Here is a 53599-nt window from a genome sequence, read left to right as displayed (position 1 = left end):
CAAGTACCTCGAAGGTGAAGAACTCACCAACGACGAAATCAAGGCTGCTCTGCGTCAGCGTACCATCGCTGGCGAGATCGTCTTGGCTGTTTGCGGTTCCTCGTTCAAGAACAAGGGCGTTCCCCTGGTTCTCGATGCTGTGATCGACTACCTGCCGGCCCCGGTCGATATTCCTGCCATCAAGGGTACTGACCCGGATGACGAGACCATCGAGCTGGAGCGTCATGCAGACGACGCAGAACCGTTTTCCGCTCTGGCATTCAAAATTGCCACTGACCCATTCGTGGGTACCCTGACCTTCGTCCGTGTTTACTCGGGCGTGTTGAACTCCGGCGACGGCGTGATCAACTCGGTCAAGGGCAAGAAAGAGCGCGTGGGTCGTATGGTGCAGATGCACGCCAACGCCCGCGAAGAGATCAAGGAAGTACGCGCTGGCGACATCGCGGCCTTGATCGGCATGAAGGACGTCACCACTGGTGAAACCTTGTGCAACGGTGACAAGCCGATCATCCTCGTTCGCATGGACTTCCCGGAGCCGGTTATTTCGGTTGCCGTAGAGCCCAAGACCAAGGATGACCAGGAAAAAATGGGTATCGCTCTGGGCAAGCTTGCTCAGGAAGATCCATCTTTCCGCGTTAAAACCGATGAAGAGACTGGTCAGACGATCATCTCCGGCATGGGCGAGCTGCACCTGGACATCCTGGTTGACCGGATGCGCCGTGAGTTCAACGTCGAAGCCAACATCGGTAAGCCTCAGGTTTCCTATCGTGAGCGCATCACGAAGAACTGTGAAATCGAAGGCAAGTTCGTTCGTCAGTCCGGCGGTCGTGGTCAGTTTGGTCACTGCTGGATCCGTTTTGCCCCTGCTGACGAAGGTCAGGAAGGTCTGCAATTCGTGAACGAAGTCGTCGGTGGTGTGGTTCCCAAGGAATACATCCCGGCGATTCAGAAGGGTATCGAAGAGCAGATGAAGAACGGTGTTGTTGCCGGCTATCCGCTGATCGGCCTGAAAGCGACCGTTTTCGACGGTTCCTACCACGACGTCGACTCCAACGAGATGGCGTTCAAGGTCGCTGCCTCCATGGCAACCAAGCAACTGGCCCAGAAGGGCGGTGGTGAGTTGCTTGAGCCGATCATGGCGGTAGAAGTTGTTACACCTGAAGACTACATGGGTGATGTCATGGGCGACCTTAACCGTCGTCGCGGCATGATCTTGGGTATGGAAGATACGGTTTCCGGCAAAGTGATTCGCGCCGAGGTTCCGTTGGGTGAGATGTTCGGTTATGCGACCGACGTTCGCTCCATGTCCCAGGGTCGCGCAAGCTACTCTATGGAATTCAAAAAATACAACACAGCTCCGGCGCACATCGCTGAAACTGTATCCAAAAAACAAGGCTGATTCAGTCCTTTAGGCAAGGAGTTAATTGTCGTGGCTAAAGAAAAATTTGATCGTTCCCTACCGCACGTCAACGTTGGCACCATTGGTCACGTTGACCACGGTAAAACCACTCTGACTGCTGCTCTGACTCGCGTTTGCTCCGAAGTTTTCGGTTCCGCAATCGTCGACTTCGACAAGATCGACAGCGCTCCAGAAGAAAAAGCTCGTGGTATCACCATCAACACCGCGCACGTTGAATACAACTCGCTGATCCGTCACTACGCTCACGTTGACTGCCCAGGTCACGCTGACTATGTGAAGAACATGATCACCGGTGCTGCCCAGATGGACGGCGCGATTCTGGTTTGCTCGGCCGCTGATGGTCCGATGCCACAAACCCGTGAGCACATCCTGCTGTCCCGCCAGGTTGGCGTTCCGTACATCGTGGTTTACCTGAACAAGGCCGACCTGGTAGACGACGCCGAGCTGCTGGAACTGGTAGAGATGGAAGTTCGTGACCTGCTGTCGACCTACGACTTCCCAGGCGACGACACTCCGATCATCATCGGTTCGGCTCGTATGGCGCTGGAAGGCAAAGACGACAACGAAATGGGCACCAGCTCCGTTCGTAAACTGGTTGAGACTCTGGACAGCTACATCCCAGATCCAGTCCGTGTCATCGACAAGCCATTCCTGATGCCAATCGAAGACGTGTTCTCGATCTCCGGTCGCGGTACCGTTGTTACCGGTCGTATCGAGCGCGGCATCGTCAAGGTTCAGGATTCGCTGGAAATCGTAGGTCTGCGTGACACCACCGTCACCACCTGCACCGGCGTTGAAATGTTCCGCAAGCTGCTGGACGAAGGTCGTGCTGGCGAGAACTGCGGCGTGCTGCTGCGCGGCACCAAGCGTGACGACGTCGAGCGTGGCCAGGTTCTGGTCAAGCCGGGTTCGGTCAAGCCGCACACCAAGTTCGAAGCTGAAGTCTACGTGCTGAGCAAGGAAGAAGGCGGTCGTCACACTCCGTTCTTCAAAGGCTACCGTCCACAGTTCTACTTCCGGACCACTGACGTGACCGGTAACTGCGAACTGCCGGAAGGCGTTGAAATGGTAATGCCAGGCGACAACATCAAAATGGTTGTCACCCTGATCAAGACCATCGCAATGGAAGACGGTCTGCGTTTCGCTATCCGTGAAGGCGGTCGTACCGTCGGCGCTGGCGTCGTAGCCAAAATCATCGAGTAATCGTTGATCGTTTGAAAAGGCCCCCGCTTAGCGGGGGCTTTTTTATTGGGTTGACACTCGATGGGCGCGTCTATAGAATTGCGCCTCCTTTTAACGGGTGCATTGCGCCCGGTGGGAACAGCAGCCGGAGTCTGAAATCCAATGCAAAATCAGCAAATCCGTATCAGGTTGAAGGCTTTTGACCATCGCCTGATCGACCAATCCACCCAGGAAATCGTGGAAACCGCGAAACGTACTGGTGCTCAGGTGCGTGGTCCAATTCCACTTCCTACCCGTAAAGAGCGGTTCACCGTTCTGGTTTCCCCGCACGTCAACAAAGACGCGCGCGACCAGTACGAGATCCGCACTCATAAGCGTGTTCTGGACATCGTCCAGCCAACGGACAAAACCGTTGACGCGCTGATGAAGCTTGATCTTGCGGCAGGTGTGGAAGTGCAGATCAGCCTCGGCTAAGACTTGGGTCTTAGTCGTGTAACGCTCTGAAATGGGCGGCCATAGCGGGTGAAAGCCCCGTACACTCATGAGGTTTACAACATGACTATTGGTGTAGTCGGTCGTAAATGCGGTATGACCCGTATTTTCACCGAAGAAGGTGTCTCCATTCCGGTCACGGTCATTGAGATCGAGCCGAATCGCGTCACCCAGTTTAAAACTGAAGAAACTGATGGCTATCGTGCAGTGCAAGTCACTGTCGGCGAGCGTCGTGCTTCGCGTGTGACTGCTGCTCAAGCAGGTCACTTCGCCAAGGCGAACGTTGCTGCCGGTCGTGGCGTCTGGGAATTCCGCCTTGCAGAAGGCGAATACCAGGCTGGCGACTTGATCAATGCTGAACTCTTCGCAGCGGGCCAACTGGTAGATGTTACCGGTCAGTCCAAAGGTAAAGGCTTTGCCGGTACCATCAAGCGTTGGAACTTCCGCGGTCAAGACAACACGCACGGTAACTCCGTTTCCCACCGCGTCCCTGGCTCCATCGGCCAGTGCCAGACTCCTGGCCGTGTATTCAAGGGCAAAAAAATGTCCGGTCATATGGGCGCTGAGCGCGTGACCGTGCAGTCCCTGGAAGTTGTGCGCGTCGACGCTGAACGCAATCTGCTGCTCGTCAAGGGTGCTGTTCCTGGCGCAACCGGCGGCAACCTGGTTGTGCGTCCGGCAGCCAAGGCTCGCGGTTAAGGGGAAGCGAAAATGCAATTAAATGTAAATGACGCTCAGGCGATCGAAGTTTCCGAACTGACCTTCGGCGGCGAGTTCAACGAGACGCTGGTGCACCAGGCAGTCGTGGCCTACATGGCTGGCGGTCGTCAGGGCAGCAAGCAGCAAAAGACCCGTTCCGACGTTCGTGGTGGCGGTAAGCGCCCTTGGCGTCAGAAGGGTACCGGCCGTGCTCGTGCCGGTACTATCCGTAGCCCTATCTGGCGTGGCGGTGGTACCACTTTCGCAGCTCGTCCTCAGGATCACACCCAGAAGCTGAACAAGAAGATGTATCGCGCAGCACTGCGCTCCATCCTTGCTGAGCTGGTGCGTACCGACCGTCTGGTCGTGGTTCAGGACTTCGCTGTCGAAGCACCGAAAACCAAAGACCTGCTGGGCAAGCTGAATGGCATGGGCCTTACCGACGTTCTGATCGTATCGGACTCCGTCGACGAGAACCTGTACCTGGCTGCTCGCAACCTGCCGCACGTCGATGTACGTGACGTCCAAGGTTCCGACCCAGTTAGTCTGATCGCATACGACAAGGTGTTGATCACCGTGTCGGCCGTGAAGAAATTCGAGGAGCTGCTGGGATGAACCAGGAACGCGTATTTAAAGTTCTGCTTGGCCCGCACGTTTCCGAGAAGGCTACGGTTCTGGCAGACAAGAAAGGTCAGTTCGTTTTCAAGGTTGCTACCGACGCAACCAAGCTGGAAATCAAGAAGGCCGTCGAAAGCCTGTTCAGCGTGAAAGTAGAGCGTGTTACTACCCTGAACGTACTGGGTAAAAGCAAGCGCACTGCTCGCGGTCTGGGCAAGCGTAATGACTGGAAGAAGGCAGTTATCTCCCTTCAGCCAGGCCAAGATCTCGATTTCAGCAGCAGTGCTGAGTAAGGAAGGGGTGCATCATGGCAATCGTTAAATGCAAACCGACTTCCCCTGGCCGCCGTTTCGTGGTCAAGGTGGTCAACCAGGAGCTGCATAAAGGCGCTCCTCACGCACCGCTGCTCGAGAAAAAATCGAAGACTGGTGGTCGTAACAACAATGGCCGCATTACCACCCGTCACATCGGTGGTGGTCACAAGCAGCATTACCGCATGATCGACTTCCGTCGCAACGACAAGGATGGCATCACTGCCACCGTCGAGCGCATTGAATACGATCCTAACCGTACTGCTCACATTGCTCTGGTTCTGTACGCAGACGGCGAGCGTCGCTACATCCTCGCACCGAAAGGCGTGAGCGCTGGCGACCAGCTGATTGCAGGTGCTCTGGCACCGATCAAGCCAGGCAACTCGCTGCAGCTGCGCAACATCCCGGTCGGTAGCACCATCCACGGCATCGAATTGAAGCCTGGCAAAGGTGCTCAGATCGCTCGCTCCGCTGGTGCTTCGGCTCAGCTGATCGCTCGTGAAGGTGTCTACGTGACCCTGCGCCTGCGTTCGGGCGAAATGCGCAAAGTGCTGTCCGAGTGCCGCGCAACGCTGGGCGAAGTCTCGAACTCCGAGCACAGCCTGCGTTCGCTGGGTAAAGCCGGTGCCAAACGCTGGCGTGGCGTTCGCCCAACCGTTCGTGGTGTTGCCATGAACCCGGTTGACCACCCACATGGTGGTGGTGAAGGTCGTACCTCCGGTGGTCGTCATCCGGTATCGCCATGGGGCTTCCCGACTAAGGGCGCGAAGACTCGTGGTAATAAGCGTACCGACAAAATGATCGTCCGTCGTCGCAAGTAAATAGAGGGATACGACAGTGCCACGTTCTCTGAAAAAAGGTCCTTTTATTGATCTTCACCTACTGAAGAAGATCGAAGTGGCGGCGGAAAAGAACGATCGCAAACCAGTTAAGACCTGGTCGCGTCGTTCGATGATCCTGCCACAAATGGTCGGTCTGACCATCGCAGTACACAACGGTCGCCAACACGTCCCCGTTCTCGTGAACGAAGACATGGTCGGCCACAAACTGGGCGAGTTCGCCGGTACCCGCACATATCGTGGGCACGTGGCTGACAAGAAAGCCAAGCGTTAAGGGGTAAGGAAATGGAAGTAGCCGCTAAGTTGTCGGGCGCTCGAATCTCCGCCCAGAAAGCCCGCTTGGTCGCCGACCAGATCCGCGGGAAGAAGGTGGGCGAAGCGCTCAACCTGCTGGCTTTTAGCAGTAAAAAAGCCGCGGAAATCATGAAGAAAGTGCTGGAGTCGGCCGTAGCCAACGCCGAGCACAACGAAGGCGCAGACGTTGATGACCTGAAGGTCAGCACCGTTTTCGTCAACGAAGGGCGTTCGCTGAAGCGCATCATGCCTCGTGCCAAAGGCCGGGCTGATCGCATCGTCAAGCGGTCTTGCCATATCACTGTCAAGGTTGCTGACAAGTAACGGAGTCGATCAGATGGGTCAGAAAGTACATCCCATTGGCATTCGCCTGGGAATCGTCAAGGAGCACACCTCCGTCTGGTACGCAGACGGTCGGACTTATGCGGACTACTTGTTCGCAGATCTGAAGGTGCGTGAGTATCTCCAAGACAAACTAAAAAGCGCGTCCGTAAGCCGTATCGATATCCATCGTCCGGCCCAAACTGCACGTATCACCATCCACACCGCTCGTCCTGGTATCGTTATCGGGAAGAAAGGTGAAGATGTTGAGAAACTGCGCCAGGACCTGACCAAGCAAATGGGTGTGCCTGTGCACATCAATATCGAAGAGATCCGCAAGCCGGAGCTCGACGGTATGCTGGTTGCGCAGAGCGTAGCTCAGCAGCTGGAGCGTCGTGTGATGTTCCGTCGCGCCATGAAGCGCGCCGTACAGAACGCCATGCGCATTGGTGCCAAAGGCATCAAGATCCAAGTGAGCGGTCGTCTCGGCGGTGCTGAAATCGCACGTACTGAATGGTATCGCGAAGGTCGTGTGCCCTTGCACACCCTGCGTGCCGACATCGACTATGCCAACTACGAAGCTCACACCACTTACGGTGTGATCGGTGTGAAGGTTTGGATTTTCAAAGGCGAAGTAATTGGTGGTCGCCAAGAAGAACTGAAACCACAAGCACCTGCGCCTCGTAAAAAAGCTGCTAAGTAAGGGGTACGCCAAATGTTGCAACCTAAGCGTACGAAGTTCCGCAAGCAGATGACTGGCCACAACCGTGGTCTGGCTCAGCGCGGTAGCAAAGTCAGCTTCGGCGAGTATGCGCTGAAGTCTGTAGCTCGTGGTCGTCTCACCGCTCGTCAGATCGAGTCAGCGCGTCGTGCCCTGACCCGTCACGTTAAACGTGGCGGCAAGATCTGGATCCGTGTATTCCCGGACAAGCCTATCTCCAAAAAGCCCCTCGAAGTTCGTATGGGTAAAGGTAAGGGTAACGTGGAATATTGGGTTGCCCAGATTCAGCCAGGCAAAGTCCTGTATGAAATCGAGGGTGTTTCCGAAGAGCTGGCGCGTGAGGCTTTCGCCTTGGCGGCTGCAAAGCTGCCTCTCGCCACCTCCTTTGTTAAGCGGACGGTGATGTGATGAAAGCGAATGAACTTCGTGAAAAATCAGCACAGCAACTGAACGAGCAACTGCTCGGCTTGCTGCGCGACCAGTTCAATCTGCGCATGCAGAAAGCAACTGGCCAGTTGGGGCAGTCTCACCTGCTCTCGCAAGTGAAGCGCGACATCGCTCGCGTGAAAACTGTGCTCAACCAGCAGGCAGGTAAGTGATCATGGCTGAAGCCGAAAAAACCGTCCGTACGCTGACTGGCCGTGTGGTCAGCGACAAGATGGACAAAACCATCACCGTATTGATCGAGCGTCGCGTAAAGCACCCGATCTACGGTAAATACGTTAAGCGTTCGACTAAGCTGCACGCTCACGACGAAACCAATCAGTGCAAGATCGGCGACAAGGTCACTATTCGTGAAACCCGTCCGCTGGCCAAGACCAAGTCCTGGGCACTGGTTGACGTTCTCGAACGCGCTGTTGAAGTCTAAGGGCTAGGGGTCGGAGAAATTCTATGATTCAGACTCAATCCATGCTCGATGTGGCCGATAACAGCGGCGCTCGTCGCGTCATGTGCATCAAGGTACTGGGCGGCTCGCACCGCCGGTACGCTGGCATCGGCGACATCATCAAGGTGACCGTGAAGGAAGCAATTCCTCGTGGCAAGGTGAAGAAAGGTCAAGTGATGACTGCTGTTGTAGTCCGCACTCGTCACGGCGTTCGTCGTGCTGACGGCTCCATCATCCGCTTCGATGGCAACGCTGCTGTTCTGTTGAACAACAAGCAAGAGCCAATCGGCACCCGTATCTTTGGGCCAGTGACCCGTGAGCTTCGTTCCGAGAAGTTCATGAAGATCGTCTCGCTCGCCCCAGAAGTGCTGTAAGGAGATCCGACATGCAAAAGATTCGTCGTGACGACGAGATCATCGTGATCGCCGGCAAAGACAAAGGCAAGCGCGGTAAGGTGCTCAAGGTTCTCGCTGACGACCGTCTGGTCGTTGGTGGGGTCAACCTGGTGAAGCGTCATACCAAGCCTAACCCGATGTCGGGCGTACAAGGCGGTATCGTCGAGAAAGAAGCGCCTCTGCACGCTTCCAACGTCGCCATCTTCAATGGCGAAACCAACAAGGCTGACCGCGTTGGTTTCAAAGTAGAAGAAGGCAAAAAAATTCGTGTCTTCAAGTCGACCCAAAAAGCGGTTGATGCTTGAACACTGCTAGGTAGAAGACCATGGCACGACTGAAAGAGATTTACCGGAAGGAAATCGCTCCCAAGCTTAAGGAAGAACTCAAGCTTGCGAACGTGATGGAAGTTCCGCGCGTTACCAAGATCACCCTGAACATGGGTCTGGGCGAAGCGATCGGCGACAAGAAAGTCATCGAGCACGCTGTAGCCGACATCGAGAAGATCTGCGGCCAGAAAGCCGTTGTGACCTTCGCACGCAAATCCATCGCGGGCTTCAAAGTCCGTGAGGGTTGGCCGATCGGTGTCAAGGTGACCTTGCGTCGCGACAAGATGTACGAATTCCTGGACCGCCTGCTGGCGATCTCCCTGCCTCGGGTACGCGACTTCCGCGGCCTGAATGCCAAGTCCTTCGACGGTCGTGGCAACTACAGCATGGGCGTGAAAGAGCAGATCATTTTCCCGGAAATCGATTACGACAAGATCGATGCTCTGCGCGGTCTGGACATTACCCTGACCACCACTGCTCGTTCGGATGAAGAAGGTCGCGCCTTGCTGCGTGCCTTCAACTTCCCGTTCCGCAACTGATTGGAGTAGGAAAATGGCCAAGAAGAGCATGAAGAACCGTGAGCTGAAGCGTCAGCTGACGGTAGCTAAATACGCCAAGAAGCGTGCTGAGCTCAAAGCAATCATCGTCAATCTGAACGCAAGTGAAGAAGAGCGCTGGAATGCTTCCGTAGCCCTGCAGAAGCAGCCACGTGATGCGAGCGCTGCTCGCATGCGTAACCGCTGCCGCCTGACTGGTCGTCCACATGGCGTGTACCGCAAGTTCGGCCTCGGCCGTAACATGCTGCGCCAGGCCGCCATGCGCGGTGACGTACCAGGTCTGGTCAAAGCCAGCTGGTAAGTCGGACAGACGAGATGCCTGCGCTCGATTGAGCAATCAACCGACCGCCGGTGTCACGGCGACTGAATCAAGCCCCTCATGGGGCTTGATTCATTTCTGCCGTACGTCTAGAATTGCCGGCTCGCCTGAGCCCGGGTTTTTGGACCGGATCAAACGCTCGGCGACGTTGTAGCCGCAAGGCTAATTATTTTTGTATCAGGAGCGTCTAGCCCATGAGTATGCAGGACCCGTTAGCGGACATGCTAACTCGAATCCGTAATGCCCAGATGGCTGAAAAGCCCGTCGTAAGCATGCCATCTTCCACGTTGAAGGTAGCTGTGGCCAAAGTTCTGAAGGACGAAGGTTACATCGCGGGTTTTCAGGTAAGCAGCGAAGCAAAACCGTCGCTTTCCATCGAGCTGAAATACTTCGAAGGCCGTCCGGTCATCGAGGAAGTCAAGCGCGTAAGTCGTCCAGGCCTGCGTCAGTACAAATCCGTTGATGACCTGCCGAAAGTTCGTGGCGGTCTCGGCGTATCCATCGTCTCCACCAATAAAGGTGTGATGACGGATCGTGCTGCGCGCGCTGCCGGTGTCGGCGGCGAAGTACTCTGCACAGTGTTCTAAGGGGGGATAAGCATGTCTCGCGTCGCTAAGAACCCCGTTAAGCTGCCAGCTGGTGTCGAAGTAAAATTCGCCGGCCAACAGCTTTCGGTGAAGGGTGCCAAGGGCACTCTGGAACTGAACGTTCACTCGTCGGTTGAAGTCGTTGAAGAGGCTGGCGAGCTGCGTTTCGCTGCCAAGAACGGCGATCAGCAGACCCGTGCAATGGCCGGTACCACTCGCGCTTTGGTCAACAACATGGTCCAGGGCGTAAGCCAAGGCTTCGAGCGCAAGCTCCAGCTGGTCGGTGTTGGCTATAAAGCACAAGCAAAAGGCACAGTGCTGAACCTGTCGCTGGGCTTCTCTCATCCGGTGGATTACGAGTTGCCGCAAGGCATCACCGCTGAGACACCTAGCCAGACCGATATCCTGATCAAGGGCATCGACAAGCAGCTGGTGGGTCAAGTGGCCGCTGAAATCCGCGATTTCCGTCCGCCAGAGCCTTACAAAGGCAAAGGTGTACGTTACGCAGACGAAGTCGTCCGCCGTAAAGAAGCCAAGAAGAAGTAGGGCATAGCAAATGACCGACAAAAAAGTTACTCGACTGCGTCGCGCTCGCAAGGCACGCCTGAAAATGCACGAACTCGAAGTCGTGCGTCTCTGCGTGTTCCGCTCTTCGCAGCACATCTATGCCCAGGTCATCTCGGCCGACGGCAGCAAGGTCTTGGCAAGTGCCTCGACTTTGGACAAAGAATTGCGTGATGGTGCCACTGGCAACATTGACGCGGCCACTAAGGTTGGCCAGCTGGTCGCTTCGCGTGCTAAGGCCGCTGGCGTCTCGCAGGTGGCTTTCGACCGCTCTGGCTTCAAGTACCACGGTCGCGTCAAAGCGCTGGCCGATGGCGCTCGTGAAGCTGGGCTGGAGTTCTAAGTTATGTCAAATAACGACCAAAAGCGCGACGAAGGCTACATCGAGAAGCTGGTTCAAGTTAACCGCGTTGCCAAGACCGTCAAAGGCGGCCGTATCTTCACCTTCACCGCGTTGACCGTGGTAGGTGATGGCAAGGGCCGTGTTGGCTTCGGCCGTGGCAAGTCTCGTGAAGTGCCTGCTGCCATCCAGAAAGCTATGGAAGCAGCTCGTCGCAACATGATTCAAGTGGACCTGAACGGGACCACCTTGCAGTACGCCATGAAGTCCGCTCACGGCGCTTCGAAGGTGTACATGCAGCCTGCTTCGGAAGGTACCGGTATCATCGCTGGCGGCGCAATGCGTGCCGTTCTCGAAGTGGCTGGTGTCCAGAACGTTCTGGCCAAGTGCTACGGCTCGACCAACCCCGTCAACGTGGTTCACGCTACGTTCAAGGGTCTGAAAGCCATGCAGTCCCCGTCGTCCATCGCCGCCAAGCGCGGTCTGAACGTTGAGGAGATCATCTGATCATGGCTACTGTAAAAGTTACGCTGATCAAAAGCATGACCGGCCGTATCCCTAACCACAAATTGTGCGTTAAGGGTCTGGGTCTGCGTCGCATCGGTCACACTGTAGAAGTCCAGGATACTCCCGAGAATCGCGGGATGATCAACAAGGCCTACTACATGCTTCGCGTAGAGGGTTAATCGATGAAACTCAATGATCTGAGTCCAGCTCCCGGTTCGCGTCGCGAAAAGCATCGCCCGGGTCGTGGTATCGGTAGTGGTTTGGGCAAGACCGGTGGCCGTGGCCACAAAGGTCAGACCTCCCGCTCCGGTGGCACCATCGCTCCAGGCTTCGAAGGCGGTCAACAGCCGCTGCACCGTCGCTTGCCGAAGTTCGGTTTCGTTTCCCTGAAAGCCATGGACCGCGCAGAAGTGCGTCTGTCCGAGCTGGCCCGAGTGGAAGGCGACATCGTCTCCGTGCAGTCCCTGAAGGATGCCAACGTGATCAACCAGAACGTACAGCGTGTGAAAATCATGCTGTCGGGCGAAGTGACTCGCGCTGTGACCATCAAGGGAATCGCCGCCACCAAAGGTGCGCGTGCGGCTATCGAAGCAGCTGGCGGCAAGTTCGAGGAATAAATGGCTAAGCAAGGTGCTCTCTCAGCGCTAGGCAAGGGCGGTATGTCTGAACTCTGGGCTCGTCTGCGTTTTCTGTTCCTGGCGATCATCGTCTACAGAATTGGCGCACACATCCCGGTTCCAGGTATCAACCCGGACCGACTCGCAGACCTGTTTCGACAGAATGAGGGGACCATTCTTAGCTTGTTCAACATGTTTTCCGGTGGCGCGCTGGAACGGATGAGCATCTTTGCACTGGGGATCATGCCGTACATTTCGGCATCGATCATCATGCAGCTGATGACCGCCGTGAGCCCGCAACTGGAGCAGTTGAAGAAGGAAGGGGAAGCTGGCCGTCGCAAGATCAGCCAGTACACCCGCTATGGCACCGTCATCCTGGCCTTGGTGCAGGCGATCGGCATGTCGATCGGCTTGGCCAATCAGGGTGTGGCGTTCACTGCAAGCTTCAGCTTCTACTTCGTGGCGGTCTCCACTTTCGTGGCGGGCGCGATGTTCATGATGTGGCTGGGTGAGCAGATCACTGAGCGTGGTGTGGGTAACGGTATCTCGATGTTGATCTTCGCGGGTATCGTTGCTGGTCTTCCGAGAGCGATCGGGCAGTCTTTCGAGTCTGCGCGTCAGGGCGATATCAACATCTTCGCGCTGGTTGCGATCGGTCTGCTGGCGGTAGCGATTATCGGTTTCGTGGTGTTCATCGAGCGTGGTCAGCGGCGAATAGCCGTTCACTATGCCAAGCGTCAGCAAGGCCGCAAGGTTTTCGCTGCGCAGACGAGCCACTTGCCGCTGAAAGTGAACATGGCCGGTGTGATTCCTGCCATTTTCGCGAGCAGCATCTTGCTGTTCCCGGCTTCGCTGGGCTCCTGGTTCGGTCAGTCCGAAGGTATGGGCTGGTTGCAGGACGTCTCGCAGTCGATCGCTCCTGGTCAGCCGTTGAACATTCTGCTGTTTAGTGCAGGGATCATTTTCTTCTGCTTCTTCTATACGGCGTTGATGTTCAATCCGAAAGACGTGGCGGAAAACCTGAAGAAGTCCGGTGCCTTTATTCCGGGTATTCGTCCAGGCGAGCAGTCGGCGCGCTACATTGATGGCGTTCTGACCCGTTTGACCATGTTCGGTGCCCTGTACATGATGTGCGTCTGCTTGCTTCCACAGTTCCTGGTGGTGGCTGCAAACGTTCCGTTCTACCTTGGCGGGACCTCGTTGCTGATTGTGGTAGTGGTTGTGATGGACTTTATGTCCCAAGTACAATCGCACCTCGTTTCGCACCAGTACGAATCCCTGATGAAGAAAGCCAACCTGAAAGGCTACGGTGGCAGCGGTCTGCTGCGCTGACAGTCCCTTAAGGTTCGAGGAGTTGGCAATGAAAGTTCGTGCATCGGTGAAAAAGCTGTGCCGTAACTGCAAAATCATTCGTCGCGAAGGCGTCGTTCGAGTCATTTGCAGCGCAGAGCCGCGTCACAAACAGCGCCAAGGCTGACTGTGATGTGCTACAAGCCCGGCAGCTAGTGCGCTGCCGGGTTGATTATTTGTTATTACAGCGATATTATCTCGCGCCCTATTTCTTGGCTTCCGGGGCGTAGGTAGCTGTCAATTGGAGTCCCACTGAATGGCCCGTATTGCAGGCGTTAACATTCCAGATAACAAGCACACTGTTATCTCGCTGACCTACATCTATGGTGTTGGTCGCACTACTGCACAGAAAATCTGTGCAGACACTGGGGTCAACCCAGCCGCACGGATCAAGGATCTGAGCGACGAGCAGATTGAACAGCTGCGTGGCGAAGTGGCGAAGTTCACCACCGAAGGTGATCTGCGCCGCGAAATCAACATGAAAATCAAGCGCTTGATGGATCTGGGCTGCTATCGCGGTCTTCGTCATCGTCGTGGTCTGCCAGTACGCGGTCAGCGTACCAAGACCAACGCGCGTACCCGTAAAGGTCCGCGTAAGCCGATCCGCAAGTAATCGCACCAGCGAATCGACAGGAATCTAGTCATGGCAAAACCTGCTGCTCGTCCTCGTAAGAAAGTCAAAAAGACAGTGGTTGATGGCATCGCCCACATCCACGCGTCTTTCAACAACACCATCGTGACCATTACCGATCGTCAAGGTAACGCCCTGTCCTGGGCCACCTCAGGCGGTTCGGGTTTCCGCGGTTCACGCAAGTCCACCCCGTTCGCTGCCCAGGTGGCTGCAGAGCGTGCTGGTCAAGCTGCGCTGGAATATGGCCTGAAGAACCTCGACGTCAACGTCAAGGGTCCAGGTCCAGGTCGTGAGTCCGCTGTCCGTGCATTGAACGGCTGTGGCTATAAGATCGCCAGCATCACCGACGTGACGCCAATCCCGCATAACGGGTGCCGTCCGCCGAAGAAGCGCCGCGTGTAATTCAGGAGACGATAGATAATGGCTCGTTACATTGGTCCAAAATGCAAACTGGCTCGTCGTGAAGGCACTGACCTGTTCCTGAAAAGCGGCGTTCGCGCCCTGGAATCGAAGTGCAATATCGAAGCAGCCCCAGGTATCCACGGTCAGCGCCGTGGCCGCCAGTCCGACTACGGCACCCAGCTGCGTGAAAAGCAGAAAGTCCGTCGTATCTATGGCGTTCTCGAGCGTCAGTTCAGCGGTTACTACAAGGAAGCTGCCGGCAAGAAAGGCGCAACCGGCGAGAACCTGCTGCAACTGCTCGAATGCCGTCTGGACAACGTCGTATACCGTATGGGCTTCGGCTCGACTCGTGCCGAATCCCGTCAGTTGGTATCGCACAAGTCGGTCAGCGTAAACGGCAAGACCGTTAACGTTCCGTCCTACCAGGTTCGTGCTGGTGACGTGGTCGCGATTCGCGAGAAAGCTAAAAACCAGCTTCGCATTGTCCAAGCTCTCGATCTGTGTGCCCAACGTGGCCGCGTAGAATGGGTAGAAGTAGACACTGAGAAGAAGTCGGGCGTTTTCAAGAACGTTCCTGCTCGCAGTGATCTGTCCGCCGACATCAACGAAAGCCTGATTGTCGAGCTCTACTCCAAGTAAGGGCTAGAAAATAGGTGCATCCATGCAGATTTCGGTAAATGAGTTCCTGACGCCCCGCCATATTGATGTGCAGGTCGTCAGTCCAACCCGCGCCAAAATCACTCTCGAGCCTCTCGAGCGTGGTTTCGGCCATACCCTGGGCAACGCGCTGCGACGCATCCTGTTGTCCTCAATGCCCGGCTGCGCAGTAGTCGAGGCCGAGATTGACGGTGTACTCCATGAGTACAGCGCCATCGAAGGTGTACAGGAAGACGTCATTGAAATCCTGTTGAACCTGAAAGGCCTGGCTATCAAGCTGCACGGTCGTGACGAAGTTACGCTGACCTTGTCGAAAAAGGGTTCGGGGGTGGTTACCGCTGCCGATATTCAGCTGGATCATGATGTCGAGATCGTTAATCCCGATCACGTAATCGCTAACCTGGCGTCTAACGGCGCCCTGAACATGAAGCTCGTCGTAGCTCGTGGTCGTGGTTATGAACCGGCCGACTCGCGTCAAAGCGATGAAGACGAAAGCCGCAGCATTGGTCGCTTGCAGCTCGACTCTTCGTTCAGCCCGGTACGCCGTATCGCATACGTGGTGGAAAACGCCCGTGTCGAGCAGCGCACTAACCTGGACAAGCTGGTTATTGATCTGGAAACCAACGGTCTCCTGGATCCTGAAGAGGCCATCCGTCGCGCTGCAACCATTCTGCAACAGCAGTTGGCTGCGTTCGTCGATCTCAAAGGTGACAGTGAGCCTGTGGTAATCGAGCAGGAAGACGAGATCGATCCGATCCTGCTTCGCCCGGTTGACGATCTGGAACTGACTGTACGTTCGGCTAACTGCCTTAAGGCGGAAAACATTTACTACATCGGCGACCTGATTCAGCGTACCGAAGTAGAACTGTTGAAGACTCCGAACCTGGGCAAGAAATCCTTGACCGAAATCAAGGACGTTCTGGCCTCCCGCGGTCTGTCCCTCGGCATGCGCCTCGACAACTGGCCGCCTGCAAGTCTTAAGAAGGACGACAAGGCGACTGCCTGATCGTCGTAATCACCGAACGTTGTGTTTGGTAAGGAATGAACCATGCGTCATCGTAAAAGTGGACGTCACCTGAGCCGTACCAGCTCGCACCGCAAGGCCATGTTTCAGAACATGGCGGTGTCGCTGTTCGAGCACGAGCTGATCAAGACTACCCTGCCAAAAGCCAAGGAACTGCGCCGCGTTGCCGAGCCGCTGATCACCCTGGCCAAGGTAGACAGCGTTGCAAACCGCCGTCTTGCTTTCGACCGTACTCGTTCGAAAGAAATGGTTGGTAAGCTGTTCAACGATCTGGGCAAGCGCTATGCCACCCGTCAGGGCGGTTACCTGCGTATCCTCAAGTGCGGCTTCCGTACTGGCGATAACGCACCTATGGCGTACGTCGAGCTGGTTGATCGTCCTGTTGGTGGCTCGGTTGAAGCTGCTGAATAAGACGAACAGTCTGTTCTTGAAAAACCGGGCTTAGGTCCGGTTTTTTTATGCCTGCTGATTAGTCAAAATCTATCAGGCAAAGAAGATTTGCCCATTAGTCGAATGAGGGTGTTTTTTGGATACTTGCTCCAAGCCGCTGAAGTCGGCGCCTACACAGCAAGCCTTACCAAGGAACATCGTCCATGAGCCAGAGCAAGATCCTCACCACCGCTAGCGGCGCACCGGTCGCCGACAATCAGAATTCCCGTTCTGCGGGGCCGCGTGGTCCCTTGCTGCTGGACGATTTCCATCTGATCGAGAAGCTTGCGCATTTCAACCGCGAGAATATTCCCGAGCGTCGTGTTCATGCAAAGGGCTCAGGCGCATACGGCACCTTTACGGTAAGCCGTGACATATCGGAATACTCCAGTGCCAAGCTGTTCAGTACCGTAGGCAAGCAGACCGAAACCTTCCTGCGATTTTCCACTGTGGGTGGCGAGCGCGGCTCAGCCGATACCGAGCGCGATCCGCGAGGTTTCGCCCTCAAGTTCTACACCGAGGAAGGCAACTGGGACATCGTTGGCAACAACACGCCTGTGTTCTTCATTCGCGACCCGATGAAGTTTCCCGATTTCATCCACACCCAGAAGCGTTTGCCTCAAAGCAACCTTAAGAGCGCGCAGATGATGTGGGACTTCTGGTCCCATTCGCCCGAAGCGTTGCACCAGGTGACCATTCTGTTCTCGGACCGCGGCATTCCGGACGGCTATCGTCACATGCACGGCTTCGGTAGCCACACCTACAGCCTGATCAATGCAAAGGGTGAGCGTCACTGGGTCAAGTGGCACTACAAGACGGCTCAGGGCATCAAGAACCTTGCTCCAGCCGACGCGGCGCGTATCGCCGGCACCGACCCGGATTACGCACAGCGCGATCTGTTCGATGCAATCGAGCGTGGGGATTTCCCCAAGTGGCGGGTATGCATGCAGATCATGAGTGAGGATCAGGCGAACCTTCATTACGAAAACCCGTTCGACGTGACCAAGACCTGGTCGCAGAAGGAGTTTCCGTTGATCGAAGTGGGCATGCTGGAACTGAACCGCAATCCGCTGAACTATTTTGCCGAAGTAGAGCAGGCGACCTTTGGCCCGAGCAACATGGTGCCCGGCGTAGGGCTGTCGCCCGACCGCATGCTGCAAGGCCGTGTGTTCGCCTATGCCGATGCCCACCGCTATCGCGTCGGGACCAATCATCAGCAGTTGCCGGTGAACGCACCCCGCAGCCCGGTTCACTCGTACCAGCGCGACGGTTCGATGGCCTTTGGCAGCAATGGCGGTGCTGCTCCTAACTACGAGCCCAACAGCTACACCGATGCACCCAAGCAGGCGCCTCAGTATCGCGAGCCGGCCTCGGCCTTGCACGGTGATGCTGATCGCTTCGATCATCGCGTGGATGCGGATTACTACAGCCAGGCCGGCGCTCTTTTTCGTTTGATGAATGCCGAGCAGCAGACTCTGCTCATCGACAACATCGCTGGCGCGATGATGGGTGTCAGCGCGGATGTGGTGGAGCGCCAGTTGCAGCACTTCTACCGTGCGGACGAAGCCTACGGTAATGGGATCGCCAAGGCATTGGGCATCCAACTGGGCTGAACCTAAGTGATAAGAAGAACCGCCCTCATCTGGGCGGTTTTTCGCTTTATTTCGTCACATTTTCTCTGCTTTTTAGCGTATTTCTGCACCGCGGGCCGTGACGTATCCGCGACCTTGGTTCAAACTATGCCTTTCTGCTAGGAGATATACGGCGATGCAAGGCCACCCGGACGTAATCGATTACCTCAATACTTTGCTCACAGGCGAGCTGGCTGCCCGTGATCAGTATTTCATCCACTCGCGGATGTACGAGGACTGGGGCTTCGCCAAGCTCTTCGAGCGCATCAATCATGAGATGGAAGAAGAAGCAGGTCATGCCGACGCCTTGATGCGTCGCATCCTGATGCTCGAAGGTACGCCGCGCATGCGTCCGGACGACCTTGAAGTCGGTACGGATGTCCCGAGCATGATCGCCGCAGATCTGCGTCTGGAATACAAGGTGCGTGCGGCCTTGTGCAAGGGTATCGAGTTGTGCGAACGACACAGCGACTTCGTGACTCGCGACATACTGCGGGTGCAGTTGGCGGATACCGAGGAAGATCATACGTACTGGCTGGAGAAGCAGCAGGGTTTGATCAAGTCCATTGGCTTGGAGAATTACCTGCAGTCGCAGTTCTGATCTCATCGGAGCAGTGGTTCAAGGCCAGGCAGGATGCACGGTGATTCTGCAGGGTTATGGTGCTGGCCGCCGACGCGGCTTGCGCCTCTGCTACAGGGGCGCGGGTGATTCACGGTTGCTGCGGTGAATGTTGACGCGGCTTGCGCCGCTGCTACAGGGATGGCGTTTTGTCTGAAACTAAAAAGCCCCGCTTGTGCGGGGCTTTTTAGTTTCAGGCTTTGTCGCGTTCGAGCAGCGGTTTGAGGTAGTGACCGGTGTAGGACTGCTTCATGTCCGCAACCTGCTCCGGTGTGCCGACGGCGATGATCTGGCCGCCTTTGGAGCCGCCCTCCGGGCCCAGGTCGACCAGCCAGTCTGCAGTCTTGATGACATCGAGGTTGTGCTCGATCACCACCACGGTGTTGCCGTGGTCGCGCAGGCGATGCAGCACGTCAAGCAGTTGCTGGATATCGGCGAAGTGCAGGCCAGTGGTGGGTTCGTCGAGGATGTAGAGGGTCTTGCCGGTGTCGCGCTTGGACAGCTCGCGTGACAGCTTGACCCGCTGTGCTTCACCGCCGGACAAGGTGGTCGCCGACTGCCCCAGCTTGATGTAGGACAGGCCGACATCCATGAGCGTCTGCAGCTTGCGCGCCAGTGCCGGTACCGCATCGAAGAACTCGCGCGCCTCCTCGATGGTCATCTCGAGGGTCTCGTGGATGTTCTTGCCCTTGTACTTGATCTCCAGGGTTTCGCGGTTGTAGCGCTTGCTCTTGCAGACATCGCAGGGCACATAGATGTCGGGCAGGAAGTGCATCTCTACCTTGATCAAGCCGTCACCCTGGCAGGCCTCGCAGCGACCGCCCTTGACGTTGAACGAGAACCGGCCCGGGCCATAACCGCGTGAGCGCGATTCCGGCACCCCAGCGAACAGTTCGCGGATTGGGGTGAACAATCCGGTATAGGTGGCAGGGTTCGAGCGCGGCGTGCGTCCGATCGGGCTCTGGTCGATGTCGACCACTTTGTCCAGGTGCTGCAAGCCATTGATGCTGTCATGCGCCGAGGCTTCCAGCGTGGTTGCCCCGTTGAGAGCGGTGGCGCTGAGCGGGAACAGGGTGTTGTTGATCAGGGTCGACTTGCCCGAGCCGGAAACGCCGGTGACGCAGGTCAGCAAGCCGATCGGGATCTCCAGATCGACATTGCGCAGATTGTTGCCGCGGGCGCCCTTGAGCGTCAGGGCCAGCTTTTTGTTGCGCGGCGTACGCTTGACTGGCACGGCGATCTTCACGCGGCCGGACAGGTACTTGCCGGTCAGCGAGTCGGGATGGTCCATGACCTCCTGCGCGGTGCCCTGGGCGACGATATGGCCGCCATGCACGCCGGCGCCGGGGCCGATGTCCACAACGTAGTCGGCGAGGCGGATGGCGTCTTCGTCATGCTCGACGACGATGACGGTATTGCCGATGTCGCGCAGGTGCTTGAGGGTGCCCAACAGGCGATCATTGTCCCGCTGGTGCAAGCCGATGGAGGGCTCGTCGAGGATGTACATCACGCCGACCAGGCCCGCACCGATCTGGCTGGCCAGACGGATGCGCTGGGCTTCGCCGCCGGACAGCGTGTCGGCACTGCGGTCCAGGGTCAGGTAGTCCAGGCCGACGTTGACCAGAAACTGCAGGCGCTCGCGGATTTCCTTGAGGATCTTGTCGGCAATTTCGCCCTTGCGTCCGGTCAGGGCCAGCGTGCCGAAGTACTCGGTGGCGTCGCCGATCGGCAGGCCGGTGACGGCGGGCAGGGTTTTCTCGCCTACCCATACATGCCGAGCCTCGCGGCGCAGACGCGTGCCGCGGCAGTCCGGGCAGGGCTGGGTGCTGAGGAACTTGGCGAGTTCTTCACGGACGCTGGCCGACTCGGTTTCGCGGTAGCGGCGTTCGAGGTTGGGCACGATGCCTTCGAACGGGTGCGAACGTTTGACGATATCGCCCCGGTCATTCAGGTAGCGGAAGTCGACGTTGTGCGTGCCGCTGCCGGTGAGGATGACTTTCTGCTGGTCGGCCGGCAGCTCGTTGAACGGCACGTCCAGGCTGAACTGATAATGGCTGGCGAGCGAACCGAGCATCTGGAAATAGTAGACGTTGCGCCGGTCCCAGCCGCGGATCGCGCCCTCGGCCAGGGTCAATTCGCCATTCACCAAGCGCTTGTTGTCGAAAAACTGCTTCACGCCCAGGCCATCGCAGGTCGGGCAGGCGCCGGCCGGGTTGTTGAAGGAGAACAGCTTGGGTTCCAGTTCGCTGATTGCGTGGCCGCAGATCGGGCAGGCAAAGCGTGCGGAGAAGATGATCTCTTCGAACGGTTCGTCGTCCATCGACGCCACCAGGGCGATGCCATCGGCCAGCTTCAACGCCGTCTCGAACGATTCGGCCAGACGCTGTTGCAGGTCGGCACGGACCTTGAAGCGGTCCACCACCACTTCGATGGTGTGCTTCTTCTGCTTGTCGAGCTTGGGCAGCTCGTCCATTTCGTAGAGCTTGCCGTTGATGCGCGCACGGACGAAACCCTGGGCGCGCAGCTCTTCGAAAATGGCCAGGTGCTCGCCTTTGCGTTCGCGGATGACCGGGGCCAGCAGCATGAGGCGGGCGCCTTCGGGCTGCGCCAGGACGAGGTCGACCATCTGGCTGACGGTCTGGGCCTCCAGCGGAATGTCGTGATCCGGGCAGCGCGGCGTGCCCACGCGGGCGTACAGCAGACGCAGGTAGTCGTAGATCTCGGTAATGGTGCCGACGGTGGAGCGCGGGTTGTGCGATGTCGACTTCTGCTCGATGGAGATGGCCGGCGACAGACCTTCGATGGTGTCGACGTCGGGCTTTTCCATCATCGACAGGAATTGCCGGGCATAGGCCGACAGCGATTCGACGTAGCGGCGTTGGCCTTCGGCGTAGAGGGTGTCGAAAGCCAGGGAGGATTTGCCTGAACCCGACAGCCCGGTGATCACGATCAGTTTGTCACGGGGCAGGGTCAGGTCGATGTTTTTCAAATTGTGGGTTCGAGCCCCACGTACCAGAATCTTGTCCAAGGCGGCCTCGCGCGGCGGGCGTAAACAGGTGAGTATACGGGGCTTGTCAATGGCACGGCACGGTGAGTGCGCGCAAAGATGAAGAAGGCGCGTCATAGCGTCGCCGTCTGTGCCGTTACTGGGTGGGACTGGTAGAATCGTCACCGGTTCACACGAGGTTTATCCATGCACGATCCCCACAGCGAACGCATGAGCAGCGGTGAAACCCGCGCAGCCAGCGGGTTGGCCCTGGTGTTCGCTTTCCGCATGCTGGGCATGTTCATGGTCCTGCCAGTGCTGGCGACCTATGGCATGGACCTGGCGGGCGCCACTCCGGCCCTGATCGGTCTGGCGATCGGCGCCTATGGCCTGACCCAGGCATTCCTGCAGATCCCTTTCGGGGTCATCTCCGACCGGATCGGCCGTCGTCCGGTGATCTACGGCGGCCTGGTGATCTTCGCCATTGGCAGCGTGGTCGCGGCCCAGTCCGATTCCATCTGGGGTGTGATCGCTGGACGCGTTCTGCAGGGCGCCGGGGCGATATCGGCAGCGGTCATGGCCCTGCTATCGGACCTGACCCGCGAACAGAACCGCACCAAGGCGATGGCCATGATCGGCATGAGCATTGGCGTGTCGTTCGCGGTGGCGATGGTGGTTGGGCCACTGCTGACTCGCGCCTTCGGCCTGCATGGCCTGTTCCTGGCGACCGGCGGGCTGGCGTTGGTTGGCATCGCGCTGGTGGCCTTCGTGGTGCCCAAGGCGACGGCACATACCCTTCATCGTGAGTCGGGCGTGACCCGCAGCGAGATGCTGGCCACCCTCAAGCACCCCGATCTGCTGCGCCTGGACCTCGGCATCTTCGTGCTTCACTCGATCCTGATGGCAAGCTTCGTCGCCTTGCCACTGGCATTGGTGGAGCGCGCCGGGTTGCCCAAGGAGCAGCATTGGTGGGTGTACCTGACCGCCCTGGTCGTATCTTTTTTCGCAATGATTCCGTTCATCATCTACGGCGAAAAGAAGCGCAAGATGAAGCGTGTTCTGCTGGGCGCGGTGGCGACCCTGATGCTGGTGGAGGTGTTCTTCTGGGCGTTCGGCGACAGCCTGAGGGCGCTGGTCATTGGCACGGTGGTGTTCTTCACGGCGTTCAACCTGCTGGAGGCGTCGCTGCCTTCGTTGATCAGCAAGGTTTCGCCAGCCGGCGGCAAGGGCACGGCCATGGGGGTGTATTCCACCAGCCAGTTCCTGGGGTCGGCCATGGGTGGCATCCTTGGCGGTTGGTTGTTTCAGCAGGGTGGCCTGGGTGTGGTCTTCATCGGATGCGCGGCGCTGTGCGCCCTGTGGCTGGCCATAGCTGTTACTATGCGCGAACCACCCTACGTGACCAGTCTGCGCTTGCCGCTTTCGCCCCAAGCGATGCGCGAGACGGGATTGGCCGAGCGGTTGAAAGCCGTGCCCGGTGTAACAGATGCGGTGGTGGTGGCAGAAGAGGCCGCCATCTATATCAAATTGGACAAAGAAATTTTGGATCGCACCGCCCTCGAGCGCCTGGTCAACCCAGCGCCGACAGCGTGCGAAGCCTAGGAGAACGTTATGGCCCGTGGGGTTAACAAAGTCATTCTGGTGGGTACTTGCGGTCAGGATCCTGAGGTCCGTTTCCTGCCCAACGGCAATGCGGTCACCAACCTGAGCCTGGCCACCAGCGAGCAGTGGACCGACAAGCAGAGCGGCCAGAAGGTCGAGCGTACCGAGTGGCACCGTGTGTCGATGTTCGGCAAGGTTGCGGAGATCGCCGGTGAGTACCTGCGCAAGGGCTCGCAGGTGTACATCGAAGGCAAGCTGCAGACCCGCGAGTGGGAAAAGGACGGTATCAAGCGCTACACCACCGAGATCATCGTCGACATGCAGGGCACCATGCAGCTGTTGGGCGGCCGTCCGCAGAACAACGACCAGCAGGGCGGCGGTGGCAACAACTACCAGCAGTCGGCACCGGCTCCGCGTCAGCAGGCGCCGCGCCCGCAGCAGTCCGCGCCGCAGCAGCGTTCGGCTCCGCCTGCGCAGCAGCAGCCAGCGCAGCAGCCGGCTCCGGATTTTGACAGCTTTGATGATGATATTCCGTTCTAGAGTATAGCTGCACTGCCCGTATGACCTGAAAAAGCCCCGCTGCCACCCGGCACCGGGGCTTTTTGCCGCTCGCCAAAAAGCAGGCGAGGGTGCTGCTTCGAACAGGCCTTGCAAAGCGGCTTTGACGCCAGTTTTTCAGCTGTTTTCACAGCGGCAAAATATAAATATATGCATCGCGTATTACCTTGCCCTGGCCCCGCCGCTTCACTAAGATTTTTCCAACTTCGCGGCCCTGTTGCCCACGCTTCGTTACCTGGAGCGCACTGCCTGCAGCCGATACACCCTTCGAACGGAATCACGTCATGGCTTCAGGTCAACGCTTTCACGCGCTCGACAGTCTTCGCGGTATCTGCGCGTTGGCCGTCGTGCTGTATCACCTGCACGTGGTCGGCAGTGTGACGGAGCTGGCGTTCTTTCGCAGTGCCGATTTGTTCGTGGATTTCTTCTTCGTGCTCAGCGGCTTCGTGATCACCCATGCCTACGGCACGCGGCACGATCTGGAGCTGCGGCGGTTCTTCATTCTGCGTACCTTTCGTCTGGCGCCCTTGCATGTCTGTTTGCTGGGCGTGTTCATCGTCTTCGAGTTCGTGAAGTGGGGCGCCGCGCAGCAGGGGGTCAACTTCAACAAGGAGCCGTTCACCGGTATGTATGCGCCTTCGCAGATCGTGCCCAACTTGCTGTTGATCCAGGCGTGGACGCCGTGGACGGAAAACATGTCGTTCAACTATCCGTCCTGGAGCATCAGCATCGAGTACTACATGTATTTGATTTTCGCCGCGGTGGTGCTGTGCACGTCGGCGCGTCGGGTGCTGGTCTGGGCCGGGATCGTCATCGTCTCCATGGCGATGCTGTACAGCGGGGCAGGGCCGTTCACCGCGCTGGCCTACAAGGGGCTGGCCTGCTTCTTCGCTGGCGCGTTGTGCTACAAGGTGTTCGAGGCGTTGCGCCAGCGGGTGCAGCCGGGGTTTGGCGTCGCATCGCTGCTGGAGATTCTGGCGGGTGGTTTGATTGTGTGGACCCTGAGCAGCGACGCTCCGAACAAGGCCGTGCTGGCCAGCGCTCTGTTCTGTCTGACGGTGACGTTGTATGCGTTCGATGCCGGGATCGTTTCCAACGTGCTGAAGACGCGTGTGTTCGAGCTGCTGGGGCGACTTTCTTACTCGATCTACCTGACCCATGTGATCATTTTGAGTGTGTTGATCCTGCTGTTCATGGTGTTGGAGAAGAAGACCGGCTTGCCGCTGGCGCCGGTGTTCGGAGATTTCCGTTATCTGGACAGCGGTTATCCGTGGCTCAACAACCTGATGGTGGGTCTGGTCTTGCTGGCCGTGACCGGGATTTCCTTCATCACCTACCACCTGATCGAGGTCAACGGGCAAAAGTTGGGGCGTCGTTTACTGGGGCATCGATTGCCTGCGCAGGCCGTGCCGGGCTGAGGCTGCGGCGCTGTCACGAAACCCTGTTTTTGATAGCACGTGACGTCAGCGTCAGAAAAACGCAAAATGGCTGTTCGATTCGAGTGCGGGCGAAGGTTTTGTCGTCGACCACGCGCCTGCGGTTAATCTGAACTGCCAATTTGAACGGACCTGCTGACTCTATGCGAATGCGCCTTATGCTGTTGGGCGGTGGGAATGCCCTAGGACAAGCGCTGATTCGCCTCGGAGCGGAAGAGGGCATCGGCTTCCTGGCCCCGCGGCCGCCGGAAAACGGTTGGGACGGGGCGAGCCTCACCGACCTGCTCGATGAAACCCGCCCCGATGCGCTGATCAATCTGGCGTACTACTTCGACTGGTTTCAGGCCGATGCAGTGAGCCAGGCGCGCCTGGACCAACAAGAAATCGCGGTGGAGCGCCTGGCCGAACGCTGCCAGCAGCACCAGATCGTGCTTTTGCAGCCTTCCAGCTATCGCGTGTTCGATGGCTCGCGGGCCACTGCCTACAGCGAAAAGGACGAGCCGGTGCCACTCGGGCTTCGAGGCCAGGCGCTGTGGCGCATCGAGCAGAGCGTGCGCGCGGCCTGCCCGCGGCACGTGCTGTTGCGGTTCGGCTGGCTGCTGGACGACAGCGCCGACGGCGTGCTGGGGCGCTACCTGCAGCGCGCCGAGCTGCCGCAACCGCTGCCGCTGGCCGATGACCGGCGCGGCAATCCGACCCCGGTGGATGATGCCGCGCGGGTGATCCTCTCGGTGCTCAAGCAGCTGGACTGCGAGGCGCCGCTGTGGGGCACCTACCACTATGCCGGCAACGAGGCGACCACTGCCTTGGCCCTTGGCCAGGCGATCATCAGCGAAGCCAGGACGATGCACGCACTGGCGATCGATGCGCCCACCGCGCAGGCCCACGCCGCGCGGCCCGATGCCGGGGAAGAACCGCAGCACGCCGTGCTGGCCTGCAAGAAAATCCTGCACACCTTCGGTATCAAGCCGCGCGCCTGGCGTTCGGGGCTGCCGAGCCTTCTGGACAGATACTACCGACATGGCTGATACACCCATTCTGATCACCGGCGGTGCCGGTTTCATTGGCTCCCATCTGGTCGATGCGTTGCTGGCCGAAGGTCACTCGGTGCGGGTGCTCGACGACTTGTCCACAGGCAAGCGCAGCAACCTGCCGATGGAAAACCCCAGGCTGGAGCTGATCGAAGGCGATGTCGCCGACGCACGCCTGTTGGCACAGGTGGTAGGCGGCTGCAAAGCGGTGGTGCACCTGGCCGCGGTCGCTTCGGTGCAGGCTTCCGTGGACGATCCGGTGAAGACTCACCAGAGCAACTTCATCGGCACCTTGAACCTGTGCGAAGCGATGCGTCTGGCGGGGGTCAAGCGTGTGCTGTTCGCTTCCAGTGCCGCGGTGTATGGCAACAATGGCGAAGGTGAGGCGGTCGGCGAGAACACACCCAAGGCACCTTTGACGCCCTATGCATCGGACAAGCTGGCCAGTGAGTACTATCTGGACTTCTACCACCGCGAGCATGGGCTGGAGCCGGTGGTGTTTCGCTTCTTCAATATCTACGGGCCGAGGCAGGATCCGTCCTCGCCGTATTCGGGCGTCATCAGTATTTTCAGCGAGCGCGCCCAGCGTGGGCAGCCGATCAGCCTGTTCGGCGATGGCGAACAGACCCGTGACTTCTTCTATGTCGGTGACCTGGTGACCTTGCTGATGCAGGGGTTGCAGCAGGCCACCGTGCAACCGGGGCCGGTGAACGTAGGGCTGAACCAGGCGACGTCGCTCAATCAGCTGCTGGCGGGGCTGGGCGCAGTGCTGGGCGGTTTGCCGGCGGTGAGCCACGGCCCGGCGCGTGCGGGCGATATCCGTCACTCGCGCGCCGATAACGCCTTGCTGCTGGAACGCTTCGAACTGGGCCCGGTGACGCCGCTGGAAGAAGGGTTGCGGCGCCTCCTGGCGCTGTAACCGCCCACTGTCGCCAGCCCGTTGCCGCACCGATGGGGCAGGGCTGGCGGCAGGATCGTTGCCTAGAACTTGTAGCCCACACCCACCATGTACACCCACGGATCGACTTCCAGGTCGACTTTGGTGCGGCCGACGCCTAGCGCCGTGGGGCCGTCGACGCTGGCCTTGGTGTCGATGTCGACGTACCAGACCGACGCATTGAGCATCATGTGCTCGCCCAACATGTAGTCGAAACCCAATTGCCCGGCTATGCCGACCGAGTCCTGGATCTTCAGGTTGTCGAAGCCCTGCTGCTTGCGCGGGCCACTCAGGTCTTCGTCGTAGAACAGGGTGTAGTTGATGCCGACGCCGGCGTACGGCTGGAAGCGCGACGTTGGCGCCAACGGGTAGTACTGCAATGACAGGGTGGGAGGCAGTTGTTTGACGTCCGCCAGCTTGCCATCGAGCCCGCCGATACCGGTGGCGGCGCTGATTCCGCGCACGCCTACGGTGTGCTGGAATGGAGTGGCCGCCAGCAGCTCGATGCCGACGTGGTCGGTGAGCATGTAGGCGAAGGCCAGGCCCAGCTGCGTGTCGCTGTCGAGGGTGGCTTTGGTGCCTGCGATCTTGGCGCCGTCCAGCTTGAGCTGGCCGCTGTCTTCATTGGGCGCGGTGGTGGCGGCGCCGGCGCGAATGATCATGTCGCCGGCCTGGTGGGCCTGTGCCTGTGAGGTTGCCAGCGCCAGGGCAATCAGTGAGGCGCCAAGCAAGGACTTGTTCATGGGGGCTCCATTGGGGAATGCGAAGGACATTCGCCCAATGGTAGTCAGTGCGTCGCTGCGGTTTTTTGATCTGGCTCAATGAAAAGTCATTGGCTCAGTCGGGAAGTTCGTAGGCATAGATCTTCGCCGCAGCCATCTGGTAGCCGGCCTGGGCCAGGTCGCTGGTGCTGGCCTTGACCTGCATCGGTCCCTCGATCCAGTAGGGCTGGTAGAGCTCCTCGACCTTGACCCCGACGGCGCTGGTGACGTGCACGATCTGGTTGGACGGCGGCGGTGGTACATGGATGCAGGCGCCGAAATAGGGCACCAGGAGAAACTCGGTGGTCCGACCGGCCTCGTTGACCTCCAGCGGCACGATGTAGCCGGGGATGCGCAATCGCTGACCGTCCAGGGCTTGCACGACTGGCGCATCGGGCGCTTGCTGGTGGGCTGCAGGGCCGGCTTCGGCCAGCGCGGTGCCCATTTGCGCCAGGTCGTGCATGGGCGTCATCTGCGGGGTCAGCTTGGGCGCATCCGGCGGGATAAGCGCCTCCCAGCTGACTTCCTTGAGCTCGGCTGCGGACAGCGACATGCTGGTCAGCAGCAACAGGGCCATTACCGCGCGCAACATAGGTGAAATCCTCACAGGTGGATCGACAGGCCGTCGGCCAGAGATTGCCGGTAGGCGCGCCAGGCCGGGATCGCGCCCATGACCACCGCGGCTGCGAGGATGATCCCCAGCAGCGACCACTCATAGGCGCTGGGCAGGCTCAGCGGCAGATACAGGCCGTAGTTGGACTGCACGTAGCCCTGCGCGCAGGCAATGCCCAGGTACAACAATGCCATGCCCGCGAGGATTCCGACCAGTGCCAGGGCGAAGGCTTCGAGAATCAGCAGGCCGGCGATGTGCCAGGGACGAGCGCCGACCGAGCGCAGGATGGCCATCTCGCGGCGGCGTTCGTTGAGGCTGGTGACGATGGCCGTGAGCATGCCGATCAGGCCGGTCAGCACGACGAATACGGAGATCACGAACAACGCTTGTTCTGCGGTACCCATCAGGCTCCACAGCTCCTGCAGGGCCACGCCGGGCAGGATCGCCATCAACGGTTCGCCGCGAAAGTCGTTGATGTCGCGTTGCAGGGCGAAGGTGGCGATCTTGCTGTTCAGGCCGACCATGAACGCGGTGATGGCGCTGGGTGTGAGGTCCATGTTGCGCGCCTGGTCGGCGCTTATGCGTCCGGCGCCGCGCGCCGGGACGCCATTCTTCCAGTCGACATGGATCGCTTCCATGCCGCCCAGGCTGATGTGCAGCGTGCGATCGACCGGCGTACCGGTGCGGGCGAGGATGCCGACGACGGTGAACGGCTTGTCGTCGTGCTTGACCAGGCTGATTGCCGCCACGCCGTGGGCCAGCACCAGTTTGTCGCCCAGCTTGTAATGCAGGGCATCGGCGACCTGCGCGCCAAGCACCACCTCGAACGGGTCGGTCTGGAAGGCACGGCCCTGCACCACCTGCAGCGACTGCCGGCGGCCGTACTGATAGTGTTCGAAATAGCTCTGGTTGGTGCCCATGACCCGGTAGCCGCGGTGCGAGTCACCCAGCGAGATGGGGATGGCCCACTTGACCTGCGGGTTGTTCGCGTAATGCTCGAAACTGTCCCAGCGGATGTTGTTGGTGGCGTTGCCGATGCGGAACACCGAGTAAAGCAGCAGGTTGACCGAGCCGGAGCGGGCGCCGACGATCAGGTCGGTACCGCTGACCGTGCTGGCGAAGCTGGCACGGGCTTCGTGGCGCACACGTTCCACGGCCAGCAGCAGGCACACCGACAGGGCAATGGCGAAGGCGGTCAGGAACGCGGTGAAGCGGCGGTTGGCCAGGCTGGCCAGGGCAAGACGAAGCAGGTACATCAAGACACCTCGGGTGAGGCAGGGCGTGCTGCGTGATTGAGTTCGGCCAGGGACAGGTGGCGGTCGAACAGAGGCGCCAGGCTTTGATCGTGACTGACGAACAGCAGGCTCGAGCCGGCGGCGCGACATTCGGCGAACAGCAGTTGGATAAAGGCTTCACGGGCGTCGCTGTCCAACGCCGAGGTCGGCTCGTCGGCGATCACCAGTTCGGGCTGGCCGATCAGCGCGCGCGCAGCCGCCACGCGTTGCTGCTGACCGATGGAGAGGGTGTCGGCACGGCGTTGGAGCAGGGCCGGATCGGTCAGGCCAAGGTGTGCCAGCAGTTGCGTGGCCGCCTGGGCAACACTGCCATGGCGCTGCACGGCGCGAGCGGTGCGGCGGCGGGAGAAGCGGCAGGGCAGCTCCACGTTCTCACGCACCGACAGGAACGGCAGCAGGTTGAATTGCTGGAAGATGTAGCCCGTGTGTTCGACGCGAAACCGGTCACGGGCGGCAAAGCTCAACTCGCTCAGGTTCTGCCCGAGCAAGTGAACGCTGCCATGCTGCGGCGTGTGCACGCCGCCGAGCAGGCCCAGCAGGGTGGTCTTGCCACTGCCGCTGGGGCCCTTCAGGAACAGGGTTTCCCCACGCTCCAGACGGAACGCGGGAATGTCCAGCAACATCGCTTGGCCAGGCCAGGCAAAGCCCAGTTCGGCCAGCTCGATCAATGCATCGCTCATGGGTCAGAATTTCAGGCTGCTTTGCTTGGGGGTGAGGTCCGTACCCTGCTGGCCGGACGGGCCGATCAGTTGTACCTGAATTTTCTGGGTGGCGGGGAAGGTGCTGAACAAGCGCGCCAGGTCCAGGTGTTCCAGGGCCTGTGGCGACGCGCAGGTGAAGTGGTAGTGCGCATGAATCTCGCTGTGCTCGTGGTGATGCTCTTCACCTTGCTTGGTTTCTGCGGCGTCGTGCTCGTGGGCAGGCTTGTCGCCGAACAACGGGCTTTCCAGCTTCTGCTCGGCGACTTTGCAGTTGGCTGCGGCGGGCAGGCCGAACAGGGCCAGGGGTTGCTCGAGGGTCTTGCGTGCCGCGGCGACCTTGGCCTTGTCGGCATCGCTGCTGGCGGCATGCTCGAAGCCCACCAGGTTCATGGCCGGGCTTTGCAGTTCCAGTTCGAGGGATTGGCCATCCAGGGCGGCGTCCAATCGTGCCACACCGTGTTCGTGGGCGCCGAGGCTGCCGTGCTCATGCTCATGCTCATGCTCATGCTCGTGGCCCTCCTCGTGGGCATGGGCGACGAAGGGCAGCAGAGCGAAGGGCAGGGCAAGCATGAGACGGCGCATTGGGGAATCTCGTGAGCGATATGGAAATGCAATGTTATAACAAATTTACATTGGGTTGCCATGTGTCTGTAAAGATTCATGTTCGGTTCAGGCAATGCGTGCAGAGGGCTTGAAGTCGAAGCCGGGATTGCTTCACCCGCGAGGCGCTGCTACAACGAGGCCTCGTTATGGAAGGGCATCCGCATGATCAGAATCAAAGGCACCGTAGGCAACCTGCCGGTGGACCTGGCCATAGACATGGACGCTGAGGACTGGGCGCACCTCGCTGGCCCATTCGCGACAGCGTCCGAGGCTGTGCTGACGTCGGCAGCGGCGCCCGCGCCAGGCAAGGCCAAGGCCCAGGACGATGGCGCCTGGCGCAGCGTTCTCCATCTGCTGGAGCAGGCAGGTCGTATCGACGGTCCGGCATTGCTGGATCAGGTGCAGGGGCTGGTCGGTGACGTGGCGGCTGGCAAGCGAATGCTGGTGCGCTTGCGCCATTGCCCGCAGGTGAGAGTAGAAGCCGGCGCGGATGCGCCGGTCTATTGCTGGGTTGGCGGCTAGCCGAAAGCACCGCGTGCCCGGCAGTCCGTCAGTACAGCGCGGCGAACAGCTTGCGGCGGTAGCTGGTCACCAGCGGGTGATCGTTGCCGAGCAGTTCGAACACCTGCAGCAACGTCTTGTGCGGCAGCCCTTCGCTGTAACTGCGATTGCGCATGAACAGCTGTAGCAGTCCGTCCAGTGCTGCTTCGTAATGCTGCCGTGACAGCTGCTGGACGCACAGCTGATACGCCGCTTCGTCGTCGCCAGGGTCACGGGCCAGGCGTGCCTTGAGGTCGGCAGCATCGGGCAAGGCCGCCGCCTGACGCAGGAAGGTCAGTTGCGCCTTGGCCCCGGCCAACGCAGCCTTGTGCTCGTCACCACTGACGGCATCGAGTACCTGTTGCGCTTCGTCCAGCTCGCCGCGCTCGGCCAGGCAGCGGGCGAACAGGATCAGCGCGCCAGGGTTGGCATTGTCCTCGGCCAGCAGCCCTTTGAGGGTCTGCTCGGCTTCGCCGAAGCGGCTCTCGTTGAACAGGGCCTGCGCCAGTTCCAGTGGGTCGGCGGCCGCCGGCGGTGGCATCTGCACATGGGGCTCGAGCAGGGCGCGGATGGCCGATTCCGGCTGCGCACCGGCGAAGCCGTCGACAGGCTGACCATCCTTGAACAACACCACGGTGGGCAGGCTGCGAATGCCGAAGCGGCCGACGATGTCGGGTTCGGCGTCGCAGTCGACCTTGGCCAGAATCAGCTCGCCTGCGTAGCCCTCGGCAATCTGTTGCAGCAAAGGCATCAGCACTTTGCAGGGGGCGCACCACTCGGCCCAGAAATCCACCAGCACGGGTTTGATGTAGGAGTTCTGGATGACGGCCTGATCGAAATCGGCTGTGGTCACGTCGAAGATATACGGGGTTTCTTGACTCATGTGAATCTCGCGGATCTGCGGTTCGGTGGACTATAAGGGATTCGAATCGGGCCCACCACCGCCGCTCGTTTGGCCGGATGGTGGGCGTTGCCCGAGCGTTTCAGGGGGCCTTGATCATTTCCAGGTTGCCCAGCAGCTGAGTGGCGGGCTGGTTGATCTGCACGGCAGGCAGGTGCAGGATCAACTGCCCCGACTGACTGGCGCGGGCGCGCAGCTCGACCCGCGAACCGGCCGGGAAGGCTTCGGCGGCAAAGCGCAGCTGGAAGGGCAGGGGTTGGCCGGTGCCCCGCTGCTTGGCGCTGGCCAGCAGTTTCTGCGGGCGCGCCCGGGAATCGATCACCAGCAGGGCCATCTCGACTTCGGCGCCGGCGGGTACGCCGAGCAGGTTGCCGCTGAGCTGGCGCTGGTAGGCCGGCAACGGCCCCAGTTCCACGGGCGCCTTGATGACGGGCGCTGCCGTTGGCGGTGGGGTAGCGCTGGCCACGGGCTTGGGCGCATCACTGCTGCAGGCGGCGAGCAGGCTGAAGAGAGCGAGCAGAACGAGCGACTTGGACGGCATTTCGAAACCCAACGAAAGTAGAGCCGTCTGTATACCGCAAAGCCCCGGGCTTGTCTTGCCAGTGGGATGCGCTACCATGGCCCTCCCTTTTTTTGTTGCCTGCCACCATGCACTGTCCCTTCTGCGGTGCCAACGACACCAAGGTCATCGACTCACGACTGGTCGCCGAGGGCGAGCAAGTACGCCGGCGCCGTGAGTGCCTGGCTTGCGGTGAGCGTTTCACCACCTTCGAAACCGCCGAACTGGTGCTCCCGCGACTGATCAAGCAAGACGGCAGCCGCCAGCCTTTCGACGAAGAAAAACTGCGCGCGGGCATGCAGCGAGCGCTGGAAAAACGCCCTGTCAGTGTCGAGCGCCTCGAGGCGGCGCTGGTGCATATCAAGCATCAGTTGCGCGCCACGGGCGAACGCGAGGTCAAGTCGCTGGTCGTCGGCGAGTGGGTCATGACCGAGCTGCAAAAGCTCGATGAAGTGGCTTACATCCGTTTTGCTTCGGTGTACCGGCGCTTCCAGGACCTGGACGAGTTTCGCGAGGAAATCGACCGCTTGGCGCGCGAGCCGGCCAAGGAATGATGAGCATGCCCGACCCGACGGCCAGTGATACCCGGCACATGGCCCGCGCGTTGGAGTTGGCGCGCAAAGGCGTGTATTCCACTCATCCCAACCCGCGCGTGGGTTGCGTGATCGTGCGTGACGGTGAAACGGTCGGCGAAGGTTGGCACGTCCAGGCCGGCGGCCCCCATGCCGAGGTGCACGCTCTGCGCCAGGCCGGCACCCGCGCGCGGGGCGCCACGGCCTATGTAACACTCGAGCCGTGCAGCCACTACGGGCGTACGCCGCCATGCGCCGAGGCGTTGGTCGAAGCCGGCGTGGCGCGGGTGGTGGTGGCCATGCAGGACCCCAATCCGCAGGTGGCCGGACAGGGCCTTGAGCGCCTGCGACAAGCGGGCATCGCCGTCACGTGCCCGCTGCTTACCGCCGAGGCCCGGGCACTGAACCCCGGATTTCTCAAACGCATGGAACACGGCCAGCCCTACGTTCGGGTAAAACTGGCCATGAGTTTGGACGGGCGCACGGCCATGGCCAGCGGCGAGAGCCAGTGGATCACCGGGCCTGCCGCGCGTTCGGCAGTGCAGCGCCTGCGGGCGCAATCCAGCGCCGTACTGACCGGCGCCGACAGCGTGATTGCCGACGGTGCGCGGATGACCGTGCGCGCCACCGAGTTGGGGCTGGATGCCGAGGATACCGAGCTGGCAACGCGCCGCGTGCCATTGCGCATTCTGATCGACGGCCGCCTGCGGGTGCCGCTGGATGCGCCGTTCTTCCAGGCCGGGCCGGCGCTGGTCGTGACCTGCGCAGACGCAACGGATCACCCCGAATACGTTCAGGCCGGTCACGAACTGCTGAGCCTGCCGGGCAGGGATGGGCGAGTCGATCTGCCGGCTCTGTGCGGCGAGTTGGCGCGCCGAGGCCTCAACGAAGTCCTGGTGGAAGCCGGAGCGAGCCTGGCAGGGGCCTTCGCCCGCCAAGGCCTGGTGGACGAGTATCAGATATTCATTGCCGCCAAGTTCATGGGCTCCACGGCGCGGCCGTTGCTCGACTGGCCACTGACGCACATGAGCGAATCGGCGCAGTTGCAGATCATCGACATGACGGCGGTGGGCGACGACTGGCGCGTGATCGCCGTCCCGACCCTTGCGCTACATCCCGCTACGGCCCCGGCAAAGCGCGTATAATTTCCGGCTTGCGCCTCGCGCCAGCCTTGTTCTCGAGGAGGACTCATGTTCACCGGCATCATCGAATCCATCGGCAGCATCCGTGCGTTGACCCCCAAGGGCGGTGACGTGCGCGTACACGTCGACACCGGCAAGCTCGACCTGGGCGATGTCAAACTCGGCGACAGCATTGCCATCAATGGCGTCTGCCTCACGGCCGTCGAACTGCCGGGCAACGGCTTCGTCGCCGACGTCAGCCGCGAAACCCTGGACTGCACCGCTTTCCACCAGCTCAAGAACGGCAGCCGGGTCAACCTGGAAAAGGCCCTGACCCCCACCACGCGTTTGGGTGGGCACCTGGTCAGCGGCCATGTCGATGGCGTCGGCGAGGTGGTTTCACGCCAGGAAAACGCCCGCGCCGTGGAATTCCGTATCCGCGCGCCGAAAGAGTTGGCCAAGTACATCGCCCACAAGGGTTCGATCACCGTCGACGGCACCAGCCTGACGGTGAACGCCGTGGATGGCGCCGAGTTCGCATTGACGATCATTCCGCACACGCTGAGCGAAACCATCATGGACGACTACCGTCCAGGTCGCCTGGTCAACCTCGAGGTCGATCTGCTGGCGCGCTACTTGGAGCGTCTGCTGCTGGGCGACAAGGCCAGCGAGCCGAGCCAGGGTGCCATCAGCGAAAGCTTCCTGGCGGCCAACGGCTACCTGAAATCCTGAACAGCGCGCTGTTCTGAACACAAGGGGGTGCCGCGTGGCGCTCAACACGATCGAAGAGCTGGTGGAAGATATCCGCCAGGGCAAGATGGTCATCCTGATGGATGACGAAGACCGCGAAAACGAAGGCGACCTGATCATGGCCGCCGAATGCTGCAAGGCCGAGCACATCAACTTCATGGCCCGCCACGCGCGTGGCCTGATCTGCATGCCGATGACCCGCGAGCGCTGCGAGACGCTCAAGCTGCCGCTGATGGCGCCGCGCAACGGGTCGGGCTTCGGTACCAAGTTCACCGTGTCCATCGAAGCGGCCACCGGCGTGACCACCGGCATCTCCGCCGCCGACCGCGCCCGCACGGTGCAGGCCGCGGCTGCGGCCGATGCGCGCGCCGAGGACATCGTCAGCCCTGGGCACATCTTCCCGTTGATGGCCCAGGCGGGCGGCACGCTGGCCCGCGCGGGCCACACCGAGGCTGCGTGCGACCTGGCACGCATGGCCGGCTTCGAGCCCAGCGGGGTGATCTGCGAGGTGATGAACGACGACGGCACCATGTCGCGCCGTGCCGAACTGGAAGTGTTCGCGGCCCAGCATGACATCAAGATCGGCACCATTGCCGATCTGATCCACTATCGGATGATCCATGAACGTACCGTTCAGCGGATTGCCGAGCAGCCGCTGGACAGCGAACTGGGCCAGTTCAACCTGGTGACCTATCGTGATTCGGTCGAAGGCGACGTGCACATGGCGCTGACCCTGGGCACAGTGGTGGCGGACCAGCCGACCCTGGTGCGGGTGCATAACATGGACCCGCTGCGCGACCTGTTGATGGTCAAGCAACCGGGCCGCTGGAGCCTGCGCGCGGCGATGAGCGCGGTTGCCGAGGCCGGCAGTGGCGTGGTGCTGTTGCTCGGTCACCAGCAGGACGGCGACGTGCTGTTGGCGCATCTGCGGGAAAGTGCCGGGCAGGCCGCGGTGAAAACCCCGACCACCTACAGTATCGTCGGCGCCGGTTCGCAGATCCTGCGCGACCTGGGCGTGCGCAAGATGCGCCTGCTCAGCTCGCCAATGAAGTTCAATGCGATATCCGGATTCGATCTGGAAGTTGTAGAATACGTGCCCTCCGAATAAAGACAGGCTGCAAGGGTTGCGGCGGTGCCGATGCATCGGCCTGCCCGTGACCTGTAGTCTCGATGTTCGTGATCCATTATCCGCAGAGGCCGCCTGCAGGCGGCCTGGCTCTTTAAGATGAGACAGACCCGAATGACCCTGAAGACCATCGAAGGTAACTTCATCGCCCCCAAAGGCCGCTACGCCCTGGTGGTTGGCCGCTTCAACAGCTTCGTCGTCGAAAGCCTGGTGAGCGGCGCCGTCGATGCCCTGGTTCGCCACGGCGTCAGCGAAAGCGACATCACCCTGATTCGCGCCCCGGGTGCGTTCGAGATCCCGCTGGTCGCGCAGAAGGTTGCGCAGCAAAGCGAATACGCCGCGATCATCGCGCTGGGCGCGGTGATTCGAGGCGGCACGCCGCACTTCGAATACGTTGCCGGCGAATGCACCAAGGGTCTGTCCCAGGTGTCGATGGAGTTCGGTGTGCCGGTCGCCTTCGGCGTACTGACCGTGGACACCATCGAGCAAGCCATCGAGCGCTCCGGCACCAAGGCTGGCAACAAGGGTGCGGAAGCTGCGCTTTCTGCCCTGGAAATGGTCAGCCTGCTGGCGCAGTTGGAGGCCAAGTGATCAACGACGAAAGCGATCGCTTCAATCCACGCGATCCCAAGCCTGCGGACGCCGGCAAGCCCTCACGCAGCGCCAAGCGCCGCGAGGCGCGTCAATTGGCAACCCAGGCCCTGTACCAATGGCACATGGCCAAGCATTCGCTGAACGAGATCGAAGCGCAGTTCCGCGTCGACAACGATTTCGGTGACGTCGACGGCGCCTATTTCCGCGAAATCCTGCACGGTGTGCCGGCCAGCCGCGATGAAATCGACAGCGCCCTGGCGCCGTGCCTGGACATCACCATCGACGAGCTCGATCCGGTCGAGTTGGCCGTGCTGCGCTTGTCCACCTGGGAACTGCTCAAGCGGGTCGACGTGCCTTACCGTGTGGTGATCAACGAAGGCATCGAGCTGGCCAAGGTGTTCGGTTCCACCGACGGCCACAAGTTCGTCAACGGCGTGCTCGACAAGCTGGCGCCGAGCTTGCGTGGCCCGGAAGTGGCAGCGCACAAGCGCTGATCGCGGACATGCAGCCCATGGGCGAATTCGAGCTGATCCGACACTATTTCGCCGCCGCGTCCTGTGCGCGGGCGGGCGATGGTGTGGCCTTGGGCATCGGCGACGATTGTGCCCTGCTGGCGCTGGCGCCGGGCGAGCAGATGGCGGTTTCCACCGACACCCTGGTTGCCGGCGTGCATTTTCCCCAGGGTGCCGACCCCCTCCTGCTGGGCCAGCGCGCCCTGGCCGTCGCGGCCAGCGACCTGGCTGCCATGGGGGCCAGCCCTCTGGGATTCACCCTGGCCCTGACCCTGCCCAGCTTTTCGGCGCAGTGGCTGCAAGGGTTCGCAACCGGTCTGGATGCCATGGCCGAGCGCTGCGGCCTGCGCTTGGTCGGGGGTGATACCACGCGCGGCCCGTTGAGCCTGACCCTGACTGTGTTCGGCCGTCTGCCCCATGGCTTGGCGCTGACGCGTAGCGGTGCCCGGCCGGGTGATCTGCTGTGTGTCGGCGGCAGGCTGGGCGACGCTGCGGGCGCGCTGCCGCTGGTGCTTGGCCAGCGACATGCCGAGCCTGCGGTGGCCGGGCCCTTGCTGGCTCACTACTGGTCACCGCTGCCGCAATTCGCGCTGGGCCAGGCCTTGCGGGGCAGGGCCAGCGCGGCGCTGGATATCTCCGACGGCTTGTTGGCCGACTGCGGCCACATTGCCAGGGCGTCGAAAGTCGCCTTGCGGGTGGAACGCGAGCGACTGCCGGTGTCCAATGCCCTGCAGTCGCTGCTCGGCCTGGAACAGGCCTGGTCAGCGGCGCTGAGCGGGGGGGACGACTATGTACTGGCTTTCACCCTGCCTCCTGAAGAAGAAACCACCCTGCGCGCTCAGGGCGCGGTGTTTTTCGTCATCGGCCAAGCGAGTGTTGGCGAAGGCGTCACGCTGGTCGACCGTCACGGCCAGGACATCACCCCGACCATTCGGGGCTACCAACATTTTGCGGAGACACCGTGACAGACCATCCCAACCAGGTTCCAGCGGAGTTCGTGCCCCCTTCGGTGTGGCGTAATCCATGGCATTTCCTGGCCTTCGGTTTTGGCTCCGGAACCTTGCCCAAGGCGCCGGGCACCTGGGGATCGATGGTCGCCGTGCCGTTCATTCCGTTGTGGCAGATGTTGCCCGACTGGGGCTACTGGCTGATGCTGGGCGTAAGCATGCTGTTCGGCATCTGGCTGTGCGGCAAGGTCGCCGACGACCTGCGCGTGCACGATCACGAAGGCATCGTCTGGGACGAGATGGTCGGCATGTGGATCACCCTGTGGCTGGTGCCCGAAGGTTGGGTCTGGCTGTTGGTGGGGTTTCTGGTGTTCCGCTTCTTCGACATTCTCAAGCCATGGCCGATTCGCTGGATAGATCGCCACGTGCATGGCGGTGTGGGTATCATGTTCGATGATGTGCTGGCCGGGGTCTTTGCCTGGTTGGCCATGCAGCTGCTGGTGTGGGGCTGGAGCTTCGTGTGAATCGGCGTGCAGGCCGGCTTTGAGGGCGCAACGGATGGCTGGGTGGCGAGGGTTGCTGGGAGCGGCGATGCTGTTGGTGTGCTGGGCAGCCAGTGCAGAGGTATCGCTGCCGCCGACGCGCATCGATCTGGTCAGCGAAGCCTGGGAAGACTACACCAACGCTGACGGCAGTGGCCTGGCCTGGGACGTGCTGCGCGAGGTCTTCCAGCCGGCAGGCATCGCCGTGGTCACACGCAGCGAGCCCTACATTCGGTCGGTCGGGCTGGTACAGCAGGGTCAGGCCGATGCCTGGGTCGGTTCTTACCAGAACGAGGCACATGCCCTGTACCCGCGCTGGCATTACGACACCGATCATATCTTCGCCTTGAGCCTGGCCGACAAGCCTCAGGTCGATTTCGCCAGCCTGGGCGGCTATCGACTGGCCTGGGTACGCGGCTACCAATTCCAGAAATACCTGCCTAACGTGCGAACCTACAATGAGGTCCAGCGCCGCACCGGCATCTTGTCCATGCTCGAACACGATCGTGCCGACTATTACGTCGATGCCCTGACCGAAATCGAAGTGATCCTGCGCCAGGCCGCCGAGCCCGAGCGTTTCAAGCGCGTGCACGTGGCCGAGTTGCCGCTGTACCTGGGCTTCAGCGACAGTGCGCGTGGCCGGGCATTGCTTGCCGTCTACGATCAGCGCATGGAACAGTTGGTCAAGACCGGGCAGCTGCGCGGGATCTACCAGCGCTGGGGCCAACCCTATCCGTTCGACCCCGCGTTGCCAGCCCCTTGATCGAGCCGCGGCACAGGCGCGACGATCATCCACTGAGCAGGTGCGCAGAGCTGCTGTTACAATACTGCCCTTGTCAAGTTCATCAAGAATCAGGAGCACCCGGTGCCCGTCGTTTTTGTCGCTGCTTCTCAGCTTCCCACGCCTTTCGCTTTGTTCACCATGCATGGTTTTCTCGATGAGGCCACGGGCCGCGAGCATGTCGTGCTCAGCCTGGGCGATGTGGCTGACGGCGCGCCCGTACTGGGGCGCCTGCATTCGGAATGTCTGACCGGGGACGCGCTGTTCAGCCAGCGCTGCGACTGCGGCTCGCAACTCGAGGCCGCATTGCAGGCCATTGCCCGGGAAGGGCGCGGTGTCTTGCTGTACCTGCGCCAGGAAGGCCGGGGTATTGGCTTGCTGAACAAGATCCGTGCCTATGAATTGCAGGACGGCGGTGCCGATACGGTCGAGGCCAACGAGCGCCTGGGCTTCGCTGCCGACCAGCGCGACTACGGCATGTGCGAACCGATGCTCGAGCACTTGGGGGTCAAGGCCTTGCGCTTGATGACCAACAATCCGCGCAAGGTCAAGGCGTTGACCGACATGGGCATCAGCGTGGCCGAGCGGGTACCGCTGCACACCGGGCACAACCCACACAACAAATACTACCTGGCCACCAAGGCCGGCAAGCTTGGCCATATGATGGGCAGCGAGCATCAGGGGGAAGTGGTCGGCACGATCCGCAAGGGTAGTGAAGGGGTGTAGCGCGCTGCAGGGCTGACGGTGTGAGCCCTGCAGCGAAGTGACGTCAGCGTTGCAGCAGGCGCTGGCGCAGGGTAATGGCCGCTTCGATACCCACCGCATCCAGGCCACATTCGGCCAGCATCTGCGCAGGCTTCGCGTGTTCAACATAGGCATCCGGCAAGCCGAGGTGCAACACGGGCTTGAGCACGCCTTCGCGGGCCAGGAATTCACTGACCGCTGAACCTGCGCCACCCATGATGGCATTCTCTTCGAGCGTGACCAGCAGATCGTGGCTGTCGGCCAGCTCACGGACCAGTTGCTCGTCCAGTGGCTTGACGAAGCGCATGTCGGCAACGGTGGCGTCGAGCTTTTGCGCGACTGTCAGCGCCTCGGTCAGCTGCACACCGAACACCAGAATGGCGATGCCACGACCCTTGCGACGCACCACGCCCTTGCCGATCTCGATGCTGTCCAGGCCGTCGCCGATCACTGCGCCCGGGCCATTGCCGCGTGGATAGCGTACGGCCGCCGGCCCTGAGTAGTGGTGGCCGGTGCTGAGCATCAGGCGCAGCTCGTTTTCGTCGCTGGGCGTCATCACCAGCATGCCGGGGATACAGCGCAGGTACGACAGGTCGTAGCTGCCGGCATGGGTCGGACCGTCTTCGCCGACCAGGCCTGCCCGGTCGATGGCGAACAGGACGTCGAGGTTCTGCACCGCCACGTCGTGGATCAGCTGATCGTAGCCGCGCTGCAGGAATGTCGAATAAATAGCCACCACCGGCTTGGCGCCTTCGCAGGCCATGCCGGCCGCCAGGGTCACCGCATGCTGTTCGGCAATGGCGACGTCGAAGTAACGCTCGGGGAAGCGTTCGCTGAAAGCGACCAGGTCCGAGCCTTCCTTCATGGCCGGGGTGATACCGACCAGGCGTTGGTCGGCTTCCGCCATGTCGCACAGCCACTGCCCGAACACGCCCGAGTACTTCGGCCCGCTGGCCTTGGCTGGAGCCACGACCGGAGCGTCGAGCGGGTCGAGCTTGGTGATGGCGTGGTAGCCGATCGGGTCGACTTCGGCCGGGGCGAAGCCCTTGCCCTTCTTGGTGACGACGTGCAGGAACTGCGGCCCCTTGAGGTCGCGCATGTTGCGCAGGGTGGCCACCAGGGTTGGCAGGTCATGGCCGTCGATCGGCCCGATGTAGTTCCAGCCCAGCTCTTCGAACAGGGTGCCGGGAACCAGCATGCCCTTGGCGTATTCCTCGGTGCGGCGGGCGATTTCCCAGGCACCGGGCAGGCGCGATAGCACCTTCTTGCTGCCCTCGCGCATGCTGGTGTAGGTACGGCTGGAGAGAATCTTGGCCAGGTAATTGGACAACCCACCGACGTTGCGCGAAATCGACATGTCGTTGTCGTTGAGGATCACCAGCATGTCGGCATTGACTTCAGGCGCGTGGTTCAGCGCTTCGAAGGCCATGCCTGCGGTCAGCGCGCCATCGCCGATCACGGCAATGGCCTTGCGCCCGCTGTTCTGCAGGCGCGCGCCGATGGCCATGCCCAATGCGGCACTGATGGACGTGCTGGAGTGGCCGACGCCGAAGGTGTCGTATTCGCTTTCGCTGCGCCGCGGAAAGGCGGCGATGCCGTCCTTCTGGCGCAGGCTGGCCATGCGCTCGCGGCGGCCGGTGAGGATCTTGTGAGGGTAGGCCTGGTGGCCGACGTCCCACACCAGACGATCGTCGGGCGTGTCGAAAACGTAGTGCAGGGCGATGGTCAGCTCTATGACGCCCAGGCCGGCACCGAAATGCCCGCCGGTCTGGCCGACCGTATAGAGCAGCTCCTGGCGCAGTTCGTCTGCCAGTGTTTCGAGCTCGGCTTCGCCCAGACGGCGCAGGCCGGCAGGAGTGTCAGCACGGTCGAGCAGAGGCGTCGCCGGGCGTTCGCGGGGGATCTCTTGAAACGTCGTGGGCATCAGGCGAATCGTTATGAGTTCTAGGAATGGATCAGTTTACCTGATGCGGCGTCGGGTGCGCACGCGCTCGTCAGTTGCGTCGCGCCACAATGTAGCGCGCCAGTTCGCGCAACGGCTCGGCAGCGGCGTCGAACGGACGCAATGCATGCAACGCCTGATCGCGCAGATCCAGCGCATAGGCCTTGGCCGCATCGAGCCCGAGCAGCGCCGGGTAGGTCGGTTTGTTCAAGGCGATATCGGCACCCTGGCGCTTGCCCAGGGTGGCGGTATCGCTTTCGACGTCGAGGATGTCGTCCTGCACCTGGAAAGCCAACCCAACCGCCTGCGCGTAAGTCTGCAGGCACTCGAGCTGCGACGGCTGCGCCCGCGCGCTGGCCAGCGCGCCGAGGCGTACGCTCGCCTCGATCAGGGCGCCGGTCTTGTGCCGGTGCATGAATTCGAGCGCCTGCTGGTTCAACTGCAGGCCCACCGAGCCCAGGTCGATGGCCTGGCCACCGACCATTCCCGCCGGGCCAGCAGCCTGGGCCAGCACCTGGACCATGCTCAGTCGTATGGCATCGCTTTGCGGGCTCAGGGTTGGGTCGAGCAGCGCGGTGAAGGCCAGGCTTTGCAGGCCATCACCGGCCAGGATCGCGCAGGCTTCGTCGAACGCCTTGTGCGTGGTGGGCTGGCCACGGCGCAGGTCGTCGTCGTCCATGGCCGGAAGGTCGTCGTGCACCAGCGAGTAGGCGTGGATCAGCTCCACCGCACAGGCGGCGCCATTGGCTTGGGTAGCATCGGCGCCCAATGCCTCGCAGGCGGCGTAGGCGAGCAGCGGACGAACCCGCTTGCCGCCGTTCATGACGCTGTAGCGCATGGCCTGGTACAACCGGGTCAGCTCGGCCGAGGGCGGCACGAACAGGTCTTGCAGGGCGCCGTCCACGCGCTGTTGGCAGAGAGCCTGGTAGGCGGCGATCATTCAGGCTGTTCCGTATCGAAGGGCTCTTCGGTGAGCTCGCCGTCCTTTTCCAGCAGGACCTGCACTTTCTGCTCGGCCTGGGCCAGCGCGCTCTGGCAGTCACGGGTAAGGCGGATGCCGTTCTCGAAAGCGCTCAGCGAGTCTTCCAGCGACAGCTCGCCGTTCTCCAGGCGTTCGACCAGCGTCTGCAGGTCGGCCAGGGATTGTTCGAAATCCAGGGATGCTTTTTTGCGGGCCATGGCAGCGGTCTCGGCGAGAAGGATTGAAACCGGGCGACGTTAGCAGACGGGCGGCTGCGGGGCAAATGGAGCGCCGCGTCTACAGGCCCTGGACCCGCTCTTCGCCGACGTGCATCACGGCTCGATAGTGGACCCGCCCTTTTCGCAACTGCAGTATGGCGTGGTTGACATCTTCCAGCGGCCACGACTGTACCCACGGCAGTACCTGGCGCGCTGCCGCGAAGTCCAGCGTGTCCAGAATGTCCTGGCGCCCGCCGACATTGGCGGTGGTGATGCTCAGGGTCTTGTACATCATGGACGCGATATCGAACGTCACCGGCGGTGGCATGCCGGCAAAACACAGCACGCCGAAGGGGCGGAGCATGTCGACGATGGTTGACCAGTCGCACGCGACCGCGCTGGTCACCAGAATGTAGTCCAGGGCATTGCGGACCTGATTGCACTCCACCGGTTTGCTCAGGTCGATGAAACGGTTGGCGCCCAGGGTCAGGGCATCGCGCTGCTTGTGCGGGCTGCTCGAGAGGGCGGTGACCCGGCAGCCGCGCTTGGCTGCGAACTGGATGGCAAGATGGCCCAGGCCACCAATGCCGACGATGCCGACGGCCATGCCGGGCCAGGTGGCGCGCTTGAGCGCCGTGTGCACTGTGACGCCGGCGCACAGCAGGGGCGCGGCGTGTTCGCTGCTCAGCTCGTCGGGGATGGGGAACACGAAACGGCTGTCGCAGTACAGGTAGTCGGCCAGCCCGCCGTGCTCTCCGTGAGTGCAGGTAGCGATCAGGCAGGGGCAGTGCTGCTCCTCGCCACGCAGACAGAATTCACAGCCCAGGCAGGCGCTGCGGTACCAGCCGACGCCGACGCGTTGGCCCACGCGCACCCCGGCTACGTTTTCACCCACGGCGCTGACGCGGCCGATCACTTCATGCCCGCACACCTGGGGGTAGACACTGGCATCGCCCCAGTGGCCATCTATCAGGTGCAGATCGCTGCTGCACAGACCGCAATGAGTGATCTGAATCTCCACATCCATCGGCCTCAACGGCGGACTGCGGTAGCTGAGCGTCATCAGTTCACGCTGGCGTTGCGCTGCCGCCCAGGCGGTGACCATTCGCCCATTCATCGACTGGCCTGCCCGAGGGTCTGCAGCAATTGCCGAGTCAGTTGGGCGGCCCACTGTGGGCTGAGGCGAATCGGCGAGGTGGCGGGAAACTCGAAATCGTTGCGCGGCGATGGGGCGGTCAGGTCGTCGAGAATCATCGGCAGAATCAGGCGGGTCTTGGCAATGATCGGGTGCTGACGGGAGTCGTTGTCCAGGCGCAGCCGCCAGCGCTCCAGGGGCAGCGGCGCGAAGCTGCCGGCTGCGAGGTTGTCGGCGACCCATCCGCACAGGATCTGCCAGGACAGGGCGCCGTGTGGATGACACAGGTTCGAGGCCCGGCCCAGACTGCCGGCGGGCGCCTGGAGCGTCAGGTTTGCCATGATCTGTGCGGCAACGTCGACAGGCGTCAGATTGACACCCCCTTCCAGGTCGGCCGGCCAGCATCCCAGCAGCATGCATGCGCCCAACAGCAGGCACACGTAGTCGTTATCGTTGATGGTACTGCGCTCGACCTCCAGCGGCGCGGCCAGGTCACCACAGCGGGCGATGATGACCGGCAGGCCATGTTCGCGTGCGGCGTTCAGCGCCAGGGCTTCAGCCACATGCTTGCTTTCCTCGTAGCCTGTACGCGCGCTGCCGCCTGCGGCCAGGGTCGAGACCATGAGCAGCGGCATCGAACCGTTGAGGGCCAGTTGGACGACTTGGGCGGTGCCTTCGACATTGCACCGCACCAGGTTGGCGTAAGGCTTGACCCAATTGACCTCGGCCCCGGCATGCACCACGCAATCCGCGGTCTGCGTGAGGCGCTGGTAGGCGACGGGCGACAGGCCCAAATGTTCGGTCGCCAGGTCGGCGCATGCCATCTGCAGCTTGCCGAGCCAGTCCAGGGGCACGCCGGGCGGAACCAGGCCATGACGCTGCAGGTTGCCCAGGCAGCGCCGACGCGCGTCACTCAGGTTCTGGGCGCGCACCAGGCAAATGACCTGCTCGACCTCGGGCTGGCGGGCCAGGGTGGCGAGCAGGAAGGCGCCGAAAAAGCCCGTGGCGCCGGTCAGCAGGATGCGCTTGCCTGGTTTGGTCCGATAGGCGTGGAGAATGTCTTCCCCGCGCTGCGGTCCGGGAATGAAGACGTAGCGCGCCGCCTCCACGGCGACTTCGCGCAGGATCGCTGCGGCGGGCAGCCCGGCCCGAGTGCGGTCGATGGCCAGTGCCATGCCTTGCAGGCGGGTGTCTTCGAGCAGCGCGGCCAGGGAAAGCTGCACGTCGAAGCTGTGGTTGAGTTCGAGCAGCAGTTCGCTCAGTTGCAGGCTACCGCCGCGGTCGAAGAAATCATCGTCCGGGTGCAATGCGGGGATATCGTTGCCCAACACGGCCTGCCACACCGTGGAAACCTGGGCCTGGGTGGCGGTCAGCGAAACCTGATCCTCGGGCAGTGGCACGGCCTGGCTCAAGTGCGCCTCACTCAGCGCCCCGCGCTTCTGATTGTGACCCGCACCCAGACTGGCCACGGCGTAGTAGGCGCTGGGCACGGCAAAGAACGGCAGGTGCAGGCTGGCCCAGGCGCGCAGGGCGGTGGCCGTGGGCAGATGCTCCGGGCTTGCGGGGACGACGTAGGCCAGCAACTGGCGAGCGGCGCCTTCGTGCCGGCTGCCGATGTGGCTCTGGACTACCAGTGGGTGGCCGTTCAAGACTTGTTCGACGTGTTCCGGATGCACCTTGTAGCCACGTATCTTGAGGTGGGCACTGTCGCGCCCGAGCAACCGCAGGCGGCCGTTACCCAGCCAGACCACACGGTCCCCTGTGTCGAACAGCCCGCCGTTGGGTAGCGGCACGCCGCACGGCTGGCCGAGGTAGCCGCGCAACAGCCCCGGCGTGCGCAGGTGCAGGTGGCCCGCGGCGCCACGGGGCACGGTCTGGCCTTGCCGGTCGAGCACGCGTGCCTCCACGCCCTTGATCAACTGCAAGGTGCCGTCTTCGTGCTTGAGCGCAACGTCGCCGGCTTCGTTGGAACCGTACAGGTCGATCAGGCAACAGTCGGGCAGCAGCGCCTGCACCCGTGAGCGCAGGGCCGCCGACAGGTTCTCGCCGCTGCTCCAGAGTACCCGCAGCCCGGTACAGCAGGCCACGAAGCGAATCTCTTCGCGGACCAGCCCCTGCAACAACGAGGGGGTGATCATGATCTGCTGCAAGTGGTTGTCGGCGATGAAGTGCATCAGGCGCAGCGGATCCAGCACCACCTCATCGGCAATGACCACCGTGGTGCATCGGCTGAGCAGCGGGTAATACAGGTAGCCGGTGAGCCAGGCATTCAGGCCTATGCGCTGCCCCGGTTGCAGGTAGCTCTGCCACAGGCTCAGGGAGTCGAGCATGGCCGGCGCTGGCATCAGTGCCACCTTGGCCGGGCCGCTGGTGCCCGAGGTCAACAGACCGTAGGCGATCGACGAACGCGTGCGCGCCCACTGCGGGCAATCCGCAGGCGCCTGGCGGGCAAACTGGCTTTCCAGCACATGGGGTTGTGCCGCCGGTAGTTGCCGTGCGCTGTCGGTGTCGCACAGCACCAGGCACTCGCCCAGGCGCTCCAGCAACTGCTGGCAATGGTCAGCGCTGTACCAGGCAGGTACCTCGAGATACGGGCGGCCGGCCAGGGCGCAGGCTGTCATGGCAACGGCGGTGTGAATGTTCTTGCGCTTGAACAGCACCGCCCATGCATCGGGCGCCAGGCGGGCTTGCAGAACCCTGGCCAACTGCTGGGCGCGGTCGTGCAACTGCTGCAGGGTCAGGCTGTCGCGTCCATCGCTGACGGCAATGTGATCCGGGTCGGCAGCCACGACGGCGCTGAACGTGGCCAGCCAATCGGGAACGGCTGCCGCGCTTTGGTTGTAATGGTTGAACGTCGCCCAGTCATCGAGGCTGCGCTCGCGCAAGCGCTGCAGGTGCAGCGTGCAGGCTTGGGGCGCGGGCAATGGCGAAGGCCCGGTCCGGCCCTGGGCATCGAGCAGATGGAAGCCGGTTTCGGTCAGCAGGCCGATCACGCACGCCTGGGCCGCCAGCCGGTCGAGCAACTGCTGCTGACCGGCAGCGTCTGCTTCGCTGCAGGCGAGCAGCAATGGCTGGCCGACCAGGTCATGCAGCTCGGGCAGTTTCCCTGCGTCCGTGAACATGAGTGCCAACGTGTCGAGGGCGTGGCAGTTCACTTCGGGGAACTGGGCAATGCTCCAGAGCAGATGGCTGAGATCTTCCTCGCCACGGTGCAACAGGACGATATCCAGCTGCGCCGACGGCGCGCGATGCAGGCTGCGCAGCAGGCCCGCTGGACTGCCCGGCCGATGTCGACCAGCCAGCAGGGCGAAGAAGCGCCAGGTGGGTTGCGCACCGACTGCGCATTCGTCGACCACCGCAGGGTAGGGCTGGTCGGGATGGTGCACTGCGGCGAAACCGGTCGAGCGCTGTGCCTCTTCGTGCCAGCCCTTGAAAAACTGCCAGGCGGGCACTTCTCGCGCTTGCCATTGCAGCATGGCCGCGTTGAAGGGTATGCCCATGAAGTCGCACAGGGTGCTCAAGCCGCCCGGGCCGTCTTGCATCAAGTCGTGATCGCTTTCCAGGGCCAGCAGACTCTGGGCCGGGCACGCCCGCTGCACGCGCCAATACAGCGCCAGCAGCTCCTCGAACCCTGACTCGTCGGGATCGAACCAGGTATTTTCGCCCTGCGTGCCGACGCGATACAGCGAGCGCATGACCGCCAGTGGCTCGCGCACCAGGAAGACGTGCTTGAACTGCTGCAGCCAGCCGTCGTCGATCTGGGCGAAGTCGCAGAACCAGGCGATTTCCTTGCTCAGCAACACCGACTTGCCCGCAGGCAGCGGGCCGTGGGCGAGTGCCTCCAGGGTCTGGCCGTAGGTCGGGACAGGCTCCCGGTTGCCGGTCTTGCGGCGAGTGTCGAGCACGCTGCGGTACTTGTGGGGCCAGTGCTGCATCAGGAAGGGTTCACTCAGCCGCTCGTGCAGCACGTGCACGGCGGGGTGTTCCATCACGCAGCGTTCGAGTGCGGTAGAGCGGCTTCTGGACACGGCCCAGATGATCACTCGCAGCGGTCGCATCAACATGTCCAGCTCCTTGGTCAACTGCGCAGTACCCAGACCCCGGATGCGGCAATCAGGCCCATGCCCAGGGCCATGCCTGCATCGGGGACTTCCTTGAAAAGAACAAAACCCCAGAACATCGCGAACAGCAGATAACTGTAATCGAAGGCGCCCACCACCGCGCTCGGACCGATCTGATAGGCCCTCGCCACGCCGGCGCTCATCAGCACCATGAGGACCGAGAGCACGCCCATCAATAACCACTGCACAGGCCCCAGAACCACCCAGTGCAGAGCCAAAAAGTCGCTGGGCAGTGGCGGATGGGGCGAACTGAACAGTTGGTGGCCCAGCAGCATCGTCGCGCCGACCAGGCACAGGCACAGGTTCAGGTTGAGCGCCAGTGCCAGCGCCGAGTGATCGCCGCAGCGGGCGCGGGTCAGTACGGCGGCCACGGCATAGAGCAGGGCGGCCAGCACCGGCAGCAGGGTCATGCCGGAAAAGTCCGCAGCCGTCGGGCGCAGAATGATCAGCACACCGACGAAACCCAGGGCGATGGCCAGCCAGCGGCTGGGGCTCACCTTTTCGCGCAGCACCAGCGCCGACAGCAGCGCAATGAACAGCGGCGCGGTGTAGAGCGCCAGAGCGGCCAGGCTCAGGCTCATGTGCGGCAGCGCCGCGTAGAAGGCGATCCACATCAGGGTCAAGGCGGTGCTGCGCATGAGTATCCAGCGATCGCAGGCCAGGTTGCGCCACACGCTGGCACTTCGCGAAGCGCCCAGCCACAGCAGCAGCAGGACAATGGCGATCGAAGAACGCACCACGTACAGCTGCCATACCGTGAAGTCGGCGCTGCCCAGCTTGATCAGCGCATCGGAAGCAGACACCAGGAACACCGACGCGATGATCAGTGCCACGCTCGAGCGTGTGTCGTGGAGGTGCGGTCGCTGTTCCATGCGGTGAACCCCCGGCGGTCAGTCTTTGCATGATGCGTCAAAAGGTGACATCGTTTGAAACGACCATTTCGCAGGACAGGGCAACTTCAGGTTATGGAAAACCTCCGGCGCAAACTGCCGCCTTTATCAAGTCTGATTCCCTTCGAAGCTGCTGCCCGGCTGCAGAGTTTTTCTCGCGCAGCAGAGGAACTGCACCTTACCCAAACGGCGATCAGCCGACAGATTCGCTCCCTCGAAGAGAACCTGGGCGTGCAGTTGTTCGATCGAAAAAGCCGCGGGGTTTTTCTCACCGAGGCGGGCGAAAGCTTTCGCCAGACGGTCGCAGCCGCCTTGTTCGATATCGCTCGGCAAACCGAAAAGCTGCGTCAGCAGCAGTCGTCGACCGGCACCGTGGTGCTGTCGTCGCAGTTGGTGGAAGCGTTCTACCTGTTCATGCCGGCGCTGGCCGGCTTTCATCAGAAACATCCGCACATCGAGCTCAAGCTGCATTCCACGCTGGCGGCCATAGGCGAGGAGCGCGAGCGTTTCGACGTGGCGGTGCAGACCATGGGCCGGGCCAGTGCCGATCACGTGCTGTTGTTCAGCGCGCCCGATGAAGTGTTCCCTGTCTGCAGCCCCGACTACTTCAAGAGCATCGCCCCGTGGCTGAGCCTGGACAATCTGCCCAAGTGCCGACTGTTGCATTACGAACCCCGTGCGCAGGACTTCGTGATCTGGGATCAATGGCTGGAAAGCGTCGGTGCATCGTTTCGCGTTGGCAGCCAAGGCATGGGCTTCAACAGTTTCCCGGTCATGATGCAGGCAGCCCTGGAAGGTCACGGTGTGGCCCTGGGCTGGGGAATGACCACGCGCCAGATGCTGGCCGACGGCAGGCTGGTGCGCCTGTTCGACAAGCAGTGGTCCATGGGCGACGCGTTGGGGGTCTACAAGTGGCATGCCAACCCGCTGTCGCCGGCAGCCCGACTGCTGGTGCAATGGCTGCAGGAGCTGTTGCTCGATCCTCGGCCCGTACTGGCCTGATCTTCAGTCTATGGCGGCGCGTTGCTGCAGGCAGTCGAGCAGGGCCTGCACCGAGCATGCGCAACTCATGCTGGCGGTGGCTAGCCTGAGGTGGGGCGCCGACGGCGCTTCGTAGGTGGCATCGATCCCGGTGAAACCGTTCAGCGCGCCGGCGCGCGCCTGCCGATACAGCCCCTTGGGATCGCGTGCCTCGGCGAGCGCCAGCGGTGTATCGACGAAGACCTCGACGAAGGCTTCGTCGCCGACGATCTGCCGCGCCAGGGCCCGGTGCGCAATACGCGGTGAAATCAGCGCAACCAGCACCAGGCTGCCGTCGGCACACAGCAGGCGTGCGACCTCGGCGGTGCGGCGCACGTGTTCCAGCCGGTCGTCGTCGCTCAGGCCCAGGTCCCGGCAGAGTCCGCGGCGCAGTTCGTCGCCATCGAGCACCAGGCAGTGATAGCCGAGGGCGGCAAGTGCCGCCTGGGTAGCCTTGGCGATGGTGGTCTTGCCGGCAGCGGGCAGGCCCGTCAGCCACAAGACCGTGGGCCGGGTGCCCAGGCGCCGCCAGGTTGGTGGTCGGGAGATGTCGGAAGAAGGGCTATCCATCGCGTGCTCCATGGCCGGCGAGTGCTTCCAGCACCCGCTTCTGAATATCATGCACGGCATGTTCGCTGAAACCGCTGCGAGCCGTGTCCACCACCAACCGGCCACCGCTGTAGCCGTGGCTGTGCAGACCTTTCTGGACACTTTCGCACAAGGGCAGGTCCTCTTCACGCACCACCGCCACGAAATCGATCACTGCCTGTTCCAGAGGGTCGGGGTGTGGGCTCTGGGTGAACCACTGCACACGCTGCTCACAGCGCTGCGCGCCCGTTGGCACGTGGTGCAACAGGTTCATGTAGCCGCCCGGATAGACCTCGATGCACAGGTTCGGCCAGACGTACCAGGCACCGAATTCGCCGCTGCGGGGTGCGTCAGGGTTGGTTGCGTAGCCTTGCCGTGCACCCTGATCGTTGCTCAGGTGGGCGTGGAAGCCCGGGTGGATGTCGATCCGGTAGCTGCTCAGATCCAGGGTCTGGTGCGACAGACTGGGGTGGCAGCCGGGACAGTGATAGCACTCCGAATAGTTTTCCACCGAGACCTTCCAGTTCGCCCGCAGCGCATAGGTATGGCTGTAGCTGTGGTGCAGCGACTCGGGCGCGGGCGCGAAACTGCGCAGTTGCGCTTCGAGCCCGGCGAGCTGGCTGGCCAGGGGTGGGGCGTGCGCGTCCAGATTGACGAAGACCAGGCCACACATCACTTCCAGGCGCACGCCGGCGAGGTGCGCGCGGGCGGGTTCGAAGCCTGCCACGTCACAACTGTGCCTCGCGCTCTGCAATCTGCCGGCGTGATCGTAGCGCCATGCATGGTAGGGGCAGGTGATCGCGCCACGCAGCTGTCCGCAGCCTTCGAGCAGGCGATGCGCACGGTGCTGGCAAACGTTGTGGAACGCCCTGAGCTGGCCGTCCTGGCCGTGCAGCACCAGCACGCTTTGCTCGCCGATCTCGCACACCAGATAGGCACCTTCCACGGCCAGCCTGGAGACATGACAGGCGTACTGCCAGGTGCGGTAGAAAATCTGCTGCAGTTCCTGCCCGTAGTGATTCGGGTCGAAGTAGAAAGCGCCCGGCAGGTTGTGCGAGCGTCCTGCATCGGGGTGGAAGTCACCGCTGTCCAGGGGCATGGTTGCAGGCCTTGGCAATGAGTCATTCATGAATGGCCACCGCCTCGCCCAGTGCGTTCGGGCACAGGGTCAGCCCAAGCCCCGGCGTGTCGTCCAGGCGGGCGATGCCGCGGCTCACGTGGACGCCGCCCAGGGCCGTGACGATGCTGTGATGGCGGCAGGCATTCCAGCTGGCGCGCAGGTATTGATTGGGGGTGGCCAGGGCCAGGTGCATGGCCGCGGTGTCGGCGATCTGGCTGCCGCCGACGTCTTCGATGTTCAGCTGGATACCCTGCTGGATGCAGTAGTCGCGCAGCTGCCGAGCCTTGGTTAGCCCGCCGACACGGGCGATCTTCAGGCCGATGGCCTGGGCCGTATTCGCGGCGCTGGCGCGGTACAGGTCGCCAGCGCCGTGAATGCACTCGTCCAGGATCAGCGGCTGCCGCGTCAGGCTGCGGACATGCTGGCACTGTTCCAGGGTTTCGCAGGGCTGCTCGAAATGCACATCGCACTCCCTGACGGCGTTCATCACGGCCACCGCCTGTGCCGGCAGCCAGGCACGATTGGCGTCGAAGGTCAGCTGATCGCCGTTCATGCGCTCGGCGAGCAGGCTCTGGATTCGCGCCAGATCCGCCACCACGCCCGATCCGACCTTGCATGAATGGGTCCGATAGCCTTCGGCATGCGCCAGGTGCA

General features: G+C 61.5%; 66 protein-coding genes (2 of these 66 cut by a window edge). 49 read left to right on the top strand and 17 right to left on the bottom strand.

Going from position 1 to position 53599, the window contains the following annotated elements; translation table 11 throughout:
• From fusA to bfr, 32 genes are all read left to right on the top strand, one after another.
• A protein-coding gene (gene fusA, locus IFT75_RS11815) for an elongation factor G (protein ID WP_122475656.1) crosses the window boundary here: on the top strand, positions 1-1399 show its 3' portion. It extends 707 nt beyond the left edge of the window; only the last 1399 of its 2106 coding nucleotides appear in the window; its start codon lies beyond the left edge, outside the window; the stop codon is at positions 1397-1399.
• Positions 1400-1429: 30 nt separating this feature from the next.
• Positions 1430-2623, top strand: a complete 1194-nt coding sequence (tuf, locus tag IFT75_RS11810; RefSeq protein WP_122475655.1) for an elongation factor Tu — start codon at positions 1430-1432, stop codon at positions 2621-2623.
• 141 nt (positions 2624-2764) lie between these two features.
• Positions 2765-3076 carry a 30S ribosomal protein S10 gene (rpsJ, locus tag IFT75_RS11805; protein WP_003186070.1) on the top strand — a complete coding sequence of 104 codons (312 nt, stop codon included), beginning with the start codon at positions 2765-2767 and terminating at the stop codon, positions 3074-3076.
• Between the two features lie 81 nt (positions 3077-3157).
• Positions 3158-3793: a 50S ribosomal protein L3 gene (rplC, locus tag IFT75_RS11800; RefSeq protein WP_043192521.1), complete on the top strand. Its 636-nt coding sequence runs from the start codon at positions 3158-3160 to the stop codon at positions 3791-3793.
• A gap of 12 nt (positions 3794-3805) precedes the next feature.
• Positions 3806-4408, top strand: a complete 603-nt coding sequence (rplD, locus tag IFT75_RS11795) for a 50S ribosomal protein L4 (protein WP_043192522.1) — start codon at positions 3806-3808, stop codon at positions 4406-4408.
• The gene (gene rplW / locus IFT75_RS11790) at positions 4405-4704 is read left to right on the top strand and encodes a 50S ribosomal protein L23 (protein ID WP_002555488.1); all 300 of its coding nucleotides are present in this window, start codon (positions 4405-4407) and stop codon (positions 4702-4704) included. Before rplD ends, rplW begins: the two co-directional genes overlap by 4 nt.
• A 14-nt stretch (positions 4705-4718) precedes the next feature.
• Positions 4719-5543, top strand: coding sequence for a 50S ribosomal protein L2 (gene rplB / locus IFT75_RS11785; protein ID WP_122475653.1), 825 nt, complete (start codon positions 4719-4721; stop codon positions 5541-5543).
• A 16-nt stretch (positions 5544-5559) separates the two neighbouring features.
• A complete protein-coding gene (rpsS, locus tag IFT75_RS11780; protein WP_002555486.1) occupies positions 5560-5835 on the top strand; it encodes a 30S ribosomal protein S19 in 276 nt (91 codons plus the stop codon).
• 11 nt (positions 5836-5846) lie between these two features.
• Positions 5847-6179 (top strand): 50S ribosomal protein L22, encoded by a 333-nt coding sequence (gene rplV, locus IFT75_RS11775; RefSeq protein WP_003103908.1) that lies wholly within the window; start codon positions 5847-5849, stop codon positions 6177-6179.
• A 13-nt stretch (positions 6180-6192) separates the two neighbouring features.
• Positions 6193-6879, top strand: a complete 687-nt coding sequence (gene rpsC / locus IFT75_RS11770; RefSeq protein ID WP_003176422.1) for a 30S ribosomal protein S3 — start codon at positions 6193-6195, stop codon at positions 6877-6879.
• A 12-nt stretch (positions 6880-6891) separates the two neighbouring features.
• On the top strand, positions 6892-7305 hold the full coding sequence (gene rplP / locus IFT75_RS11765; protein WP_122475651.1) for a 50S ribosomal protein L16: 414 nt from the start codon (positions 6892-6894) through the stop codon (positions 7303-7305).
• Positions 7305-7496, top strand: a complete 192-nt coding sequence (gene rpmC / locus IFT75_RS11760) for a 50S ribosomal protein L29 (RefSeq protein ID WP_002555481.1) — start codon at positions 7305-7307, stop codon at positions 7494-7496. Before rplP ends, rpmC begins: the two co-directional genes overlap by 1 nt.
• Positions 7497-7498: 2 nt before the next feature.
• On the top strand, positions 7499-7765 hold the full coding sequence (rpsQ, locus tag IFT75_RS11755; protein ID WP_043192528.1) for a 30S ribosomal protein S17: 267 nt from the start codon (positions 7499-7501) through the stop codon (positions 7763-7765).
• A 23-nt stretch (positions 7766-7788) separates the two neighbouring features.
• Entirely contained in the window at positions 7789-8157 is a 369-nt protein-coding gene (gene rplN / locus IFT75_RS11750; RefSeq protein WP_003243907.1) for a 50S ribosomal protein L14, read from the top strand.
• A gap of 11 nt (positions 8158-8168) precedes the next feature.
• Positions 8169-8483 carry a 50S ribosomal protein L24 gene (gene rplX / locus IFT75_RS11745; RefSeq protein ID WP_049860773.1) on the top strand — a complete coding sequence of 105 codons (315 nt, stop codon included), beginning with the start codon at positions 8169-8171 and terminating at the stop codon, positions 8481-8483.
• A 20-nt stretch (positions 8484-8503) separates the two neighbouring features.
• Positions 8504-9043 carry a 50S ribosomal protein L5 gene (gene rplE, locus IFT75_RS11740; RefSeq protein WP_122475649.1) on the top strand — a complete coding sequence of 180 codons (540 nt, stop codon included), beginning with the start codon at positions 8504-8506 and terminating at the stop codon, positions 9041-9043.
• Positions 9044-9056: 13 nt separating this feature from the next.
• Positions 9057-9362, top strand: coding sequence for a 30S ribosomal protein S14 (rpsN, locus tag IFT75_RS11735; protein WP_122475647.1), 306 nt, complete (start codon positions 9057-9059; stop codon positions 9360-9362).
• Positions 9363-9574: 212 nt separating this feature from the next.
• On the top strand, positions 9575-9967 hold the full coding sequence (gene rpsH, locus IFT75_RS11730) for a 30S ribosomal protein S8 (protein ID WP_122475645.1): 393 nt from the start codon (positions 9575-9577) through the stop codon (positions 9965-9967).
• A gap of 12 nt (positions 9968-9979) precedes the next feature.
• Positions 9980-10513, top strand: coding sequence for a 50S ribosomal protein L6 (rplF, locus tag IFT75_RS11725; RefSeq protein WP_122475643.1), 534 nt, complete (start codon positions 9980-9982; stop codon positions 10511-10513).
• Positions 10514-10523: 10 nt separating this feature from the next.
• Entirely contained in the window at positions 10524-10874 is a 351-nt protein-coding gene (gene rplR / locus IFT75_RS11720) for a 50S ribosomal protein L18 (protein WP_043192536.1), read from the top strand.
• Positions 10875-10877: 3 nt separating this feature from the next.
• Positions 10878-11378, top strand: coding sequence for a 30S ribosomal protein S5 (rpsE, locus tag IFT75_RS11715; RefSeq protein WP_043192537.1), 501 nt, complete (start codon positions 10878-10880; stop codon positions 11376-11378).
• Positions 11379-11380: 2 nt separating this feature from the next.
• Positions 11381-11557, top strand: coding sequence for a 50S ribosomal protein L30 (gene rpmD, locus IFT75_RS11710; RefSeq protein WP_003176408.1), 177 nt, complete (start codon positions 11381-11383; stop codon positions 11555-11557).
• A 3-nt stretch (positions 11558-11560) separates the two neighbouring features.
• A complete protein-coding gene (gene rplO, locus IFT75_RS11705) occupies positions 11561-11995 on the top strand; it encodes a 50S ribosomal protein L15 (protein WP_122475641.1) in 435 nt (144 codons plus the stop codon).
• Positions 11996-13327 (top strand): preprotein translocase subunit SecY, encoded by a 1332-nt coding sequence (gene secY / locus IFT75_RS11700; RefSeq protein ID WP_043192540.1) that lies wholly within the window; start codon positions 11996-11998, stop codon positions 13325-13327.
• Positions 13328-13355: 28 nt separating this feature from the next.
• Positions 13356-13472, top strand: a complete 117-nt coding sequence (rpmJ, locus tag IFT75_RS11695) for a 50S ribosomal protein L36 (RefSeq protein WP_002555468.1) — start codon at positions 13356-13358, stop codon at positions 13470-13472.
• 129 nt (positions 13473-13601) lie between these two features.
• Positions 13602-13958 carry a 30S ribosomal protein S13 gene (gene rpsM / locus IFT75_RS11690; RefSeq protein ID WP_043192541.1) on the top strand — a complete coding sequence of 119 codons (357 nt, stop codon included), beginning with the start codon at positions 13602-13604 and terminating at the stop codon, positions 13956-13958.
• A gap of 30 nt (positions 13959-13988) precedes the next feature.
• Positions 13989-14378 carry a 30S ribosomal protein S11 gene (gene rpsK, locus IFT75_RS11685; RefSeq protein WP_002555466.1) on the top strand — a complete coding sequence of 130 codons (390 nt, stop codon included), beginning with the start codon at positions 13989-13991 and terminating at the stop codon, positions 14376-14378.
• An 18-nt stretch (positions 14379-14396) separates the two neighbouring features.
• Positions 14397-15017 (top strand): 30S ribosomal protein S4, encoded by a 621-nt coding sequence (rpsD, locus tag IFT75_RS11680; RefSeq protein ID WP_043192542.1) that lies wholly within the window; start codon positions 14397-14399, stop codon positions 15015-15017.
• Positions 15018-15039: 22 nt separating this feature from the next.
• Positions 15040-16041, top strand: coding sequence for a DNA-directed RNA polymerase subunit alpha (locus IFT75_RS11675; RefSeq protein WP_192054915.1), 1002 nt, complete (start codon positions 15040-15042; stop codon positions 16039-16041).
• 42 nt (positions 16042-16083) lie between these two features.
• Positions 16084-16470: a 50S ribosomal protein L17 gene (gene rplQ, locus IFT75_RS11670; RefSeq protein ID WP_122475639.1), complete on the top strand. Its 387-nt coding sequence runs from the start codon at positions 16084-16086 to the stop codon at positions 16468-16470.
• Between the two features lie 182 nt (positions 16471-16652).
• Positions 16653-18101, top strand: a complete 1449-nt coding sequence (locus tag IFT75_RS11665; protein ID WP_192054913.1) for a catalase — start codon at positions 16653-16655, stop codon at positions 18099-18101.
• A gap of 154 nt (positions 18102-18255) precedes the next feature.
• Complete coding sequence (gene bfr, locus IFT75_RS11660; RefSeq protein WP_122475635.1) at positions 18256-18720, top strand: bacterioferritin; 465 nt, start codon at positions 18256-18258, stop codon at positions 18718-18720.
• 211 nt (positions 18721-18931) lie between these two features.
• Here bfr and uvrA read toward each other — a convergent pair whose 3' ends face one another.
• The gene (uvrA, locus tag IFT75_RS11655) at positions 18932-21766 is read right to left on the bottom strand and encodes an excinuclease ABC subunit UvrA (protein ID WP_192054912.1); all 2835 of its coding nucleotides are present in this window, start codon (positions 21764-21766) and stop codon (positions 18932-18934) included.
• 165 nt (positions 21767-21931) lie between these two features.
• On the opposite strand from uvrA, the gene IFT75_RS11650 reads away from it, so the two are divergent.
• The 5 genes from IFT75_RS11650 to IFT75_RS11630 all read left to right on the top strand — a co-directional run bounded on the left by IFT75_RS11650 (position 21932) and on the right by IFT75_RS11630 (position 27270).
• Positions 21932-23326 carry an MFS transporter gene (locus IFT75_RS11650; protein ID WP_192054910.1) on the top strand — a complete coding sequence of 465 codons (1395 nt, stop codon included), beginning with the start codon at positions 21932-21934 and terminating at the stop codon, positions 23324-23326.
• A 9-nt stretch (positions 23327-23335) separates the two neighbouring features.
• Positions 23336-23866: a single-stranded DNA-binding protein gene (locus IFT75_RS11645; protein ID WP_122475629.1), complete on the top strand. Its 531-nt coding sequence runs from the start codon at positions 23336-23338 to the stop codon at positions 23864-23866.
• A gap of 302 nt (positions 23867-24168) precedes the next feature.
• Positions 24169-25302, top strand: a complete 1134-nt coding sequence (locus IFT75_RS11640; RefSeq protein WP_192054908.1) for an acyltransferase family protein — start codon at positions 24169-24171, stop codon at positions 25300-25302.
• A gap of 161 nt (positions 25303-25463) precedes the next feature.
• Positions 25464-26348, top strand: a complete 885-nt coding sequence (locus tag IFT75_RS11635) for a sugar nucleotide-binding protein (protein ID WP_122475625.1) — start codon at positions 25464-25466, stop codon at positions 26346-26348.
• The gene (locus IFT75_RS11630) at positions 26341-27270 is read left to right on the top strand and encodes an NAD-dependent epimerase/dehydratase family protein (RefSeq protein ID WP_192054906.1); all 930 of its coding nucleotides are present in this window, start codon (positions 26341-26343) and stop codon (positions 27268-27270) included. Before IFT75_RS11635 ends, IFT75_RS11630 begins: the two co-directional genes overlap by 8 nt.
• Before the next feature lie 62 nt (positions 27271-27332).
• On the opposite strand, the gene IFT75_RS11625 is transcribed toward IFT75_RS11630, so the two are convergent.
• The 5 genes from IFT75_RS11625 to IFT75_RS11605 all read right to left on the bottom strand — a co-directional run bounded on the left by IFT75_RS11625 (position 27333) and on the right by IFT75_RS11605 (position 31240).
• Positions 27333-28031 carry an OmpW/AlkL family protein gene (locus IFT75_RS11625; RefSeq protein ID WP_192054904.1) on the bottom strand — a complete coding sequence of 233 codons (699 nt, stop codon included), beginning with the start codon at positions 28029-28031 and terminating at the stop codon, positions 27333-27335.
• Positions 28032-28125: 94 nt separating this feature from the next.
• Positions 28126-28641, bottom strand: a complete 516-nt coding sequence (locus tag IFT75_RS11620; RefSeq protein ID WP_192054902.1) for a DUF3299 domain-containing protein — start codon at positions 28639-28641, stop codon at positions 28126-28128.
• Positions 28642-28652: 11 nt separating this feature from the next.
• Complete coding sequence (locus IFT75_RS11615; RefSeq protein ID WP_122475617.1) at positions 28653-29918, bottom strand: ABC transporter permease; 1266 nt, start codon at positions 29916-29918, stop codon at positions 28653-28655.
• A complete protein-coding gene (locus tag IFT75_RS11610; RefSeq protein WP_122475615.1) occupies positions 29918-30637 on the bottom strand; it encodes an ABC transporter ATP-binding protein in 720 nt (239 codons plus the stop codon). The genes IFT75_RS11615 and IFT75_RS11610 overlap by 1 nt, the downstream gene beginning before the upstream one ends.
• 3 nt (positions 30638-30640) lie before the next feature.
• Positions 30641-31240: a DUF2796 domain-containing protein gene (locus IFT75_RS11605; RefSeq protein ID WP_192054901.1), complete on the bottom strand. Its 600-nt coding sequence runs from the start codon at positions 31238-31240 to the stop codon at positions 30641-30643.
• 183 nt (positions 31241-31423) lie between these two features.
• Between IFT75_RS11605 and IFT75_RS11600 the strand changes: the two genes are divergently transcribed.
• A complete protein-coding gene (locus IFT75_RS11600) occupies positions 31424-31783 on the top strand; it encodes a hypothetical protein (protein WP_192054899.1) in 360 nt (119 codons plus the stop codon).
• 28 nt (positions 31784-31811) lie between these two features.
• Here IFT75_RS11600 and trxA read toward each other — a convergent pair whose 3' ends face one another.
• Positions 31812-32684, bottom strand: coding sequence for a thioredoxin (gene trxA, locus IFT75_RS11595; RefSeq protein ID WP_192054897.1), 873 nt, complete (start codon positions 32682-32684; stop codon positions 31812-31814).
• Between the two features lie 100 nt (positions 32685-32784).
• Entirely contained in the window at positions 32785-33243 is a 459-nt protein-coding gene (locus IFT75_RS11590; RefSeq protein ID WP_192054895.1) for a YbaY family lipoprotein, read from the bottom strand.
• A gap of 107 nt (positions 33244-33350) precedes the next feature.
• On the opposite strand from IFT75_RS11590, the gene nrdR reads away from it, so the two are divergent.
• From nrdR to ribA, 10 genes are all read left to right on the top strand, one after another.
• Positions 33351-33815 carry a transcriptional regulator NrdR gene (gene nrdR / locus IFT75_RS11585; RefSeq protein WP_161804299.1) on the top strand — a complete coding sequence of 155 codons (465 nt, stop codon included), beginning with the start codon at positions 33351-33353 and terminating at the stop codon, positions 33813-33815.
• Positions 33816-33820: 5 nt separating this feature from the next.
• Complete coding sequence (gene ribD / locus IFT75_RS11580) at positions 33821-34978, top strand: bifunctional diaminohydroxyphosphoribosylaminopyrimidine deaminase/5-amino-6-(5-phosphoribosylamino)uracil reductase RibD (protein WP_192054893.1); 1158 nt, start codon at positions 33821-33823, stop codon at positions 34976-34978.
• A gap of 45 nt (positions 34979-35023) precedes the next feature.
• Positions 35024-35686, top strand: a complete 663-nt coding sequence (locus IFT75_RS11575; protein ID WP_122475606.1) for a riboflavin synthase — start codon at positions 35024-35026, stop codon at positions 35684-35686.
• A 34-nt stretch (positions 35687-35720) separates the two neighbouring features.
• Positions 35721-36812: a bifunctional 3,4-dihydroxy-2-butanone-4-phosphate synthase/GTP cyclohydrolase II gene (gene ribBA, locus IFT75_RS11570; RefSeq protein WP_192054891.1), complete on the top strand. Its 1092-nt coding sequence runs from the start codon at positions 35721-35723 to the stop codon at positions 36810-36812.
• A 132-nt stretch (positions 36813-36944) separates the two neighbouring features.
• Positions 36945-37421, top strand: coding sequence for a 6,7-dimethyl-8-ribityllumazine synthase (ribH, locus tag IFT75_RS11565; RefSeq protein WP_122475602.1), 477 nt, complete (start codon positions 36945-36947; stop codon positions 37419-37421).
• Positions 37418-37918, top strand: coding sequence for a transcription antitermination factor NusB (gene nusB, locus IFT75_RS11560; protein ID WP_122475600.1), 501 nt, complete (start codon positions 37418-37420; stop codon positions 37916-37918). The genes ribH and nusB overlap by 4 nt, the downstream gene beginning before the upstream one ends.
• 17 nt (positions 37919-37935) lie before the next feature.
• Positions 37936-38901 (top strand): thiamine-phosphate kinase, encoded by a 966-nt coding sequence (thiL, locus tag IFT75_RS11555; protein WP_192054890.1) that lies wholly within the window; start codon positions 37936-37938, stop codon positions 38899-38901.
• Positions 38898-39407 carry a phosphatidylglycerophosphatase A family protein gene (locus IFT75_RS11550; protein WP_049860803.1) on the top strand — a complete coding sequence of 170 codons (510 nt, stop codon included), beginning with the start codon at positions 38898-38900 and terminating at the stop codon, positions 39405-39407. Before thiL ends, IFT75_RS11550 begins: the two co-directional genes overlap by 4 nt.
• A gap of 34 nt (positions 39408-39441) precedes the next feature.
• Complete coding sequence (locus tag IFT75_RS11545) at positions 39442-40188, top strand: substrate-binding periplasmic protein (RefSeq protein ID WP_192054873.1); 747 nt, start codon at positions 39442-39444, stop codon at positions 40186-40188.
• Positions 40189-40290: 102 nt separating this feature from the next.
• Positions 40291-40932, top strand: a complete 642-nt coding sequence (gene ribA / locus IFT75_RS11540; RefSeq protein ID WP_122475596.1) for a GTP cyclohydrolase II — start codon at positions 40291-40293, stop codon at positions 40930-40932.
• A 43-nt stretch (positions 40933-40975) separates the two neighbouring features.
• Here ribA and dxs read toward each other — a convergent pair whose 3' ends face one another.
• The 6 genes from dxs to IFT75_RS11510 form a co-directional block, all read right to left on the bottom strand.
• Positions 40976-42874, bottom strand: coding sequence for a 1-deoxy-D-xylulose-5-phosphate synthase (gene dxs, locus IFT75_RS11535; RefSeq protein ID WP_192054871.1), 1899 nt, complete (start codon positions 42872-42874; stop codon positions 40976-40978).
• A 70-nt stretch (positions 42875-42944) separates the two neighbouring features.
• Complete coding sequence (gene ispA, locus IFT75_RS11530; protein WP_122475592.1) at positions 42945-43832, bottom strand: (2E,6E)-farnesyl diphosphate synthase; 888 nt, start codon at positions 43830-43832, stop codon at positions 42945-42947.
• A complete protein-coding gene (locus tag IFT75_RS11525; RefSeq protein ID WP_090360636.1) occupies positions 43829-44071 on the bottom strand; it encodes an exodeoxyribonuclease VII small subunit in 243 nt (80 codons plus the stop codon). The genes ispA and IFT75_RS11525 overlap by 4 nt, the downstream gene beginning before the upstream one ends.
• 79 nt (positions 44072-44150) lie before the next feature.
• Entirely contained in the window at positions 44151-45176 is a 1026-nt protein-coding gene (locus IFT75_RS11520) for an NAD(P)-dependent alcohol dehydrogenase (RefSeq protein WP_192054870.1), read from the bottom strand.
• A gap of 8 nt (positions 45177-45184) precedes the next feature.
• Positions 45185-49270 carry an SDR family oxidoreductase gene (locus IFT75_RS11515; protein WP_192054868.1) on the bottom strand — a complete coding sequence of 1362 codons (4086 nt, stop codon included), beginning with the start codon at positions 49268-49270 and terminating at the stop codon, positions 45185-45187.
• A 14-nt stretch (positions 49271-49284) separates the two neighbouring features.
• Positions 49285-50199 carry a DMT family transporter gene (locus tag IFT75_RS11510; protein WP_192054866.1) on the bottom strand — a complete coding sequence of 305 codons (915 nt, stop codon included), beginning with the start codon at positions 50197-50199 and terminating at the stop codon, positions 49285-49287.
• Positions 50200-50292: 93 nt separating this feature from the next.
• Between IFT75_RS11510 and IFT75_RS11505 the strand changes: the two genes are divergently transcribed.
• Complete coding sequence (locus IFT75_RS11505) at positions 50293-51219, top strand: LysR substrate-binding domain-containing protein (RefSeq protein ID WP_163007393.1); 927 nt, start codon at positions 50293-50295, stop codon at positions 51217-51219.
• Between the two features lie 3 nt (positions 51220-51222).
• Here the strand turns inward: IFT75_RS11505 and cysC are convergent, their stop codons facing one another.
• The 3 genes in view from cysC to IFT75_RS11490 are tightly spaced (each overlapping or abutting the next) and all read right to left on the bottom strand, a layout consistent with a single transcriptional unit that may run on beyond the window.
• A complete protein-coding gene (gene cysC / locus IFT75_RS11500; RefSeq protein WP_244652140.1) occupies positions 51223-51807 on the bottom strand; it encodes an adenylyl-sulfate kinase in 585 nt (194 codons plus the stop codon).
• Positions 51800-52954 carry an aromatic ring-hydroxylating oxygenase subunit alpha gene (locus IFT75_RS11495; RefSeq protein ID WP_192054863.1) on the bottom strand — a complete coding sequence of 385 codons (1155 nt, stop codon included), beginning with the start codon at positions 52952-52954 and terminating at the stop codon, positions 51800-51802. Before IFT75_RS11495 ends, cysC begins: the two co-directional genes overlap by 8 nt.
• Positions 52947-53599 carry the 3' portion of a mandelate racemase/muconate lactonizing enzyme family protein gene (locus IFT75_RS11490; RefSeq protein ID WP_192054861.1) on the bottom strand. 451 nt of this gene lie beyond the right edge of the window, so only the last 653 of its 1104 coding nucleotides appear in the window; its start codon lies beyond the right edge, outside the window; it ends in the stop codon at positions 52947-52949. The genes IFT75_RS11495 and IFT75_RS11490 overlap by 8 nt, the downstream gene beginning before the upstream one ends.

The organism is Pseudomonas sp. CFBP 8758, assembly GCF_014841725.1.
Classification (GTDB): Bacteria; Pseudomonadota; Gammaproteobacteria; order Pseudomonadales; family Pseudomonadaceae; genus Aquipseudomonas; species Aquipseudomonas baltica.
Note: the sequence above shows the minus strand (reverse complement) of the source record. Positions and strands in the feature narration are given on the sequence as shown.

What these genes read in the sequence shown, in the direction of transcription:
- rplD (WP_043192522.1), top strand. Translation starts at nt 3,806, where the DNA reads ATGCAATTAAATGTAAATGACGCTCAGGCGATCGAAGTTTCCGAACTG.
- rplB (WP_122475653.1), top strand. Translation starts at nt 4,719, where the DNA reads ATGGCAATCGTTAAATGCAAACCGACTTCCCCTGGCCGCCGTTTCGTG.
- thiL (WP_192054890.1), top strand. Translation starts at nt 37,936, where the DNA reads ATGGGCGAATTCGAGCTGATCCGACACTATTTCGCCGCCGCGTCCTGT.
- rplW (WP_002555488.1), top strand. Translation starts at nt 4,405, where the DNA reads ATGAACCAGGAACGCGTATTTAAAGTTCTGCTTGGCCCGCACGTTTCC.
- IFT75_RS11645 (WP_122475629.1), top strand. Translation starts at nt 23,336, where the DNA reads ATGGCCCGTGGGGTTAACAAAGTCATTCTGGTGGGTACTTGCGGTCAG.
- IFT75_RS11665 (WP_192054913.1), top strand. Translation starts at nt 16,653, where the DNA reads ATGAGCCAGAGCAAGATCCTCACCACCGCTAGCGGCGCACCGGTCGCC.
- IFT75_RS11640 (WP_192054908.1), top strand. Translation starts at nt 24,169, where the DNA reads ATGGCTTCAGGTCAACGCTTTCACGCGCTCGACAGTCTTCGCGGTATC.
- rpsE (WP_043192537.1), top strand. Translation starts at nt 10,878, where the DNA reads ATGTCAAATAACGACCAAAAGCGCGACGAAGGCTACATCGAGAAGCTG.
- dxs (WP_192054871.1), bottom strand. Translation starts at nt 42,874, where the DNA reads ATGCCCACGACGTTTCAAGAGATCCCCCGCGAACGCCCGGCGACGCCT.
- trxA (WP_192054897.1), bottom strand. Translation starts at nt 32,684, where the DNA reads ATGAGTCAAGAAACCCCGTATATCTTCGACGTGACCACAGCCGATTTC.
- rplV (WP_003103908.1), top strand. Translation starts at nt 5,847, where the DNA reads ATGGAAGTAGCCGCTAAGTTGTCGGGCGCTCGAATCTCCGCCCAGAAA.
- rpsQ (WP_043192528.1), top strand. Translation starts at nt 7,499, where the DNA reads ATGGCTGAAGCCGAAAAAACCGTCCGTACGCTGACTGGCCGTGTGGTC.
- rpsD (WP_043192542.1), top strand. Translation starts at nt 14,397, where the DNA reads ATGGCTCGTTACATTGGTCCAAAATGCAAACTGGCTCGTCGTGAAGGC.
- rplX (WP_049860773.1), top strand. Translation starts at nt 8,169, where the DNA reads ATGCAAAAGATTCGTCGTGACGACGAGATCATCGTGATCGCCGGCAAA.
- IFT75_RS11520 (WP_192054870.1), bottom strand. Translation starts at nt 45,176, where the DNA reads ATGGTCACCGCCTGGGCGGCAGCGCAACGCCAGCGTGAACTGATGACG.
- IFT75_RS11610 (WP_122475615.1), bottom strand. Translation starts at nt 30,637, where the DNA reads ATGAGCGATGCATTGATCGAGCTGGCCGAACTGGGCTTTGCCTGGCCT.
- rpsN (WP_122475647.1), top strand. Translation starts at nt 9,057, where the DNA reads ATGGCCAAGAAGAGCATGAAGAACCGTGAGCTGAAGCGTCAGCTGACG.
- rplR (WP_043192536.1), top strand. Translation starts at nt 10,524, where the DNA reads ATGACCGACAAAAAAGTTACTCGACTGCGTCGCGCTCGCAAGGCACGC.
- IFT75_RS11625 (WP_192054904.1), bottom strand. Translation starts at nt 28,031, where the DNA reads ATGAACAAGTCCTTGCTTGGCGCCTCACTGATTGCCCTGGCGCTGGCA.
- rplP (WP_122475651.1), top strand. Translation starts at nt 6,892, where the DNA reads ATGTTGCAACCTAAGCGTACGAAGTTCCGCAAGCAGATGACTGGCCAC.
- rpsJ (WP_003186070.1), top strand. Translation starts at nt 2,765, where the DNA reads ATGCAAAATCAGCAAATCCGTATCAGGTTGAAGGCTTTTGACCATCGC.
- bfr (WP_122475635.1), top strand. Translation starts at nt 18,256, where the DNA reads ATGCAAGGCCACCCGGACGTAATCGATTACCTCAATACTTTGCTCACA.
- ispA (WP_122475592.1), bottom strand. Translation starts at nt 43,832, where the DNA reads ATGATCGCCGCCTACCAGGCTCTCTGCCAACAGCGCGTGGACGGCGCC.
- IFT75_RS11510 (WP_192054866.1), bottom strand. Translation starts at nt 50,199, where the DNA reads ATGGAACAGCGACCGCACCTCCACGACACACGCTCGAGCGTGGCACTG.
- secY (WP_043192540.1), top strand. Translation starts at nt 11,996, where the DNA reads ATGGCTAAGCAAGGTGCTCTCTCAGCGCTAGGCAAGGGCGGTATGTCT.
- IFT75_RS11650 (WP_192054910.1), top strand. Translation starts at nt 21,932, where the DNA reads ATGCACGATCCCCACAGCGAACGCATGAGCAGCGGTGAAACCCGCGCA.
- IFT75_RS11675 (WP_192054915.1), top strand. Translation starts at nt 15,040, where the DNA reads ATGCAGATTTCGGTAAATGAGTTCCTGACGCCCCGCCATATTGATGTG.
- IFT75_RS11515 (WP_192054868.1), bottom strand. Translation starts at nt 49,270, where the DNA reads ATGTTGATGCGACCGCTGCGAGTGATCATCTGGGCCGTGTCCAGAAGC.
- IFT75_RS11615 (WP_122475617.1), bottom strand. Translation starts at nt 29,918, where the DNA reads ATGTACCTGCTTCGTCTTGCCCTGGCCAGCCTGGCCAACCGCCGCTTC.
- IFT75_RS11495 (WP_192054863.1), bottom strand. Translation starts at nt 52,954, where the DNA reads ATGAATGACTCATTGCCAAGGCCTGCAACCATGCCCCTGGACAGCGGT.
- IFT75_RS11575 (WP_122475606.1), top strand. Translation starts at nt 35,024, where the DNA reads ATGTTCACCGGCATCATCGAATCCATCGGCAGCATCCGTGCGTTGACC.
- rplN (WP_003243907.1), top strand. Translation starts at nt 7,789, where the DNA reads ATGATTCAGACTCAATCCATGCTCGATGTGGCCGATAACAGCGGCGCT.
- rplO (WP_122475641.1), top strand. Translation starts at nt 11,561, where the DNA reads ATGAAACTCAATGATCTGAGTCCAGCTCCCGGTTCGCGTCGCGAAAAG.
- IFT75_RS11505 (WP_163007393.1), top strand. Translation starts at nt 50,293, where the DNA reads ATGGAAAACCTCCGGCGCAAACTGCCGCCTTTATCAAGTCTGATTCCC.
- IFT75_RS11630 (WP_192054906.1), top strand. Translation starts at nt 26,341, where the DNA reads ATGGCTGATACACCCATTCTGATCACCGGCGGTGCCGGTTTCATTGGC.
- IFT75_RS11605 (WP_192054901.1), bottom strand. Translation starts at nt 31,240, where the DNA reads ATGCGCCGTCTCATGCTTGCCCTGCCCTTCGCTCTGCTGCCCTTCGTC.
- rplF (WP_122475643.1), top strand. Translation starts at nt 9,980, where the DNA reads ATGTCTCGCGTCGCTAAGAACCCCGTTAAGCTGCCAGCTGGTGTCGAA.
- IFT75_RS11590 (WP_192054895.1), bottom strand. Translation starts at nt 33,243, where the DNA reads ATGCCGTCCAAGTCGCTCGTTCTGCTCGCTCTCTTCAGCCTGCTCGCC.
- ribH (WP_122475602.1), top strand. Translation starts at nt 36,945, where the DNA reads ATGACCCTGAAGACCATCGAAGGTAACTTCATCGCCCCCAAAGGCCGC.
- rpsM (WP_043192541.1), top strand. Translation starts at nt 13,602, where the DNA reads ATGGCCCGTATTGCAGGCGTTAACATTCCAGATAACAAGCACACTGTT.
- rpsH (WP_122475645.1), top strand. Translation starts at nt 9,575, where the DNA reads ATGAGTATGCAGGACCCGTTAGCGGACATGCTAACTCGAATCCGTAAT.
- rpmJ (WP_002555468.1), top strand. Translation starts at nt 13,356, where the DNA reads ATGAAAGTTCGTGCATCGGTGAAAAAGCTGTGCCGTAACTGCAAAATC.
- rpsC (WP_003176422.1), top strand. Translation starts at nt 6,193, where the DNA reads ATGGGTCAGAAAGTACATCCCATTGGCATTCGCCTGGGAATCGTCAAG.
- nrdR (WP_161804299.1), top strand. Translation starts at nt 33,351, where the DNA reads ATGCACTGTCCCTTCTGCGGTGCCAACGACACCAAGGTCATCGACTCA.
- ribD (WP_192054893.1), top strand. Translation starts at nt 33,821, where the DNA reads ATGCCCGACCCGACGGCCAGTGATACCCGGCACATGGCCCGCGCGTTG.
- rpmD (WP_003176408.1), top strand. Translation starts at nt 11,381, where the DNA reads ATGGCTACTGTAAAAGTTACGCTGATCAAAAGCATGACCGGCCGTATC.
- rpsK (WP_002555466.1), top strand. Translation starts at nt 13,989, where the DNA reads ATGGCAAAACCTGCTGCTCGTCCTCGTAAGAAAGTCAAAAAGACAGTG.
- IFT75_RS11545 (WP_192054873.1), top strand. Translation starts at nt 39,442, where the DNA reads ATGGCTGGGTGGCGAGGGTTGCTGGGAGCGGCGATGCTGTTGGTGTGC.
- rplQ (WP_122475639.1), top strand. Translation starts at nt 16,084, where the DNA reads ATGCGTCATCGTAAAAGTGGACGTCACCTGAGCCGTACCAGCTCGCAC.
- rplC (WP_043192521.1), top strand. Translation starts at nt 3,158, where the DNA reads ATGACTATTGGTGTAGTCGGTCGTAAATGCGGTATGACCCGTATTTTC.
- cysC (WP_244652140.1), bottom strand. Translation starts at nt 51,807, where the DNA reads ATGGATAGCCCTTCTTCCGACATCTCCCGACCACCAACCTGGCGGCGC.
- IFT75_RS11635 (WP_122475625.1), top strand. Translation starts at nt 25,464, where the DNA reads ATGCGAATGCGCCTTATGCTGTTGGGCGGTGGGAATGCCCTAGGACAA.
- rpmC (WP_002555481.1), top strand. Translation starts at nt 7,305, where the DNA reads ATGAAAGCGAATGAACTTCGTGAAAAATCAGCACAGCAACTGAACGAG.
- IFT75_RS11600 (WP_192054899.1), top strand. Translation starts at nt 31,424, where the DNA reads ATGATCAGAATCAAAGGCACCGTAGGCAACCTGCCGGTGGACCTGGCC.
- IFT75_RS11620 (WP_192054902.1), bottom strand. Translation starts at nt 28,641, where the DNA reads ATGTTGCGCGCGGTAATGGCCCTGTTGCTGCTGACCAGCATGTCGCTG.
- IFT75_RS11525 (WP_090360636.1), bottom strand. Translation starts at nt 44,071, where the DNA reads ATGGCCCGCAAAAAAGCATCCCTGGATTTCGAACAATCCCTGGCCGAC.
- rplE (WP_122475649.1), top strand. Translation starts at nt 8,504, where the DNA reads ATGGCACGACTGAAAGAGATTTACCGGAAGGAAATCGCTCCCAAGCTT.